At 39.0% G+C, this 54403-nt stretch carries 51 protein-coding genes and 1 pseudogene (1 of these 52 running past the window's edge); 4 read left to right on the forward strand and 48 right to left on the reverse strand.

The annotated features are described in order from the left end of the window. From ATE34_RS05700 to ATE34_RS05735, 9 genes are all read right to left on the reverse strand, one after another. A protein-coding gene (locus tag ATE34_RS05700; RefSeq protein WP_061599158.1) for a DNA primase family protein crosses the window boundary here: on the reverse strand, positions 1-592 show its start. The gene continues 911 nt to the left of window position 1, outside the view; 592 of the gene's 1503 nt are visible here — the first part of the coding sequence; it begins with the start codon at positions 590-592; the stop codon falls past the left edge of the window. Positions 593-611: 19 nt separating this feature from the next. Then, the gene (locus ATE34_RS05705) at positions 612-1472 is read right to left on the reverse strand and encodes a primase alpha helix C-terminal domain-containing protein (RefSeq protein WP_061599156.1); all 861 of its coding nucleotides are present in this window, start codon (positions 1470-1472) and stop codon (positions 612-614) included. Between the two features lies 1 nt (position 1473). Continuing rightward, positions 1474-1620: a hypothetical protein gene (locus tag ATE34_RS11075; protein WP_180382675.1), complete on the reverse strand. Its 147-nt coding sequence runs from the start codon at positions 1618-1620 to the stop codon at positions 1474-1476. Next, positions 1613-1888, reverse strand: coding sequence for a hypothetical protein (locus tag ATE34_RS11225; protein WP_061599203.1), 276 nt, complete (start codon positions 1886-1888; stop codon positions 1613-1615). Before ATE34_RS11225 ends, ATE34_RS11075 begins: the two co-directional genes overlap by 8 nt. Further along, positions 1881-2222: a DNA-binding protein gene (locus tag ATE34_RS05715; RefSeq protein ID WP_084911289.1), complete on the reverse strand. Its 342-nt coding sequence runs from the start codon at positions 2220-2222 to the stop codon at positions 1881-1883. Before ATE34_RS05715 ends, ATE34_RS11225 begins: the two co-directional genes overlap by 8 nt. Next, entirely contained in the window at positions 2219-2434 is a 216-nt protein-coding gene (locus ATE34_RS05720) for a hypothetical protein (RefSeq protein WP_061599152.1), read from the reverse strand. The genes ATE34_RS05715 and ATE34_RS05720 overlap by 4 nt, the downstream gene beginning before the upstream one ends. A gap of 98 nt (positions 2435-2532) precedes the next feature. Further along, positions 2533-2826: a hypothetical protein gene (locus ATE34_RS05725; protein WP_061599151.1), complete on the reverse strand. Its 294-nt coding sequence runs from the start codon at positions 2824-2826 to the stop codon at positions 2533-2535. Positions 2827-3135: 309 nt separating this feature from the next. Then, the gene (locus ATE34_RS05730; RefSeq protein ID WP_061599149.1) at positions 3136-3762 is read right to left on the reverse strand and encodes a Rha family transcriptional regulator; all 627 of its coding nucleotides are present in this window, start codon (positions 3760-3762) and stop codon (positions 3136-3138) included. Between the two features lie 14 nt (positions 3763-3776). Beyond that, a complete protein-coding gene (locus ATE34_RS05735) occupies positions 3777-3974 on the reverse strand; it encodes a helix-turn-helix domain-containing protein (protein WP_061599147.1) in 198 nt (65 codons plus the stop codon). 163 nt (positions 3975-4137) lie between these two features. Here ATE34_RS05735 and ATE34_RS05740 point away from each other — a divergent pair, with 163 nt between their 5' ends. The 3 genes from ATE34_RS05740 (at position 4138) to ATE34_RS05750 (ending at position 7060) form a co-directional block, all read left to right on the forward strand. Then, positions 4138-4716: a helix-turn-helix domain-containing protein gene (locus ATE34_RS05740; protein WP_061599145.1), complete on the forward strand. Its 579-nt coding sequence runs from the start codon at positions 4138-4140 to the stop codon at positions 4714-4716. Positions 4717-4865: 149 nt separating this feature from the next. After that, entirely contained in the window at positions 4866-5717 is an 852-nt protein-coding gene (gene dinD, locus ATE34_RS05745) for a DNA damage-inducible protein D (RefSeq protein WP_180382676.1), read from the forward strand. Positions 5718-5893: 176 nt separating this feature from the next. Beyond that, on the forward strand, positions 5894-7060 hold the full coding sequence (locus ATE34_RS05750) for a tyrosine-type recombinase/integrase (protein ID WP_061599142.1): 1167 nt from the start codon (positions 5894-5896) through the stop codon (positions 7058-7060). An 88-nt stretch (positions 7061-7148) separates the two neighbouring features. Here the strand turns inward: ATE34_RS05750 and rpsD are convergent, their stop codons facing one another. The 36 genes from rpsD to ATE34_RS05925 form a co-directional block, all read right to left on the reverse strand. Further along, on the reverse strand, positions 7149-7760 hold the full coding sequence (gene rpsD / locus ATE34_RS05755) for a 30S ribosomal protein S4 (RefSeq protein WP_000092756.1): 612 nt from the start codon (positions 7758-7760) through the stop codon (positions 7149-7151). 455 nt (positions 7761-8215) lie between these two features. Next, entirely contained in the window at positions 8216-9583 is a 1368-nt protein-coding gene (locus tag ATE34_RS05760) for an ISLre2 family transposase (protein WP_084873490.1), read from the reverse strand. 153 nt (positions 9584-9736) lie between these two features. Continuing rightward, positions 9737-9964: a hypothetical protein gene (locus ATE34_RS05765; protein WP_084911290.1), complete on the reverse strand. Its 228-nt coding sequence runs from the start codon at positions 9962-9964 to the stop codon at positions 9737-9739. A gap of 52 nt (positions 9965-10016) precedes the next feature. Beyond that, complete coding sequence (locus tag ATE34_RS05770; protein WP_084911291.1) at positions 10017-10823, reverse strand: ParA family protein; 807 nt, start codon at positions 10821-10823, stop codon at positions 10017-10019. Beyond that, positions 10820-10966 (reverse strand): hypothetical protein, encoded by a 147-nt coding sequence (locus tag ATE34_RS05775; protein ID WP_061587149.1) that lies wholly within the window; start codon positions 10964-10966, stop codon positions 10820-10822. The genes ATE34_RS05770 and ATE34_RS05775 overlap by 4 nt, the downstream gene beginning before the upstream one ends. A 90-nt stretch (positions 10967-11056) precedes the next feature. Then, complete coding sequence (locus ATE34_RS05780; protein ID WP_084911292.1) at positions 11057-12733, reverse strand: helical hairpin domain-containing protein; 1677 nt, start codon at positions 12731-12733, stop codon at positions 11057-11059. Further along, positions 12724-13065 (reverse strand): plasmid mobilization protein, encoded by a 342-nt coding sequence (locus tag ATE34_RS05785; protein WP_394335038.1) that lies wholly within the window; start codon positions 13063-13065, stop codon positions 12724-12726. The genes ATE34_RS05780 and ATE34_RS05785 overlap by 10 nt, the downstream gene beginning before the upstream one ends. A 247-nt stretch (positions 13066-13312) precedes the next feature. Next, the gene (locus ATE34_RS05790) at positions 13313-13621 is read right to left on the reverse strand and encodes a hypothetical protein (RefSeq protein ID WP_084911294.1); all 309 of its coding nucleotides are present in this window, start codon (positions 13619-13621) and stop codon (positions 13313-13315) included. A gap of 48 nt (positions 13622-13669) precedes the next feature. After that, positions 13670-18676: a PBECR4 domain-containing protein gene (locus tag ATE34_RS05795; RefSeq protein ID WP_084911295.1), complete on the reverse strand. Its 5007-nt coding sequence runs from the start codon at positions 18674-18676 to the stop codon at positions 13670-13672. A gap of 12 nt (positions 18677-18688) precedes the next feature. Further along, a complete protein-coding gene (locus tag ATE34_RS05800; RefSeq protein ID WP_084911296.1) occupies positions 18689-20035 on the reverse strand; it encodes a hypothetical protein in 1347 nt (448 codons plus the stop codon). Between the two features lie 12 nt (positions 20036-20047). Beyond that, positions 20048-21883, reverse strand: coding sequence for a VirD4-like conjugal transfer protein, CD1115 family (locus tag ATE34_RS05805; RefSeq protein WP_084911297.1), 1836 nt, complete (start codon positions 21881-21883; stop codon positions 20048-20050). Further along, positions 21880-22428, reverse strand: a complete 549-nt coding sequence (locus tag ATE34_RS05810) for a DUF3801 domain-containing protein (protein WP_000434506.1) — start codon at positions 22426-22428, stop codon at positions 21880-21882. Before ATE34_RS05810 ends, ATE34_RS05805 begins: the two co-directional genes overlap by 4 nt. A 1-nt stretch (position 22429) precedes the next feature. Next, entirely contained in the window at positions 22430-23308 is an 879-nt protein-coding gene (locus tag ATE34_RS05815) for a hypothetical protein (protein WP_084911298.1), read from the reverse strand. Beyond that, complete coding sequence (locus ATE34_RS05820) at positions 23301-23540, reverse strand: hypothetical protein (RefSeq protein WP_084911299.1); 240 nt, start codon at positions 23538-23540, stop codon at positions 23301-23303. The genes ATE34_RS05815 and ATE34_RS05820 overlap by 8 nt, the downstream gene beginning before the upstream one ends. Before the next feature lie 10 nt (positions 23541-23550). Next, positions 23551-24207 (reverse strand): hypothetical protein, encoded by a 657-nt coding sequence (locus tag ATE34_RS05825; RefSeq protein ID WP_084911300.1) that lies wholly within the window; start codon positions 24205-24207, stop codon positions 23551-23553. Between the two features lie 12 nt (positions 24208-24219). Then, on the reverse strand, positions 24220-26925 hold the full coding sequence (locus ATE34_RS05830; RefSeq protein WP_084911301.1) for a phage tail tip lysozyme: 2706 nt from the start codon (positions 26923-26925) through the stop codon (positions 24220-24222). 10 nt (positions 26926-26935) lie between these two features. Next, a complete protein-coding gene (locus ATE34_RS05835) occupies positions 26936-29299 on the reverse strand; it encodes a VirB4-like conjugal transfer ATPase, CD1110 family (RefSeq protein ID WP_084911302.1) in 2364 nt (787 codons plus the stop codon). Further along, positions 29241-29615: a hypothetical protein gene (locus ATE34_RS05840; RefSeq protein WP_000719645.1), complete on the reverse strand. Its 375-nt coding sequence runs from the start codon at positions 29613-29615 to the stop codon at positions 29241-29243. Before ATE34_RS05840 ends, ATE34_RS05835 begins: the two co-directional genes overlap by 59 nt. Before the next feature lie 56 nt (positions 29616-29671). Continuing rightward, positions 29672-30421, reverse strand: coding sequence for a hypothetical protein (locus ATE34_RS05845; RefSeq protein ID WP_001046960.1), 750 nt, complete (start codon positions 30419-30421; stop codon positions 29672-29674). A gap of 9 nt (positions 30422-30430) precedes the next feature. After that, complete coding sequence (locus tag ATE34_RS05850; protein ID WP_000402889.1) at positions 30431-30658, reverse strand: hypothetical protein; 228 nt, start codon at positions 30656-30658, stop codon at positions 30431-30433. 81 nt (positions 30659-30739) lie between these two features. After that, on the reverse strand, positions 30740-31162 hold the full coding sequence (locus ATE34_RS05855; RefSeq protein WP_000668392.1) for a hypothetical protein: 423 nt from the start codon (positions 31160-31162) through the stop codon (positions 30740-30742). Positions 31163-31233: 71 nt separating this feature from the next. Continuing rightward, on the reverse strand, positions 31234-35046 hold the full coding sequence (locus ATE34_RS05860) for an SspB-related isopeptide-forming adhesin (RefSeq protein ID WP_084911303.1): 3813 nt from the start codon (positions 35044-35046) through the stop codon (positions 31234-31236). 143 nt (positions 35047-35189) lie between these two features. Beyond that, the gene (locus ATE34_RS05865; protein ID WP_084911304.1) at positions 35190-37787 is read right to left on the reverse strand and encodes an SEC10/PgrA surface exclusion domain-containing protein; all 2598 of its coding nucleotides are present in this window, start codon (positions 37785-37787) and stop codon (positions 35190-35192) included. Positions 37788-38040: 253 nt separating this feature from the next. Beyond that, on the reverse strand, positions 38041-38358 hold the full coding sequence (locus ATE34_RS05870; RefSeq protein ID WP_084911305.1) for a hypothetical protein: 318 nt from the start codon (positions 38356-38358) through the stop codon (positions 38041-38043). 439 nt (positions 38359-38797) lie between these two features. Then, positions 38798-39064 carry a thiopurine S-methyltransferase gene (locus ATE34_RS05875; protein ID WP_084911306.1) on the reverse strand — a complete coding sequence of 89 codons (267 nt, stop codon included), beginning with the start codon at positions 39062-39064 and terminating at the stop codon, positions 38798-38800. A 4-nt stretch (positions 39065-39068) separates the two neighbouring features. Continuing rightward, positions 39069-39236, reverse strand: coding sequence for a hypothetical protein (locus ATE34_RS11080; RefSeq protein ID WP_180382677.1), 168 nt, complete (start codon positions 39234-39236; stop codon positions 39069-39071). Then, positions 39230-40372, reverse strand: a complete 1143-nt coding sequence (locus tag ATE34_RS05880; protein WP_084911307.1) for a replication initiator protein A — start codon at positions 40370-40372, stop codon at positions 39230-39232. The genes ATE34_RS11080 and ATE34_RS05880 overlap by 7 nt, the downstream gene beginning before the upstream one ends. Continuing rightward, the gene (locus tag ATE34_RS05885) at positions 40372-40554 is read right to left on the reverse strand and encodes a hypothetical protein (protein WP_084872831.1); all 183 of its coding nucleotides are present in this window, start codon (positions 40552-40554) and stop codon (positions 40372-40374) included. Before ATE34_RS05885 ends, ATE34_RS05880 begins: the two co-directional genes overlap by 1 nt. Positions 40555-40588: 34 nt before the next feature. Next, complete coding sequence (locus tag ATE34_RS05890) at positions 40589-41260, reverse strand: DUF2786 domain-containing protein (RefSeq protein WP_084911314.1); 672 nt, start codon at positions 41258-41260, stop codon at positions 40589-40591. A gap of 1 nt (position 41261) precedes the next feature. Further along, on the reverse strand, positions 41262-41723 hold the full coding sequence (locus ATE34_RS05895; RefSeq protein ID WP_084911308.1) for a hypothetical protein: 462 nt from the start codon (positions 41721-41723) through the stop codon (positions 41262-41264). A gap of 148 nt (positions 41724-41871) precedes the next feature. After that, positions 41872-42906, reverse strand: coding sequence for a sensor histidine kinase (locus tag ATE34_RS05900; protein ID WP_061599141.1), 1035 nt, complete (start codon positions 42904-42906; stop codon positions 41872-41874). Next, positions 42903-43601, reverse strand: coding sequence for a response regulator transcription factor (locus tag ATE34_RS05905; RefSeq protein WP_084911309.1), 699 nt, complete (start codon positions 43599-43601; stop codon positions 42903-42905). The genes ATE34_RS05900 and ATE34_RS05905 overlap by 4 nt, the downstream gene beginning before the upstream one ends. Positions 43602-43681: 80 nt before the next feature. After that, entirely contained in the window at positions 43682-45769 is a 2088-nt protein-coding gene (locus tag ATE34_RS05910; protein ID WP_084911310.1) for an SSURE domain-containing protein, read from the reverse strand. A 157-nt stretch (positions 45770-45926) separates the two neighbouring features. Beyond that, a complete protein-coding gene (locus tag ATE34_RS05915; protein ID WP_001283889.1) occupies positions 45927-46592 on the reverse strand; it encodes a potassium channel family protein in 666 nt (221 codons plus the stop codon). A 13-nt stretch (positions 46593-46605) separates the two neighbouring features. Then, positions 46606-47985, reverse strand: coding sequence for a TrkH family potassium uptake protein (locus tag ATE34_RS05920; protein WP_084851773.1), 1380 nt, complete (start codon positions 47983-47985; stop codon positions 46606-46608). A gap of 33 nt (positions 47986-48018) precedes the next feature. Further along, on the reverse strand, positions 48019-48783 hold the full coding sequence (locus tag ATE34_RS05925; RefSeq protein ID WP_084911311.1) for a nucleoside phosphorylase: 765 nt from the start codon (positions 48781-48783) through the stop codon (positions 48019-48021). 266 nt (positions 48784-49049) lie between these two features. On the opposite strand from ATE34_RS05925, the pseudogene ATE34_RS10975 reads away from it, so the two are divergent. Beyond that, a pseudogene (locus ATE34_RS10975) lies at positions 49050-49172 on the forward strand (MerR family transcriptional regulator); the annotation flags it as partial. A gap of 339 nt (positions 49173-49511) precedes the next feature. On the opposite strand, the gene ATE34_RS05930 reads toward ATE34_RS10975, so the two are convergent. From ATE34_RS05930 to ATE34_RS05940, 3 genes are all read right to left on the reverse strand, one after another. Further along, positions 49512-52607: a type I restriction endonuclease subunit R gene (locus ATE34_RS05930; protein ID WP_084911312.1), complete on the reverse strand. Its 3096-nt coding sequence runs from the start codon at positions 52605-52607 to the stop codon at positions 49512-49514. Between the two features lie 2 nt (positions 52608-52609). Next, positions 52610-53794, reverse strand: coding sequence for an AAA family ATPase (locus tag ATE34_RS05935; RefSeq protein ID WP_084911313.1), 1185 nt, complete (start codon positions 53792-53794; stop codon positions 52610-52612). A 19-nt stretch (positions 53795-53813) separates the two neighbouring features. Further along, positions 53814-54403: restriction endonuclease subunit S (locus ATE34_RS05940; RefSeq protein ID WP_241500535.1), on the reverse strand; the 590-nt coding region annotated here is incomplete at its 5' end.

The following is a 54403-nucleotide window of genomic DNA, read 5'->3' on the forward strand; positions in this document are numbered from 1 at the left end:
AAGCGATTGAGTTTAGCCAATCGTCAAAAGTTTTGCCCTCTCGATCTGTTGGGACTCGTTTAGGCGCGTGGTAGGCTGTGCTGATCTTGCTTGTAATCACATAGTCAGGGCTAAAAGGGAGTAGCTCCTTAGTTCTTAGGTCAATAATGCCATTCTTTACAGGTACAAGGTTAGCACTCTCTAAAGGTTTCTTTATCTTGGTCAATGTCCTAACCATTAACTTAATCTGTGGCCACTCTCTGGGCTTAATTCTCACGTCAAAAGTCTTACAGAATAGGTTAAACAGATCATTACTAGCGGTATAGATACCCTCGTCTAAATCATAGATATAGAGTAGGCTATAATCAGCTATGTTGCTCTTACTGATAAAAGTAAACGTGACAATATCGCTTAAAATTTTAGCGACTGTGAAGGTTTGTGGTATGGCTACCTTCTCAGTAACGTCCCCTGTGGACTCGTTTACCTTTGTTTCAGTATGTTCTGCCCGCCATTCTTCACCAGCCTGAAAGATACGATTTTCAAGCTCCTTCATCGTCCTAGGGGGTTGCTCTTGCTCTCTCACCTCTAAGATTTCACTTTTTAGGTTTTCCAATTCTTCTAGTTCTATGGTTCTACCCTCTCTTTCTGTATTCTGCCCGTGCTATGCTGCTGAAAGTACGGTCTAGTTCCTCGATTGGTAACGGTTCAGCAGTCACGCTATTGGCTATCTTTGCCAGCTCGTAGGCGGTCTCTAAGTCACAATCAACCCACTTATTAAAGAGTAAACCTACAAAGCGTGTTAGTGCCACGTTACGCCCTCCCTCGTCTCCAAAACCGTTGAAAAGCGTATCAATGATCCTCATAGTCATTGACCTCTGGCCACTTGCTCTAGGCTTGTAAAGCTCAGTAGTTCCTTGCTTCGCTCTTGGTTCAACCTTGGGGACTGGATAATCTAGACCATGCTCTACGATTTTTTGATAGTCTGCTGGTTCTCCAGTGGTAACTGGTAGCCCTTGGAGTTGTGACCAGGTCAGACTGGCCATGTCAAAGGGTAGCCCTATCTTGTCCGCTATCTCTTTGACTACCTGCTTATAGGTTACCTCATTCATCACGTTGTCAGGCTTCACCACAAGGCGAAAACGGGGCTTTTCTAAACTATGTTTGATAGTGGGGTATAAAATATAGGAGTAGCCAAACAAGGCGCTAGAAACGGCTTCTATGAAGTCCTCAGACGTTCCCTGTATATCGTCATAATCAAGGAAAATCAAATCCCGATAGATTAGACTGGAGTTGTTTCGTTTGTAACTGCCATTCTTTTCTGGTGTCACTTTACCACTGATACAGTAAGGCGCTTGTGTACGTTTAAACCCTTCAATGTTTGCACCTTCAGGAACTATCAGGGGTTTAAATTGTTCAATGTACTGGAAAGGCTCAATCCTATCAAATGGATAGGCAAGATTACTCTGAAAGCCTTTAGCCTCGTAAATTGTCATACTATCGCTCCTTTTTTCGTTTCTTTTTTAACTTCTTCAGTAGCTTTTGTTCTTGGAACTGTTCCAAAGATCTGCCACGGTGCTTATACAATTTAATGTCATGATAATGACCTCCACCTTGTGCTGGGTGTGTGTTATATCTAGCCATTTTCCACCCCCAAAAACTTCAGCAAGTCAGAAACTCTATAATAGATCTTCCTAGTATCTTCTAGTGGGGGCTGGTATCGTCTTAGCCCAGCATCCTCCCACTTTTGGAGTGTCTTATACTTTATGTCTAACTCGTCCATGGCTTCTTGTGCCGTGATTAACCCCGTCAAACGTGGTTTGACTGTATCACGCGCTTCCAGGTAGTTCTCCACAAGCTCCAGAACGCCATGAGTTAGCTCATATTCGCTCTCTTTGCTGAGACTAAACATATTCATCAGCTCCCTTCAGTAGTTGCTTGTAGCTCTCTAAATCGGTATTTAAAAGGACAGTCAGGCGCTTCTGTTCCTCTTGTACTTGGTTATAGAATGACTTTGCCCCGTCCAGTAGTTCCTCTTTGTTAGCTGGGATAAAGTAGCCTCTAAAAGATCCGTGACGTACCCCAACGATAGGAACTCCGTAGCGCGTGATTAGACGGCTTATAATATCTTGCACGGTTCTTTCTGCTAGCTTAGTGATCAGGCTGATTTCTGCCCCTGTTATGGAGTTCTCAGCCCCGACCTTGATTAGTCTTAATACTCGCTTGTCATTCATTGTTAGACTCATTCAATTCCTCCCCATACATTGACCCCTGCAAGCTGAATATAACGCCCATAATCGGGGTTTAAATCCTCGCTAGGTGTTTCTATCGTCTGTTGGTTTTCTCGCTCAATTTGGGCGCTTTTTTGGCGGTCTCGGTGGTTTAGGTAAAGTAGTAAGCCAATCAGTACCACGGAAAAGATAATTGCCTGTGTGTTAGTCAAATCTAGTTCATTCATGTTATGCCCTCGCCTGATAGTTCTTGATAAATTCCGCTTGTTTAGGTCGTTCCATATTCAGCAAGTCGTCTTCGGCTTGTGCCATTTCTTTAATATCTTTAGTCATGGTATGCCTCCAGCTCTTTAGCGTCGTCATTGTTCAAAAGCAAAAAGGCTATCTCATTTAGACGATCGTATAACTTTTCATTCTGGGCGTATGCTGTATCAGTGTATTTTTTAGCAAGCCATAAGAATGTGGTTGTATCTTTCTGTAGTGCAAACTCAAGCCCTTCAAGAGCTAGGTTATTCATTTCTAAAACGTTCATGATGTCGGTTAATTCGTTCCCTAATTCTGCTAGTTTCTTAGCCGATAATAGAACTTGTTGGCTTGATGTTGATTTTTTTGTTGTCATGTTTTTTACCTCTGTTTCTGTGTTTGTGTAATTGCCTTGATGGGCTTTTTAATGGTTGTTTACTATACAGGATTTTTTCACCACTTCAAACGCTGGGCGATTGCCCCAAGTTGGCGAACGCTTGGAAGTGGTGTCCAGTTTAAAGAGTTGGCGCTCTCCGTATGGTCAAAATGCCCTAGATATGCTATAATCTAGGTATAAATCTTACTAAAACCTCTTTAATAATAGCTTGCCTGCGTTGTTAAATTCGTTTTAGTGTTAGTGCGAAAGGCTTTGCTGATTGGTCTCGGTAAGCCTTTTTTGTTGCTCTCACGCGCTTTCTAGGCGTGTTTTTTTATTTCTGAATACCATAGCTTTGATTTCCTGATAACTCATATTCAAGCCAATCATGGCTATTACCATGTCTTCAAATGCCTGGTATTGCTCCAGCTCGTCACTGGTCAAGCTATCAATGCCATTATAGCCCCCACGTTCCTCCCTTAACTGCTTAGCATTCATGTCAGTTACTGCTTTTAGTAGCAGGTTATTCATGGTGCTATGCGCGTGCTTTGGGGCATGCTCCCAATTCTCTATACTGTCATGCAAGGTTTTTCTTTTTGGCTTTTCTAGCGCCCTCTGCATACGAAACTTAGAAAGTTCCTCACGCATTTCAAAGAATGCTTTGACTAGGGTCTTCTTAAACTCTTTCACGGGTTCTGTATTTCGTAAGTAAGTGATCAGCAAAGTTGCTTGTTGCTCGTTCAAAATATAGTCTCGAACATTTTGCCCACTCTCTGAAGGTGAAATTTTAAATTGCACCTTTCCGAAACTCTCGAAGTCCTCTCGGTGTTTATTTAGCAAAATCTTCAAATGTCTGTGCTTGACTTCTGCACATTCTGCCACAATACTGCTCAGTGTATACGGCTCTTTCTTACCGTCCATGTAGACTAATTCCATTGGTTTGCTCCTTTCTATTCCTCTGGTGTCAGTAGCTCATCTAAGGTTACGCCCAGATAATCAGCAATTTTCAGCAAAGTTTCTGCTTCAGGATTTTTGGTACGCTCGTAATATAAAGCTGTGAGTGTGCTTTTTGAAATACCTGTAGCGTTGTAGACGTCTGAAACTTTTTTGCGTTGCTTTGCCAAAAGAACTCGAAAATTATTTCGCATGTCTTTAGCCCTCCTTTTTGTTTCTTTTTGGAAAAATTGAAGCGTTAGCGCTAAAATTATGTCTCTTATTATACACTATATTTTTATCGTGTCAAGTAAAATAATAAAAAAACTTGAAAAAAATTAGCGTATAAGCTAAAATATTTTCAAGGAGGAAAGAAATATGCTTAGAAATAATCTTGCTAAATTAATGATAGATAGAGGAATAACCGCCACACAATTATTCAATGATACAGGGATTGCACGCTCAACAATATCAAAGATTTCAAACAATAAAACCGATAAAATAAATATCTCGACCGTTGACAAGTTATGTAACTACCTAATGGTATCTCCTGCTGATTTTTTCGATTATATTCCGTTCGAAATTTCTATGAAAGCGGGATTTGATAATTACGACTCCTTATCTGAGTTAGCAGAAGAAATGCAATTTGCTTTTGAAGGTTGGGAGGAACCTGTTTTTTTAATAATCAACATTTTTCATTTAGGAAAAAAGTTGACCATTGAATATCAAGGAAGTTGTTTTGTCAACACTCAAAACTTTTTCAAGTGCTCAAATATACAATTTAAAATTTCCAAAGATAATGATGGAGTTAGTGACACGATATTCAACTGGCCAATACAGTTTCAAAATGATTTCGCAGAAATTGTTCGTGAGTATATTCAAAGCACTTTTGATATCGAACCTAGCTCCTTGGAGGAAACAATTCATTTAGGTACTCTTTTGTCTCCTACTTTCTAACCCACGCGCCACAATGTCCAACAATCATGAAGCGCGTGATTTCTCAAGCTTCGTTCAAGCTTCAACCCAATATAAGCCCCATATCTACTAATTTTGTTGATGTCAACAAAAGTCAACTACTTACAATATTTTAGAAAGGATACTTTATTATGGAACTCCAACAGTACGATGAATTAACTTTTGAAAATATCAAACACATAGACGAAAATGGAGTAGAATTTTGGTACGCTAGAGAACTACAAACCATTTTAGAATATATGGAGTGGCGTAACTTTAACCAAGTTATAGACAAAGCAAAAATAGCCTGTGAAAACTCCGGAAAGCGCGTGGTTGCCAATTTTGTTGACGTCAACAAAACTGTACAACTTAATTTTGGAACGCGAGAAATTGTAGATATTAAACTCTCTCGCTATGCCTGCTATTTGATTGTCCAAAATGGCGATCCTAGAAAAGAGGTCATTGCACTAGGGCAATCATATTTTGCTATTAAAACCCGTCAGCAAGAACTAAACGATGATTTTAATCAACTTACTGAAGATCAGAAACGCATTGCTATCCGTGACGAAATAAAACATCACAATAAATCATTATCTGAGTCTGCTGGCAATGCCGGTGTTAAAAACTTTGGCCGATTTCACAACTCAGGATACAAGGGGTTATATGGTGGGCTAACTATGCAGGATATTCATAACCTCAAAGAACTAAACGAAGGGGAGCATATTCTGGATTTTATGGGGAGTGCTGAATTAGCTGCTAATTTATTCCGTGCCACTCAGACCGACGAAGTTCTACGACGTAGAAACATAAAAGGAGAAGATCTCGCAAATGATACCCATTTCAACGTAGGCCGAACCATTAGAAATACCATGAAAGAACTTGGAACAACCATGCCGGAGAATCTCCCTACTCCTCGTGAAAGTATACAAGAGTTGAAAAATAAACAGAAAGAACTTGAAAAACAAGCTGATAATAACCAACTTTCACTCTTTGATGATATGTAAAAACGCCCACACAAACCCCATATCCGCCTTATTTCCTACTCTGGTATAATTTGCCGTCTGACTCTTTAAAATCGAATGTGGGGCAAACTGTGAAGCCCTAGCATGATATAAACCACAATCTAAAACCTTTTTAATAATAGCTTGCCTGCTGATGTATTTTAGAAAGGTTTATCATCATGAAAATAACGCAACATAGCAAAAAAGACGGGTCAATAGTCTACCGCTCTAGTGTCTATCTGGGCATTGACCAGGTTACAGGTAAACAAGTCACAACGAAAGTCACGGGACGCACTAAAAAAGAGGTCAAGCAAAAAGCCCAAGACGTAATTATAGACTTTAAGGTAAACGGATCGACCAGGTTTCAAGCCTCCACTATATCCACCTACGAGGAACTAGCTAGGCTATGGTGGGATAACCACAAGCACACAGTAAAGCCAAATAGTCAGGACGCTACTAGAAGGCTCCTAGAAGGTCATGTTTTGCCTCTCTTTGGCTCCTACAAGCTCGATAAGCTGACAACTCCACTCATTCAGTCTATTGTCAATAAACTAGCAGAAAAGACCAATAAAGGCGAACCTAGGGCTTATCTGCATTATGACAAAATCCACGCGCTAAACAAGCGTATATTGCAGTATGGCGTAGTTATGCAAGCTATCCCATTCAATCCAGCCCGTGAGGTCTTGCTACCTCGAAACAATCAAACAGCAAACCGCCACAAGATCAAACATTTTGACAATCAGGAGCTTAAAAAGTTTCTTGGCTATCTCGATAGTTTAGACAGTAGCAAGTACCGCCATTTTTACGAGGTTACACTTTACAAGTTCCTACTGGCCACTGGTTGCCGTATCAATGAGGCTCTAGCCCTATCCTGGTCTGATATCAACTTAGACGGTGCCCTTGTCCATGTCACAAAGACTCTAAACTATAAGCAAGAGATCAATAGCCCAAAATCAAAGTCTAGCTATCGGGATATAGATATAGACCGCCAAACAGTCGCTATGCTCAAGCAATATAAACGTAGGCAAATACAAGAGGCTTGGCAACTCGGGCGCTCTGAAACTGTGGTCTTTTCTGACTTCATACATGAGTACCCCAATAATCGAACCTTACAAACCAGGTTAAGAACCCACTTCAAACGTGCTGGCGTTCCTAACATTGGCTTTCACGGTTTCCGTCATACTCACGCTAGTTTACTGCTTAACTCTGGCATACCTTACAAGGAGCTTCAGCACCGCCTAGGTCATTCACAAATCAGTATGACCATGGATATATATAGCCACCTCTCAAAAGAGAACGCCAAAAAAGCCGTCTCATTCTTTGAAACGGCTATGAAATCAATCTAGCAAATATCTAAGCAAACCCAGAAATCAACATTTTAAGACAAAGCAAAAAGCCCACTGTTGTAGGCTTTCTGTAAGATATTTCTTAAAATTAAAGCATTTTGTTGTAGAATTCAACGACAAGTGCTTCGTTGATTTCTGGGTTGATTTCGTCGCGTTCTGGCAAGCGAGTCAATGAACCTTCCAATTTTTCAGCGTCGAATGATACGAATGCTGGACGTCCAAGAGTAGCTTCTACTGCTTCAAGGATTGCTGGAACTTTCAATGATTTTTCACGAACTGAGATCACTTGACCTGGAGTTACGCGGTATGATGGGATATCAACGCGTTTCCCGTCAACAAGGATGTGACCGTGGTTTACGAATTGACGAGCTTGACGACGAGTAGTCGCAAGACCAAGACGGTAAACAACGTTATCCAAACGACGTTCCAAAAGAAGCATGAAGTTGAAACCTAGGATTCCGCCTTTGATTTTTGTAGCTTGTACGAACAAGTTACGGAATTGTTTTTCACCTACACCGTAAGTGAAACGAAGTTTTTGTTTTTCAGCCAATTGCAAACCGTATTCTGACAATTTAGAACGGTTGTTTGGTCCGTGTTGTCCTGGTACGTAGTTACGACGTGCCAATTCTTTACCTGTACCTGTAAGTGAAAGGCCAAGGCGACGAGCTTGTTTCCAAGATGGTCCTGTATAACGTGACATGTGTATGTCCTCCTGATATAAATAATATTTCGGTGGAAATAGTCACTTAGAAAGCCCTGATTCGTGCAGATGCCCTTCGCCTAAACAGCCAAGGTTACTTGTTATAAGACGCCTGTTGACGAGCTTCATGCTTTCCTGCTGCTATTTCACACAAAGGCTATTGTACCATGAAAAGCTAGATTTGTAAAGAGATTTTACGCCTTTGTTTGTGTCTATTCTTTTGAGGTAGTAAAAAAATACATCAAAAACGGAAATATAAAAACAAGGCTAAACAATTTTACTTGCTCAGCCTTGACATCTACTAAAATTTCTGATAGTATTAATCTTACTGATAAACAAGCACCAATTGTTTATCTTTATGAGAGGTACGTTGCTGCGTGCCTCTTTTTTATTGATAAGATTATTATACACTATTTCTTCCTGTAAGTCAAGAGTTTAAACCGTTTTGAAGCATACTATCTATTTATTTTTTTCCCTACAAAACGTTGTTTATCTCTCTGCTTTCGCCCCTTCCAAGAAGCATTTACAATCGTTCCTAAACTCCTTGGAGCTTGATTAATCTTTTTTCGTACTTTTGCACTGCTCATTCCTTCTGAGTGGTATTTTTCATATTCATTTCTCCAATTACCAAAAAATAAATCTCGGAGTTCTTGATTGTAAGACAGCAAAATAAGATGGGACATCGCATCGGCATGGTTTAATGACCAATACATCCCTCTATTTTTCATCCGATAACTTATTTTGCGATGCTGACTTTCCATGATTCCTAAACTTGCTGTATCTAGATTCCTCTGTTCAGGTGGCTGCGTATATTTAAAATTTCCAAGAATTCTATTCTTAAAAACCGTAAAGGTATCAATCTTTTTTTCGTTCCGATTAAGCAGGACTAATGATTCTAGAGTATCAATAGCTGTTTTCAATTTCTGCTTGCAATGGCTATCTATAGCTTTCATAAATTGATCTAGTAGCTCTTCTGAATACGGCTTGACCAACTTTTTTATTTCTTTGTTTAGATGGTATCTATCCCAAAAATGTTGATGATGCTTAATTCCTAGATCATTTGATATCTCTTTAAATAAATGTGGAGTATATCCATGACCCATATCTGAATTTGTCACAAGTAGAGTATCTGATGTAATTTTAAAGTGATTATAAATATAATCTACTACTTTTTTCCTTGCTATTCGATTATTGGATGACACAATTTCCACCTTATTTTTTAAAATTTTCCTCTTTCCGTACTCCTCCGTTCCAGTATGGATGACAAAATGAGATAATTCTTTATTCTGTTGTTCTTTTTCACGTCCACTGACCTTTATCCAGACACCGTCCCCTTCAAGATAAATAACAGGAGCCTCAATTTTTTTGACAGGTACTTCATCGCTATAGAAACGATAATTTTCTTTTTCATTTAACAATTGACTTGCTAGTTTAATCGCTTTTAACACCGTGTCTTTAGTAATATAAACCTGGTACATCAGTTCAATAACTTCCACTACTTTCCGATACGGTAACATTGTAGCTAGTTTAGTGATTTGATACAGCAGTTCTTTGGAATAGGCAATACGTTTCTCCAAACCTAACTTCTCATCTACTGGAATCCTACATTTCCCATTCTTATACCAGCGCCTTCTTGAAAAAGTTACCTGGCCAAACGTAAAAGTAACGGTTCTCTCAGCATAGTTTACAAATTTGTAGCCTCTAGCTCTCATTGTGGGAGCAATATAGTTGTCATAGTCACTTACAAATTTATGAAATCCTTGTAGATTTTTCTCTTTAAATTTCTCTACAAATTCTCTTTCATCAATAATTTTTGTATCCAAATTAAAAACACTCCCAACTAAAATCATAATAAAAAAGTATAAAGATTTTAGTTCAAGAGTTCAAATGTTTTTTGTCAGCAAAGATAAAAACCTTCCCTATAAGGAAAGGTTTTTTGATTAAAATTATAATTACAATTATATTTATATTTATATTTATAGTGATAGGTTTTCAATCAGTTTATCAAGGTAATCTGATGCAGACTTTGCACCAGCTGCTTTAGCAATTTTATCCAATTTTTTCCGATTGCTTGGTTTCAAAGTAAACTGAAATTGTTTCTTACGTTCAAAACTTTCAAAGCTGGCTACATCTGAAATCTGCTCAGGTTGATGGGTTGCTTCGATAATCTGCGAAATCTCTTTTTCTTTTGGTGTGAATGCCATGACAATCTCCTTCTAATTATATTTATAATTGTATTTGTGTTTATAAATATAATTATATTGTATCATAAATTTTGGAAAAAGTCTGCTCCAGCTCAGTGAAAAACTTTTTATGTTTTTGATAAAGCTCAGGATTGTCCTCCATATCTGCAATAGAGATTTTATCAATCGTGGAATGATTGAATAGCTCTTTTGCTGGTACAATTCCTAGAAGATTGTCTGTTCCCTTTTCTTTAGCTTCAAGTCCCAGGGCTTCCAGTAATTCTCTTGATGATCCATAGTTTGGTCGGATCATATTTGCTAAGAAATATAACTCAGCAGTAATGTATGATTCTCTTGTACGATAGTCAATCACATCCTTTCTGAATGCTTCTAACCGAGTTGATAGATTGAATTTGGCATTATAACCAAACTCTGAAGGAGTCAAGGGACTAATAATAGCGTGACTGACCGCAACAGCATTTTTAGTAGCTGTCGCAAAGTCTGGCCTACAATCAATCAAGATATAGTCAAACTGATCTAATTTCTTTTTTTCGTAGTTATCCTCTAGCCAAAGATAAAGTAGCATATTTTTCTTATCACTGTTCTCCAGATCTCGTTCCACCGTGTCAAGTTGCACCGAACCTGGAATTAGACTGATATTTCCCTTAACTTGCTTAATATCCACATCGCCACCTTTAAAAGCATTAGCAATTGTATTCTTGCTCTCATAGATATTGTAACACTGAGTCAAATTACACTGATGGTCTAAGTCTATAAAGAGAACCTTATGACCTTTCTTAGCCAACCATTCCCCATAATTAAAAGTTAAAGTAGTTTTTCCAACACCGCCTTTAATAGCCGCAAAAGTAATAATTTTCATTCTATTTCTCCATTCCATCCGTAATAGCAATGGCTACACATTGTTTCTTCTTCATCTATCCACCAACAAGCTCCTTTGTCAGAAGTATAGCAAGCATTGTTCCAAGTGCAACCGCAAATTTTGCAATGAGATTTTTCTGCCATCTACTATCTCCTTATTATTTTCTATACTTCTATTATACCATTATAATTATATTTGTCAATATGTTTATAATTATATTTATAATTATTTTTTTACAATGAAGTTTCTCTATCCTTACGCTGCTCCACATTTTTCTCAATGTCTTGATGTAGCTTATAATCTTTTGTAATTGCTTCTACTCGTTGATACAAAGCCTGGCGCTCAAAGGTCGCCTCTTTAACAAGTTTATCAATCTCAGCTTTACGAGTGCTAGGATCTACTCTCAAGTCTTTCAGAATAGAAACAGCTAGTTTCACTTCCTGAGGATCGCTTGATTCCAATGCAAGAAATGCAGACTGAATTTTATTAAGCTCACCCAAACGTTGATCTAGTTTATCAAGCAAGTTATCTACTTCTTCCAGTTCCTCTTCAAAACGATTTAACAATTCATCAAATTGCTGTCCTTCTGTCACTCCATGAGCAGATAGATAATTATATTCACGAACAAGCTGATCCAAACTGGAGATTTTCGGATTTTTCCGGACAATCATTTCTCCGTTATCATACGACAACTGAGAAGCGACTGTTTCTCCCTTCATGTACCGATTCTTATCAGCGTGTTCAGGATTAACAAAATAGTAGAAATCATTTTTTCTGATAAAAATTTCATAAGAGCCATCTTCTGCTTTTTCAATCTGATGAGCTGGAATAAGAATGGTTCCCTTATTTCTAATCCCAAATTCCATTTCAAGATAGATCCCATTTTTTGTTTCTTCCATCACCTGCCATTCTTCAACTGTGATTCTCATTTCAAAATCATCTTCTCGTTCCGCAACCATTTTTTCATATTCAGATTTAATTACATCGACAGAGAAGGTCACCTCGTTACCAACCACTCTCTCATAAATTTTCTCTAAAGAATAATTTCCTTTTTTTGATAACGTGCGATCCCTAACATTTCTTGTTTGATCCTGGTCAGTTAAACGATATTTTATTTCCTTCCCTGAAGTATCAACTATTAGATTTAAAGCTCGTGCCTTGATCTTAAAATCCTCTAAAGAGGTTGAGTGTTTCAAAAGAAAATCTATGCGTGATTTGATTTCATAACGAAAAGAGTTCTTTTGTCGATAAGCATGATAGGTTTTTCGATTAGTCCATAATCTCTCTTTGAGAATTTTAGCTCCAGCCAAGTCAGAATACTTGTTTGAAATATTGAATAAGCTTCTAGCAGTATTTTTCTGCCAACGAAACTTTTTTAATGTAACAGAATTAGTGGAATTGAAAATGATGTGATTGTGAATGTGCCCCTTATCCATGTGAGTCGCTATGACAAATTCATGTTGTCCACCAGTTAACTCTAAAATTGTTTTTCGACCAATTTCATGAATTTCTTGTGGAGTCAAGTCATCTTCAGGAGAAAATGATTGGATGATGTGGTGAGCCAAAACCCGATTCGGATTTTGAATATCAGATAGTTCTTTTGTCCCTGCTCGCTGAGCTGCATTCTTTTTGGTCAAAAGAAATTCTTCTGTCGCTGTGCTGGCATCTGTAATTCCATAAGTAGATACAAGTTGCTTGACTACTCGGCCATCTTTAACCACTGCTGGAAATTCCAGCTGTTCGTCTTGTTCTAAAAAACTCGTTTTAGTTGGATTCTCGATATAGCGTAAAGCATTATTTAAACTTTTTGTATCAGTCAACTCGACCGTCTTTGCTTCATCCTCAATATATTTTGTAGATCGTCCTAAAGAAGCCACTCCTTTTATCTGCAACACTTTTGTTACAACCATCGCTCTTGTTCCTTTGTTTGATTTTCCTGTTTTTGGATAAATTGATTGACGGTATCTTTCAGATGTTTTTGCAGTTCAAGAATCTGACTCAATTCATTGAGGCTAGCTTGATCATCTTCGTTTACCTTTTTTGCAACCTGATTAATATTGACCCCTATCCGATTTATTTCTTTACGCAGTTCTCTCAATTCTTCAAAATTTAAGATTTTGACCTCGCCCATAATCAACATAATTCGGGCAAAGGCATTAAAATTTGTCATTCCAGATTCTGCAACTTTAGTTGAAATAAACCGTGCCTCTTCTTCCGTCAAACGAATTTTTTTCTGAATCATTCGTTTTCGTTTTTCTCCATTTTTCAAAAATCATCACCTCTGTTCTGCTATTTCTTGATTGAGGGGCTCAGCCCCTTTTCTTCTGGCAAGATTAGCACTTGGGTACCCAAATGCTGTTTTTAAAAAGGTCAAATATGATCAGGGTGTCATCCCTGACCATTCTTGACTTTTTAAATTTTTGGGGAAATCCCCAATCCCCTAATCCCTGCAAGCAGGAATGTTGTTCTATCACGAGGGAAAAGTTTGACTAAACTTTTAAGTCTTCCAGTAGAAGCTCCATTGTATCAACCAGCTCCATTTTTAAAATTTCGTCTTTTAGTTGCTCAAATCTTTCATCACTCATTCCTTCAATTTCTTTAAGTGCAATGGGATACATTTCTACCTCTTCTAACTCATAGTTTGTTTTGATTCGCATATCTCTACGAAGAATGTAGAGGCATTCTTTACGAGAAATATGCTGATTGACTTCATTCACCTTTGGCGAATCTGTAGCCTCATTCTCAAAAAATATCTCCATTAAAATATCAAAAGTTTCTTGTCTTAGATTTTCAATCATCTTCTGTTTCTCCTTTTTTGTTTTTCTTCCGACGGGTTAGTGCCTCCATTAGTGAGGGCTGCTCAGGAACTTTTTTTCTTCCACCTGCTTTACAGCCTCCGCCTTTTGATTACCCAATTGCTCAGATTTTTCTTTTGCCTGTTGGAGTTTATCAGCAAACTTATCTTTCGTTACGCTTTTATTTTTCACCAGTTCTAACTTAGCATCCATTCGATCAATCAAACTTTTTGCTTCCTTCTGAACAATCTGCAGTTGTTCCACCATATCTTCAAAACCATTTTTATCTTTCGCCCAAATAGCCAAATATCCAAAACTGTAACTACTCGTATCAAAACCAAAATGATTAGCTACGACATAGGCTACACTTTCAGCTTGTAATTCTTGCTTACGATATTGGTCGTCCCCATATTGGGCATTAGTTCCTCTGTGTAAATCTGAGTGAGCCATTTCATGAAAAATTGTTTTTAGAATCTGTTCTTGACCCTTTAATCCTTTTGAAATGACAATTCTATTTTCATCTGGAGAGTAATAACCATTTGCTCTCTCTCTTTTAATTTCTTCAAAACTGATAGAGACTTGATTATCCATCGAAACTGCTTTGGCTGCTCGATATAAATCTTCATAATCTTTGACAGAACCAGTTAATTCATTAATTGCTTTTGGCAATTCTTTTCCTTCTGTTTGAGAAACATCAAAGACATTCCCTAACTTGAATCGAGTCACAGTGACTTCCTTCTCTTCCATTCCATTCTCAGACGAAGAAAAACTCAACTCATTTTGATTAGCAGAAATTTTAGTTTTCACTTGATACGGAACCCAAATTTTCAGAGCCTTAGAACCCTTTTTGACTGTTCTTTCAAAATCCGTTTTCCATTTATTAAAACTTGCAACATGGGAGACATTAGGATTCTGCATCTTCAGCAAATGAATATTGTTGAGGGAGTAGTTATGAAACTTACTCATCGTATCCAAGAAAGATTTAAACTGTTCTGAATCCAAATAGTTCTTCATTCCCTCTTTCAAGTGTTCAGCTAAAGCTTTTGTATCTTTATTTGCGACCAACTGGGAAATGGTTTGCTCCGAATTTTTAGTAGCAACTTCTTCGATAATAATAGCACCTGCAGCTACTTCGGCATCTGTCCTTCTTTCTCGATCTTCCTGCTTTTTATGAAGGTTAGAAGCAGCATTGTATGGATCTGTTCCTTGCAACATCTCATCAGAATTAGAAATACCATCACCATCCAAATCACGATCCCTCTCATCTTTTCGGTTATACTGATAAATTTTTTCGTATGGATTATCTGGTGTATTCTGCGAATTCTTGACTTGTGCTTTTTCAAATTCATCCCGAATGTTTTCGATGGTTTGTTCACTCGCCAATCTCTCCAGATGATACTGATTGAATAGTGCCCCATCTATCTTCATCAACTCTGGATGCTCTCGCATTTCTCGTGTTCCAAGTCTTTCTTTGTGAGCGATTGGGTTAATCTCGTCCCCAATATCGTAACGGATGCCATCCTGGATCAGTTCACCATCAGGAGCGTAGATACTAAACTGGATCTTAGTTGGAGAGATGTAGGCTTCTGGGTGACCACCAGTTACTTGTTGTATCCCTTCCTGATGTAGCTGATAGAAGCTCTGATTGGCCTTATATAGTTCCTTAGCAAAATCTTGATAAGATATCAGCTCTGTTTCTTTAAATGGCAATTTAGGCCCATCTGGGCGCTCTTCAGCCCATTGAAGTCGTACATGGTAGTTCTCCTTATAGATATAATCTTGTTTCCATTCTTTATAAAAATCTGAATTTGTATCTAAAAGATGATCTTCTCCAGCTGCAGCAACAATCTGATCAAATTTATCATTATGCTGCTTCGCATAGTCAAGATACTGATTCCAGGCTTGATGAAATCCCTCTGGAGTTTTTGAGATATCACCTGGCACACCTAAATTATAGACAGTATCTAAGACTTGAGTAAACGTAGCCGGATCAAGTAGGGGGTTATTCAGTGTATTCTCTGGAGTTGTTTGTTCAATTTCTTTAGTTGCATCAGGCTGGATTTCCTCAAACAAGCCATTTTTCATAATGGATTGCAATTCTTTGCCCCCATCCTTAATATAGTCCTCATTGATCGATAGCTGTTCAATGTGGCCATTACGTTCACGGAATACAGCAAGAATAGGAGTTTTATCTGCCGTCTCCAGTTCTTTGACCAGTCTTGCTCTGGATTGAAATACTGATACTGGAATATAATTTTCTTCTTCCAGCTCTTTAAACAGTAAAATAATATCTTTATCATCAGACTTTATAAGACTGTCAAAGCGCCCATTATATCGTCTAAGATTAGTTAAATCATCAAAATAGAAAGACGTACTTTCTGTTGCTACTGAAAGATCTGACAGGACGTTGATTTTGTCAAAAGCTGCATCATTGTTAGCCAAAAGAATATTATCAAAGTGTCCGTTTCCCTCTGCAAAATCACGTAAAGTTTTTTCAGGTGTCTGCCCTGGTGCAAGTGGCTTGATCCCCGTCAAGTGCATGAAGTGTTTTTCTTCAAAATTTACTTGTACAGTCTTATCAGGAGTGACATAATAAATCTTAGAGTTAGCCAATTCAGCCAAATAATACTGCGCTGCATTCTGAATAGTTTGACTACGAATTGGACGATTCAATTTAGCTAATTCATGCGAGGAAATAGAATGATAGTGGCCATCGTTACTTGACTGAAACTCTTCATTTATGGTAAAATATAACAAATGAGAGGATAACGTAGGACGACTGGTAACAGAGCGTTCAAAGGTACCAACTTCTGGTACGGGTGTGGGACTGCCTTCAGCCTTGGGCTGTAAAAACCCCTGACTACCATTGGTCCTCTCATTTTTTTGATACTCTGAATGCACATCTAGCTCTTGAGACTTCCCAAGAGCTTTTTCTGTGCTCTGATTTTCTTCCAGCGCTCTACTAGGATCTCCAAGAGGATTGGAGGGCTTTTCAAAGGTCACTGTTTTATCTGAATCAATAACCATCTGTTTTTTAGGCTCTACTGAAAAGCTGATATTATTCCAGTTCTGCTTCAGCCATTCCGCATCTTCTGGAGATAGATTGCTTTTATCTGGAGTCAAGGATGATTTTTGAGTCTCATTCGTACGTTTCTCCTGATTGGACAGCAACTTGTTTACTATCTCTTTTTCTTCATCCGTATTAGGCCGATATTTAGGAGATAGTTCTAATCTCCCTTCCTCGGTCAATTCCAAAGCAACTCGACGTAGCCCTTTTACGAAGTAGATATTTGGCTGCTTAGCCCACTGCTTGACCTCTCCAGAATCAATTAAAGCTTGTGTCTCTGGTTGAATAACCAGTCCATCAACTTTATCTTGAATGGCTTCTAGGCGTTCTAATTCCTTTTTGTAACGCTTGATAGTTTCAGGCCTATAACTCGATTCCCCACGTTCTGCCTTCTCAATTTCTTCCCGAATACGGGGAATATTTTGGACACTCATCTCCAGACCATTCCCCTGCCGGTTGAGACCCGCTGCTTTTCGGTCTTCTATTTCCTGGAGCCTTTCAATTCGCTCTTCTTGTTCCTTGATTTCATCCAATTTAGAGAAGACACGATTTTCAATTTGTTCTTGCTTCTGCATAAAACGGCCTCCACCTCGTTTATCATTCATAGGCTGGCCATTCGTTAGGGACTGATGAGAATAGGCTGCATTAATCGCCTCATCAGCTTCCCCTTTAAGTCTCTCTAGCTTTCGTTTAGCTTGCGCCAAGCGACTGTTATCTGGCTTTTCTGCTTCATACTCAGTCCCTGCTTCATGTACTTCCGACATAGTATGTTTCCTTTCTTTCTCTTGATTGACAATCCTTGTATATTCCTGATAGACTTCTTCCTTCGTCAGCTGCCTAGCTGAGACAAAGGCTTTTACATCATCTGTAGTTAGCTCTTGCGCTTTTGCGAGAGCTATTTCTTTTGAAAAATAGCCCTGGTAATGCCAGGACTTTTCATCTGCTATGTAAACGTGCGCCAAATCCTTAGGAACTTCATTCTCCCTCTTCAGGAAATCATTCCAATCTTCCTTTTCCTGATTGAGCTGAACGATAGGCGGAATCGCAATCTGAACTGGAATCCCCTTCTCCTGCAATAGAGTGATAAAATTCTGTCCTGCAGCATCATTATCTACAGCCAACGTAATCACATCTTGATGCCGACCATCTTTGAAATAATCCGTTGTGTTGACGACAGTTTCTAGAGCTTTTCCAGTATTCTGATCTATTTGATAGGATTTACCGTTCATCTCTGCATACAATTCCATAAAACGTCGGCTAATGATGCCCTGTTTGACACCATCCATAGCTACTAAGCGGACATCCTGAAGCCTATCCTTATGAAGCTCATAGTAGCTCATTAAATCAATTGGGGCTTCCGCAAAGACCAAACGCTTAGGCTTCCCAATATCCACCGAAAATCCCAGTTGTCCATCTGAATTTCTCATAATTTGTTTTAAGCGACCACGTTCTGGATAATACACTCGATTCTCTACTATTCCCTGGAGACTAGCGCCAGCTAAAAAGCCCGTGTTGTCTTTATATTTAAAGACAATCACAGGCTCAAAATAGTCTCCTTTTTTTCGGGTTGCCTCCGCCATACTCCCCTGACTCAAAAAGAAATTAATCGTGTCATCTGAAAGACCTCTCTGAGTCTTCAGGTAGCTTCTAGAAGCCTTGAAATCCTGATGCTCATATTTTTCCAGGTTATAGTAAAAGGGCTCTTTTGGGGCTATCTGAACCGCCAAATCCACTTTCTTAAATTCTCCTGTTTCCAAGAAGTGCATCGCTTCCTTGTAAGTAACACCCTGGATAGTTTGAACTAGTTGAATCACATCCCCAAATTCTGATCGAGAATTCCAATGAAAGTCATTCTTCTTTACATCGATTACAAACGAATCATGCTCTGTCCACTTATAACTATAGGCTCCCGTGCGCTTTAGCCTCATTCCCAGTTGTTCCGCAACAGAAAGGATAGATATATTTTTAGCTGCTTCTTTAGTTAATGCCATCTCTTGCCTCCTCTACAATGAAAATTCTGGCACTTCTTTTTCTAATACATCTTGTGTTCGCTCTTTTTCAAGCTCTTCTGCTTCTACAAAACGTTTTAAATCAGGAAAATGGAGTTGGGCTTGTTTTAGCTTATCATGAATTAACAAGTTCTCATCGATATGATAGACTGCTTCCTGATGGCCATTAAACCCTTTCTCTAGATCAATATCATCAAAGCGGATAACAGCCAACTCTGTCAAACTTCCCTTATACCAAGCTCCAATCTCACTTTCAAGATAAAGCCGAACTGATTCTCTATCTTCCGTCTTTGTATCTCGCAAATAGGCCAGTTCCCAGCTTTCACCCTGAGAATACCCAGTGACTTCTTGAACAATTAGCTCCTGGTTGTTAGTGCTTAAAATCCGATTAATATCGTCTAAACGGGGAACTAAGATTTCCTGAGCTAGAGAGACTGCTTCTGTACGATAGTCGAAAAATTCATATTGTTCCCTATCTTCGACATAGTTCCTAACGAAATCTGAATAATGAGGGAAATGTTCCTGAAAGCTAGGTGAAATCATCCCGTAGATATAGGCTTGTCTTAATGTTTCAAACTGGGCTATTTGATAATATGATGGATCGAGCTTAGCTTCTTGATTAAACATTTCCTTGATACTTTCTGGAAGTTGTATTGGCTCCGAATCTGGCCAAGTTCTCTTGGAATAGTTGATTACTTCCTCGTAGAGAATAGTATCAATCTCTGAATTCTTCATTTCAAGCAAAGCCTCTACAATTTGAGCTGATTCTGAAAGATTGGAACGATAATCAGTAATCAAGCCATCTTTACGAACCTCCCACTCCTCAACTTGAGCATTTTCTGAAGTTCGTAGTAACAATACCTCCTCAGCTTCCAGATCAACTCCAATGACCTGATCACCATTGGGTAGCTGATCCATCTCCAATTCCTGAATCTTAGCATCTAATTGATTATTAACCTGAAGCAAGTCTTGCTTCAAATGAAATAATTCTTCTGCATTAGCCTTTAATTCCTCAAAATACTCTCTGGAAATCTTCACTGGTCGAACCAATAAATCTTTCTCTCGTTGCTCTCGAGGGTAGGAAAATAAGTAGGGAGCAACTTCTTTGAAATCTTGATAATTCATCCATTTTATAGATTCTGTAACAATCATATTTTGGACATCGATGACATCTGTATGAGGAGTAATCCAGCCAGATAAAGCCAACTCTTTTACGGCTTCAGATAGGGGGTAAGAAGGAATATGTTCTAAAATCCCCTCAAAATAACCAATCCCTCGAGCAGTCTCTTCCTCAACTTCACGCTTCATTCGTTTAAATTGTTTTTGTGGTAATGTATTCATTCTTTATCCTTTCTAACTCACTTTGAGAGGAACTTCCTCGACTTCCTTAATCCCAATATGAATAACATTTTCTTCCCCAACCTGGTCTTTCCACTCATCAATATCGCTTAGATATCGCTTGTAACGATACCAGTTATCATCGTTCGGGCCATTACTTAAGAGGTGGGCTCTTGGATGCGTGTCCAGGTTAAATTTTTGATCTCGAAAAACATTTTGTTTGGATAGGAAGAGCAGGGCTTCTGTTGTTCCAATTGTAGCAACCTCATGCGGTGTCAACAATTCCCGGCCAATTTTGGAGTTCTGCTTGGAACTACTGCCATTTCTTCCCCTACTCTCGCTATAGTTCTGATCATTCAAAGTCTGCTTACCAGATCGCTCAGATAAAGCTCTCAAAGTATCCGGATCATTTGTCCCCAGATAAAGAATAGCCCCACAGTTATTGATAATTGTTTTCGTGTTCTCTTTACCGTATAATACTTCAATCTGACTTTGAGATTGAACCATCATTTTAATAGAGATTTCTCGAGACCGAATAACAGAGATAATCGGTGGCAGATTAGGAATCTTGCCAATCTGTCCAAACTCATCCGCCTCTATCTGAACATGCAGTAAATCCTTTTTAGACTTTGTTGGATGCTCACCTAGCAAAATTGCATCTGCAGTCTTTATCAAGACATCAAAAATGGTACTAAAAAGAAGGGCAGACAAAAACTGATAAGCTGGATCTACTTCTGGAATATGAATGAATACAGCAGTCTTTTCTATATTCCATTTCTCAATCTCCAGCGTGTCTTTTTCAATAATCTTTCTCAGCTGTTCATGGTCAAACACTGAGAAAGTAGTCGCAAAAATGGCATAAACAGAAGCTCGTGTCTGACCATCAAAGTTTTTATTAAACAAGCTCCACTGCCTGCAAGCATAATTCCCCGGCAATCTCCGCTCCAAATCTTCAAACATTAATTCAACTGGACTTTCCGCTTCTGGATGATTCCGTCTCAATTCCCGAATCATATCCGTGACTTGACCTAGATTTGGCATATAATGATCAAGCTGGCTGTCAAAATAAAGATAGCCAATAAGAGAACGCATCAAAAGCTTATTGGCCGCCGGCCAGAAAGGATCGCTTTCATGATCATTTCTATTCAAAGATTCCGTGATCGCCTCTGACACTCGGTCTATATCCATTTCATTATGAACATATCTAAAAACGTTGAAACCATCGGAATTCAGAAAGGTAATCAGATCAAAAATTTTCATCTTATAGCCTTTTCCCAGTAGAGATTTCCCAGTCTCATGAATGAGAAGTCCTTTGGTATCCGTTGTCACAAAGCTAGAGTTCCCTTGTAATAAATTTGGCTTTACAAAACTCCGTGTCTTCCAGTCCCCCGTACCTCCATATACCAAGACATTTTTATTAATTTGATTTTCAAAACTCAAACGGTTATTAAATAGTCCCATCTGGCTATTTTGAGTGAAGACTATATTCTTTTCAGGTTCTTCGTCTCGGAATCTCATTAACTCTTCTCTTGTCGCAAAACGAGCTGATCCATGTTCTTCTCCATAACGGTAAGTCCCCGTATCCGTTACTCTCAAATACAGTAGAAAAGCAATCAAAAATCCGCCCATACCAACCAATAAAGAAGCAGGAGTAAATTGAAAATCAATCCAAGAGTTATCGCTTAGATGGTCGCTCATCCAGTTAAGCTTTCCAAGTCCAAATACATCCGTTACTGAATCGGTATCTGGTGCTAACAGCCACAGTTTAAAAAGCCAATGAAAGAGATAAAATAGGCCTAATCCTAACAACAAATATGGTCTAAGTCTCCGTTTCTTCTTTTCTGTAATCATTTCATTTTCCCTCCAATCTGTGGTTCGATATTTTCCGGAAGAACAAACTCCTTCGTATGAATGTTTACCTGGAGGGAAGCAATTTTCTCTTGTTCCACTGCTTTGAAATGTTGCAATTTCTCCTCAAAAGAAGTTGTTTTACCATTTTTAAGGTTTCGCTCATTGAATCCTTTCGGATCTCTTGTGATGCCTTCTAGTACATCCTTAAAGGCTTGTTCGACAACACCTTTATCTTTTGCATTGAAAGCAAGAGTTGTCTTACCATCAGGGTGTGTATAAAAAGAAAAGCCAATCCCGTATTGGCCAAGTTCTTTTCGAACTGCCTCGAGATTGACTTCATTATGTAATAATTGCTGGACTTCTTTAGCATCTGCTGTTGCCATGAATTTATTCCAGTCTGTCTCACCAGTAAAGACTACATTCTCCCCTCTGGCTTGATAAATTTCAATTCCTTTAGAGCACACCAGGAAAAGACCTTTTAAAATTACTTCTCCTGTCACAAGAGTTGCCCGTCCTAACTGGGCTACCACTTGTTCTTGTTCCATTTTAGCTCACCTCTTCAATTTTGAAATAAAGATCTTTCAATTGAGTGGCTTGAGATTCTTTAGTCAAAATCTGTTGTTGCAACTCATCGATCCTATTTTGGCACTGGGCAATTTCCTCGTTTGCTTCTTTGATAAAATCTTCGTTAGATTTGATTTTATTTTTAATAGATTGCTTATAAGTAATCGTCTGAGCCTCAAAACTATCAATAACCTCTGAAGGTAAATTTACTGTAGTCGCATGAGAAAGAGAGAAAGAAGATTCAACCTTTTGATCAGGAATCATTTTATTCTCTTTCTGAGTAAATGTTTCAACAACCGGTGATACTTCTTCTGTAGCTGCATCCTGTGTATTTTCATCTTGTGAAGGTTCTACTTGTTCTTCCTCATTTTCATCTAATCTACTGAAATGATCCGTAGTCCATTCACTAGAAGAATAGTTAATTTTATCTTCCAAAGGCACTTCCTCTCCAACCTGATCTCGAGGCTTCTGAGAAACTAGCTCAGCAATTCTTTGTCGAGCCATATCAGCCTCTTCCTTTAACGTTAGATCCTCTAATTCAGGATCTGGTTGAGGTTCTCGTTCGGCTGATGAGGAGGTATTTTCTTTATGTTTTGCTAAAAAATGAAGAAAACCTCTCTTTTTCTTTCCAGTACTCGTACCAAAATTTTCCAGTAACTGATCAATGATTCCAACAAAAGGTATTTCAAGACTAAGTTCTTGTAGGATTTCACCTTCAGCATCGAGAGAATAAAGCCGATAGGTTCCGGTTATTCTATTACTCTTCATTCGTTCGTTGATGATTTCTAGCTTTGAAAACAGCTCGTCTCGATGCTCAAATGTTTCCTCTTGTTTAGTCAGCTGATTGATAATTTTATACATGGTTCACTCCTTGGTTACTTGATTGTGCTGGAAGGATTAGATCCTTCATTTCCTGATAAGATAGCCCACTTTCTTCCGAAAGGGCAACGAAAAGTTGAGCCTCCACATCCCTTTCCTGGACTGTGTAGTTCTTGATTTTGTCAGTCGCTTCTTCTTTTTGTCGTTGCGCTTTCGCCTTGTCCCTCCTGATTTTTTCAAGTTTATTTTCAAGTTGATTTATTCTCTTGTTCATTCAATTCTCCTTATCGACTACTACTGGATGAGGTCGTTTGTTCAGCAGAGGAAACTGAAGTCGAACTTGAACTGCTAGTATCTGAATAAGTTCCTATACTTTGCCCCTTTGCTTCAGTCAAGACGATCGGCTCAATTTTATTAATCAATAGCTTCCCTGATTGCTCCACATAGGTCAACCGAATTGTAGCCTTAGTGGTACCAGTAAGCCCCTTAGAATCTCGATTATCTTTTTCTGTTAAGGTTGTACTAGTATATTTAATCTGAGCTAAAGCAACTTTATGTGTTTTATCAATGTAGATAGAGCCAGATTCATAAGATTGGTCAACCACATACCCCTTATAGGTCTGATTGACTGGCTTTTGTTCTTCTTGAACAGTTTCCTGATACATAGAATCAGTCATAAAAGGCTTATATCGTGGACGATTCTCTTCTAAATCCTTTTTGGTATAGTAAGCAATTAGAAAGTCCTCGACCTGCTGTTCAGTAAGAGATAGTTGTTCCTGTTGTTTCTCTTCTGGTTTTTGCTTCGCCTCTTCCTGAACTTGACTATTCTGTCTCAAATTCTGTTGTACTTGAGCAATAGAAAAGCCCAGGACAATACATAAAATAGCAGTGACTCCGATGAGAAGTCTCTTGACCATTTTGATTAACTTTTGATTATACATTCTTTTCCTTTCTTATTTAGGGGTAACAAAATAGATGCCTGATTGTGGTGTCAAGGTACGCCAAGTCGTTACATATAAACCACGAAAGTTCATTTCTGAAATCAAGAAACTACCATCGCTATTAACGTACTCACAGAATGCAACGTGACCATAGATTGGTGATGCTCCAGCTACACCATTCATGAATACAACTGCAGAACCTGGTTTTGGAGTCGTTGAAATTTCATATCCTTGAACTTGACCACTGTCAACCCACTGATTGGCATTACCCAGATATGGATAAATTCCAATCCCAATCTGAGCAAAGCGATTATAGACGTACCAAGTACAATTGCCTAGTTCATAAGCATTACCTGAATAACCTTGGCCTTCTAAAATTGCTTGATCTGTAGGTAGTCCATAAGGGAGCTTATCTTTATATTCTGCTGGAACTTGCTGGCTAGATATGCCTGTCGAACCACCTCCTTTATTTTTTAAGAAGTTCAACCATTGACGAGCCGCAGATTGCCGTTCTAAGAGCTTGTTCCCTGGAACCCCCAACCAAGAATTCAAGAAGTCCTCCGCAAGAGCTTCTACGGAACCTGTTGAGGTTACAATTCTTTTAAAAGCTTCTCGTCTAAGTGGATCATCTGCTTCTAATAGGAATTTAGTTTGAACTTCCGCAGACCAAATATCTCCATTCATATCTTTTGCAAAATTCCACAATGCAAGAGCACGGGGGCCAGTAAATTGACCAATCCCAATCCCAATATAGTGCAATCCATTGACCAAGTAACCTCTTTCGTTTAAAGGTAAGGTAGGATACATAGCTTGAAAGGCTCCCCAGTTGCCAACTAGATTTTCTGCAGTTGGCTCTTTAGCAACCTTATCAAATTGATTATTGGTTAGAAAGTCTGTTTCATAGCGTTTAAAAGTGATGGAACTCTCAATATCAAATCCTCCCAAAACGGCTGCAATCCCTTCATCAGTTGCTTCTGGTATATTCTTTTTGATTGCATCCGCAAAAGCTCTTGCACGTTTTCCCTTCTCTCCAGATGTTTCAATACTGCTAACAACAGACGTTGCTTGTGTGTACTCTACACGCTGGAAGTAAAAACCGACATTGACATAAGTCCAACTCTTTTCAACATTACCATCTTTGTCTTTCTTATTTGATCGATCAGGTTCTAGTTTTTGATAATAGACCGTTTGATTTCCTTCAGATGCCACCTTTCCAATGATATCTCCAGATTTGACATGATCTCCTGTTTTGTAACGAATCGTATCTACATTCTTATACAGAAACTTGGAATTCTCATCACTGATTTCTAGATCATTGCCATTTACTTCGACTTTCCCATCTAAAACGGCTAATAGAGTCTGACCACCTGAGGCCTGCAGAACAGAACCATTAAAAATTTCCGTCTTAGTTTTATACCCAAACCGCTCAATAATTTGAAGTGGAGTTTGCGATTCAGGCTGATCATCCGTATAAAACGGATTATCCAACTCTTGAAGCAACATATATTTTCCGCTATCTCGAGCAATTTCTAAGAGCTGTTTATACTCTTCTAACTCATCCTCATTCAGTTTGTAAAGATCATTCTGAGTATATAGTTCTTCCATCGTTTTAAGATTGTCTTTATCCCCATTCAAATCTTTCCATAACGTATTTAAGTAAGTTTTTCCTAGATTATTTTGCGAAAAATATTTGTTTTCGTCTATGTGAAGTTTATCCGAAACTTCATCATACTTATAATTCAAGTACAAAAGCGGATCATCAATTTTTGTCCAATAATCTACCTTATCATTAGATTTTTCACGATCCAATTTTGAAAGATACAACCAGGTATCATTCATATCAAACTCATCTTGACGGGTAATTCCTGAACTACCAATACCAAGTATTGCCAGAAACAAAAGCAGACCAAAAGCAATCAGATAAGCCTTAAAACCAAATGGATTTTTGATAATAGCTTTAATCGGTTTAGAACCTACACGGTAGACCTTCCTAGCCTTCTTGGCAGCTTTCCCAGTTTTAGAAGCGACCAAACGTTTCTTATAATCCTGAATACGACGAGAGAGTTTTCCTTCCCAAGAAAATTCTCTTGGAGTTCGAGTGAAGCCTCTACCCTTAGCCTTATTGTAGACTCTATTTCCAAGGCTATAGCTCGATTTAACCATTCCTTGGCCAAGTTTACCACTATATTTCCCAATCGTTTTGATCCGTTTCCCTTGAATCTGAATATCCTGATACCGATATTTAGCTCGTGCTATATCTGATAGTGTATCATCCTGATGCGCTGCAGAACTAGCTTGTTGACTCGCAGAACGTTCTAAAGCCTGTTTAGTAGCACGATAAAACTTCTTCTTACGTGAACCACCGTTAGCCTCTTGAGCAACTTTGAAGACTTTTTTAGAAACTCTCTTCTCTAGTTTTGCCTTATCGAGCTCTTTCTTGAGTAACGCTAACTTTTTAGCACCTTCTGGAGTTAATGATTTTCCTTGTTTCTGTAAACTTTTATATGCCTTGTTTAGAGATTTTACCTTGGCCTTTGAAGCTCTAAATTGTTTACGACTCTTCTTCACTATATGGCGCTTAGAACGTGTTTGTTCTTTTAGCTCCTTCATTTGCTTAGCACTATCTTGTTGAACAGTTCGGTAATTCTTCCGAACCGTCTCCAGTTTTTGATCTAACTTATGACCGATTGTGTTTGGTCTGCCTTGATCCTGATTCATAATGAGACTCCTAAGCGTCTGTTGCGACTAAGTTATATAACTTAGTATTCTTAGGTATTGGATTCTCAAATGGCACTACAACTGGCCCTGCTACGATTAAGCCGGTACCTTTAGCTTTTGGTCGAGCCAAGTAGCGAATCTGTTTGTCAGTCAGATTGACAATCTCCTTTAAGATAGCCAAATCCTGGGGCTTTTGTTTGAGCAAAATCATGAACTCGCTATTTGAAAGCAACTTCCGACCTTCTTCAACAGCAGCCAGCGTTTCTACGTTCTGGGTAATCCCTGTTGGAATCGCACCGTATTTCCGAATCCGTGAATACAACGTAGTAAAGAAGTCTGCTTGCGCCTTATTCTTAAATAGAATCTGCATCTCATCAAAGTAAACCCAAGTAGTACATTTTCCTTGATTTTCTACAATTTGATTCCAGATATAATCCTGAATAACCATCAAAGCGAATGGCTTCAATTTGTGAGACAACTTCTTCAAATTAAAGATAACAAAGCGATGATTGAGATCCACGTTGGTATTGTGAGCGAAAATATCTTGAGAACCAGTTGTATAGGTTTCCACTGCCAAAGCCAAATCTTGAGCTTCTGGCTCTGGTTGTTCCTTCAATACCTGGTGCCACTCTTTTAACGTTGGAGTAAAATCCTCTGTCAAATAGCGCTCATAAGTCACACCTGTTACCCGGTCAATAATCCCAATCTGTGCATCTGTCACCTCAGATAGAATCGATTCAAACAATCCCATCAATAAGTTTGCCTTATCTCCAATCGGATCGTCATCCTCATCATCCAGACGATCTAGGTCTGGTAGATCCAAAAGATTGATATGTGTTTTAGAACCAATCGAAATATCCACCATCTGAGCACCGAAAGCACGGCCAATATCAGAATATTCATCTTCGGGATCCACAATGATTACTCGATCTTCTGGATATTTCAGCAAAGTCGGAATGACTTCTCCACCCTTAATCGTAGTAGACTTACCAGATCCAGAGGAACCAAGCACAACACCAGAACCCGTATTCAGATCACGTTTTCGATCTAGTGTAATGATATTGTTTGATAATTGATTTTGACCATAGTAGCGAGCAAGTGAGCTTTCAGACTTCAAATCCACGTTAGTAAAAGGGACTTGCGTAGCAATATTAGCTGTAGTCATCTTTCTCATGAAATTCTTCTTCACATTTACGAAACACTCACCGATAGGTAAAACCGTATTTAGAGCCTCTTCTTGGTAATAATAGAGATCTTCAAATTCTACCCCTAGCTTCCGACCAGCACGCTTAATCTTCTGCTCATTACGTTGTAGTTCCTCCTGGTTATCCGCCTTAAAATACACTGCAATAAAGCCAGAGAAGATTTTCTGATCATACTCAGTAATCTCATCTCGCCACTTCTTGGTAGCTTCCGAGATTTCTTGGTCACGACCAGCAACGACCGCATCATCAAAGATACCAGATTGAGCAGCCTTACGTTTAGAACGTAATTTCCCAATTTCAGCATCTGTTTCTGCATCGTCAATCTTCTCTAAGATTTCAACGTTCTCATAGGGTTCTGCATGGATAGTAATAGCCAGCTCCAGCCCCAGTGTCGTCAAATCTCGAATAAGCCGATCAGACATCCAGTTAGGATAGCGACGTGCATAGAGCACCTTGCACCAACGATCATCTATAACCATCCGTTTTTCCTGAAATTCAATCCGATTTGGAGCAATAAATGATTTCGTTGACAAACCAGATAAAGCAATTTCTCTGTAATCAAAATTGACATACGGGTTATCTCGTAACAATTCAGAAAATACCTTTAGACGATCCAAGCCATTCATTTCCTTAAATGTAATATCAGATTCCTGAAATTGCGTTCCCAGGGAAACTCCAATATCTTGTAGTAACAACTGAGCCTGTTTTCGATCATCAGCGTTCGTTGAAATGGTCACATACTTATGTACCTCGAAGTTGTTAGCATGTGTTGTAAATCGCTCCTTAATCATCCCATTCAACTCCTCACGATAGTCATCGTAGCCATCGTTTGTTTCTTCAAACAAGATATTCTGCAAGGAGTTATCCGATACTCGACGGTTGATTACTAAGAGTTGATAGTTACTGCCCTCATCCAGTGAATTAAGAGCATCCATCGTTGTATCGATGATACTCTCTTTTTCATCTTGTTGAGCTGTCGAGTAAGAAGCATCTCCCAACATAAAGCTACGAGAGTACTTCTCACGTGCAACGTGCATCAATCCATCTTCATGTAGATGTGTGTAATTGATCGTGTTTTGCGTTGTAGGTTTCATCTGGCGACGCAAGCGTTCAATTTTTTTCTTTTCTGCTTTTTCTAGTTTTTCTCTTTTGCTTTTGAATAAACTCATCTTTCGTATACATTCCTACCTTTCCAAATTCTGTCTCATAGGTTCTTTGTTGGATCCGGAAAAAGAAATCGATTTTTTCTTTAATCCGCATTCGCTTGGTCATGCCTGTACCGTACATTGCCCCAGGAACTACAAATAGAGCATCCCAAAGATAAATGTACCAATCAGGTAAACCAAAGAAATATATCGTAATTGTCCCTGAGACAGCTATTATCAAACATACGTAGAGAACAATCATTCTACCTGTTAATCCAAATAAAATTGGTCTGTCCTCGGTTTCAAATTCTCTTAAAAATTCTGATCCAATTTTTTTCAATTATTTTCCTTTCATACAAAATCACATTGAACAATTCTAATTTTTCTAGACATGGATTACACTCCTAAAAGTTGCTTAGCTTTTCGACTGGTTCCAACAAGTGTAAAGATGTATATAACACCTTTAGCGATTGAAGCAAATGCTGTTCCCCAACTTCCACTAGATCCTGCCGCAACTTTTAACATATCTGTAGTGACTAAACCGTTATATACAACAGATACCACAATTAGAACAACTCCAATAAAGGCAGAAGCAGCAAAGTATTTCAGGAAGTTAATCGTAACAGAGCGTAAGGAATCCATCATAAAGAACGCCACTAATAATGGAGCCAAGGCTTTGAGCATATACAAATCTAAATATCGTAAGAAGATGATGATTCCCAGCGTAATATTAGCAATAAATTCAGTTAAACCGCCAACTAGACCAAAAATCAGTTTTTCAAACCAGCCTTTGACCGCCCCTTGCGCATATTGATATTTATCAAGTTGTGAGGGTACTACATGGGCAATTACCTTCACGACAATATTAAGCAATTCCAGAATGGCATCACAAATTTGGGATGAGGCCGAAATCAAGATGAAAGCAAATAAATACTTCATCAATGCCTCTAGCCAAATCTTCTGCGTTAGCGCACCTCCCCTCGACTTGACCATTTGTGACCATGATGCCATTTCAAACCAGAAAAAAAGACCTAAAAGGATATACCCAATAGGTCGGACAGCATTGGCCATCATGGTTACAGCTTGGTTAGTATCAAAACTGTAACTGGAAAGAGAGCTAGTCAACTCTCTAATATCTAAATTCATAGGCTACTCCTAAAATTTTAGCTGTGATAATGCTGCAACGATTGCGGCTGCAATTCCTGCAGAAGCTACGGCCAGATACGCACCATTAACCATAGAATCAGAACCATCATCCTGTCTCTGCTTATCTTTATTCTTTCTTCCTTGAATAAAGTCAATTGCACCATTCCAAATCCAAATAAGACCTGTAATTGTTCCAACAACACCTAGACCAGTAATAATTTTTGTAATGATTTCCATTTGTTTTACCTCTTTTAATTTCATTTTTTATAATAAAAAGCACTGTAGAGATTACCTACAGTGCTTAGCACGATTCTATTTTTATAGTTCATCAAATTCCTCACGATAAATCGTCCGAATAGTAGCTACCAGAAGAGCAAGTACAATCATAATAGGAACCTCAATATGTGGATATGGAATGAAATTAGTTCCGCCTGCAGGAATTGGAAATTCACGAACTGCGCCATCAATCCAAGCACGTTGAACAAAGCCCATAACATGAATTCCATACCACCGAAAAACATCATCCCCTACTGAAGGACTAACCCAATGTAAAATATCAATCAAAAGCCAGAATGGCAAAAACATGGCTAACCCAACACAGCATTTAGATACAATCCAAAATATAATAACTCCAAAAACTGATTTTACGAAATTAATACACCAAAGAATGATATAAAAGGGAGCCGTAAAAATTCTAATAATAGCTACCCATAACCAGGAAAAATCACTCCCAAATTTCATAATCCTACTCCTCCACGATTTATCATTATTATACCATAAAAATAGCTTATTTTAAAGATTCCTAGAGTATTCTAAGCCTCTTTTTTCTTGCGCTTACTGTAGAGCAATCCTGCAGCAGCACCCCCCATTGCCAGACCAGCTAACAGCAATTCTGCAGAAGCCTGCTCACCTGTAGATGGCAAGCTTCGTTCTGGTTGTTGCGGATGTTCTTCAGGAGTTTTTGGCTCAGGTTTTGGTTCAGGTTTTGGTTCAGGTTTTGGTACCTGATTCACTACTGTTGGTGTTTCATACAGCTGACCAAAATCAATTTGATACGCTGTATTCTGATACTCGCCTCCTTTTTGAGCAAACTCTTTCTTGATCTTCATTGGAACTCGTAATGTAATGACCTTTCCAGTCTTAACATAAGACTCAAAGAAAGCTTCTGGATCGTCTGCGCTAAAGACTTGAATTGCTCCCTTCGGAGATTTATTCTTAGCTTTAAATGCTTTTTGAACTTCTTCGGGTGCATCTGCTAGGCTAGAGTAAATCTTAGAAGAAAGGCCCTTGATTTCTTTTCCATTCTCATCTAGCATCTGAATACCAGACTGATCAATGTCCAGTGCTTCTTCTGGGAAGTCATCCACCCCGAAGAAACCTTTTTTAATAAAGGCCTTATCTGGTTCAATTCCCTTATATTTAGAATAGTCCAGCTTCACCTCATAGTAGTTAACGGTGTCTGGAGTCAAGGTCTTGCCATTGATTACCACACCAGCCTTATCCTTATTAACCTTGTCTGGTTTTGGAATAGAAACACGGTTTTTCACTATATCCGAGTAGTATCCATTTCCGAACTGAATCTGATGCACCTGGTTTTTGTACTCACCAGTAAAGCCTGGCTTGTTTTTCATTGGTGTATGGAAGTAAAGATCCATCCCTTTCTGGATATATGCCTTATAGAATTCTTCTGGCTTCTCAGCTACCCACATATAGAAAGCTCCTGTTGGAGAAATCCCAGAATCTTCTACCATTTTCTTTAGAGAACCAGTCAAAGAATCTTTAGAAAGCACATGGTACATCTTGAGTCCATCAGCTTCTTTTCCTTCTGCATCTCGAATCTTAAATTGACTCTCCAATGGAGTTACTGCTTCGTCCGGATAATCTTCAACGAATCCAAAGCCACGTTGAATTGCTTCTTTTGCAGATTGATCGCCTTTGTAAGGGAGGTTAGTCATTTTAGAGACATAGTGATTGGTCGCTTCAGGAGCCATTGCCTTTCCGTCTACCAACTTCCCTTCCGCATTATAATTGTGCTTTTCAGGCTGAATGGCAGTACGATTCGGATCTTTCGGATTGTTCGGATTCTTAGGATCCGGATTCTTTTTCCCTGGTGTTGAGATTTTCACGATATTACTCTTGCGAGTATAGCCGCCCTTATCCTTGCCACCATTTACTAGCAGCTCAAAGCCATTCACGTAGTCCGCCGCATCGTTTTGCGGCCGTCCCCAGTAAATGAAAGGTGCAATTTTATAAGCCTTGCTTAGATCACCATTAACTGCTTTGAATAAAGATTCTGTAGCTTTAATTGTTAATTTATTGTTTTGATCAAAACCAATATTCCAATTTGGATTATCCTTCTTGATCAAATCGACTTCTGGCTTAAAGCCACTTGGTGTCGGATCAACCGCCATCAGACTAGTCGTCTTAGGGCGACCAGCAGGAAGCGCCTCTACGTTGAGTATCCACTTATTCAAGCTATTTTTAGCCACATATTTCCCGTCAACATCCACACCATCTGCATTCTGGACAGACTTCTTAATTGAAGGCTGTGTAGAAAGTTTATAGTCAGTGTAGTGTACCGTTGGTGGTTGCAGTTTCTTGGGAATATTTTCTTCCGGTTTTGGTTTTGGCTTAGGAGGTAATGCGACTGTCTGCAAATTCAATTCAGAAGGTTTTAGCTTCTCAGGAGTAAATGGTTTTAGTGGCTTCACCTTGTTTGGACTTGGCGGAGTAACCGTAGGAACTGATAATTCACTTGTTACTGTAAACCAGATCGATGGTGTCCAACGACCCTCCCCTTTCATATCACCTAGTTTGTCCCAACTAGTAATTCGCAAGATATATTCAGGATTAGCTCCTTTCAAGGCAACTGCACCTGACACATACCAAAAATAAGGGCTATCTTTGCTATCAACAATACCTTTTTTATTTAATCCAAAATGATTACCATTAGAGTTGTCCTTTTCGTTTGCATAAACGTAACCATTGTCATGTTTTACGATAGAAGAACCTGTAATAGGTATAAAACGTGCAGAATCAGTTGGCTTGAGTGTTTCCACATGGTTTTTATTAGAGTTTAAGCTTGAAATAGCAAGCAATCCTTTAGCTTGTTTAGCCACCCCTTTATCGTCTTCAAAAACAATCTGATTCCCATTTGCATCATAAAAACGTGGTTTCACCGAAAGCCTCAAATCATAATCCTGGTTACTGTCCTTATGCATAGTCGCAACTTCGATTCCATAAGTAGGATTTTGAAAGATACCATATACAACATCTGACTTGATATTTTCAGAACCAGAAAGAACTGTCAAATCCAATTCCATCCTAGAAATCGGTTTTCCTTTGAAGGTTGAATTTTCTAAACCAGAATAAGTGACTGTAATGGTTTGGCCTACTTTGGCTGTCACAGCACCAATTTTTGAACCTTTACCAGCAAAGTTGAAAGTTCCTTTCGTTTCATAGAACTCAAATTTAGAGGAGTAGCGATCAGATTTCTGACTTAAATCCTGAGGAACTCCAGGGTGAGAATAATATGTAACATACTCTTGTAACTCATCATTTCGCCCAATAATTCGACTAATATCCTTAAAAGATTCACCCAATCCCTTAGCACTAATATAATTTGCTACTCCTTTGACATCTACTTTAGCATTCGGTTCATTTTTATAAACCAGCGCTTGAGTTGCAACCTCTGATAGCCAACCATCTTTGGTCTTATTTTTTTCAGCTTCAGCTAATTCTTTTTCATAGCGCTTCTGATCATCTGCAATCTTTTTATTTGCAGCCATAATCAATTTGTTTTCAGCATCCACTTTTGCTTTTGCACTCTCATTTCGGTTGGCAAGTTCTTCAATATCCTGCTTCACCTTAGCAGCATGATCTACAACAGCTTGCTTGTTAGATTTTTGAATAGTATTAACGATCTGCGTATACTGATCATAAGAGCTCTTGGAATTTGGGTCTACAGTAATTGTCTTCGTTGTTTCGGTAATTTTAACATCTGGAAATTCCTGCTTCACCGCTTCCTTGCTCTGGTTCAACTCTTCCTGAGTCTTTTTAGCTACAGCAGTCGCTTGCTTATATGCATCTTCGAGTGCTTGATTTCCTGTTTGAATTTTCTTGTTGTTAGAAATGACTGTATCAACTTCTTTTTTGTGCTCATCCTTTTGATTCACATAATCCAAGGTTGCTTGTTCAATCTGTTTCTGTTGTTCATTTTGAGCTGCTACAATTTCAGTCTGTGCTTTATGAGTCGCATCGGAGCTAGTTGTCATCCCCTTATCTACAGTAGGATCCTTAACAACATTAACTCCTTCTGCTTTAGCTTTAGCAACCGCCTCAGCCACCTTTGTATTATCTACTGCAACTGAAACAGAGCCTTGTGCTTGATTTGCTTGACTAATCACCGCCTGATTGTCAGCCGTTGGTGCTGGCTGGGAGTCTTTCAGATTGGAAGCAGTATTAGCAACTTCTGCCGTTGATACAGGTGAAGCAATTTCATCGGCAGAAACACCATTAGACATAGCTAGCGATAAAGCAGCTAGACCAAGAATTACTCCACACGTTCCCCAACGTTTTGTTTTTCGGATTGATCCGAATGCTCGTGTCTCATTATTAGATTTCATTTTTTTCTCCTTAATTTTTAATATAGTATTCAATATTATTCACTTTAGACATAATTTGATGGATCTCTTGCCCTAAAATGTATAATTTTCATTTCTTTCTCCAATCTAAAAGTCACCAAGAAATCTTGATGACTTTAATTAATTTAGTTTTCCTTAGATTCTCGTTTGATTTTCAACAAACTCAAAAGTGAAATAGTTACCATCCCCAAGAGCCAAAGACTAGAAGTTTTTTCCCCTGTTTTAGGTAATTCGTATGTTGCAGCAGGTGCTTGATAGACTGGATTTTTCACTTCTGATGCTTGTTTTTCAACTTGATCTTGCACATACTTCACAATCTTACCATTTTGAAATACCGGAATCGGATGACCTCCAGCTAGTTCAATACTAGCTTTCTGAGCAGCCAATTTTTCTTGACGCTCAATTTCCAGTTGTGCTTCCAGATAATCACGATAAGCCGACAACAACTCTTTATGAGCCTCCAATACCTTTCTCTGGTCTGCTTTCGCAGTTTCTAGTTTTGTTAGTGCTAACTCAAGAACTGATCTCTTTTCTTTCAAAACTTCTTGAGCAGCTTCTAGATTAACTTTAGCCTTTTCTAAGAGCTGAGGGGCATTCTTCAAAACTTCCACTCGCTCTTTTGATGCTTTTAAGGCTTTAGTTGATTCTGAAAGTAAGGTTTGACGATTGAGGACAAGTTCTTTAATTCGAGTAAGTTCACCTTGTTTAGCAATCAATGCCTCTTTCTCAGCAGCCAAAGCTTCATTCAGTGATTCCCATTCAGTTTGTTTTTTAGCTAGTTTATCTTTAGCTAACGCAAGTACTTCACGTTTGTTTTGTACGTCCGCATTCAACTGTTCCAAAGCCTCTTGCGCTTGTTTATTTTCTAAACCAGCTTTTTTAAGGTTTGCTTCTGCCTGCTTCAACTCAGCTTCTGCTTCAGGAGTTTTTAAAGTAATATTCTGAATAGCTTTAAGCTGAGTCACTGCATTTTGCGCAACAACTTCTGCTTGAGTATATTCTGTCTGTGCTTGTGTTTTTCTAGCTTGAGCATCCTTATGATACGTTTTTGCAGTATCATAAGTATCCTGAGCCTGTGCCACAGAATTTCTAGCTACTTGAATTTTTTCCTGAAGACTAGCTAGATTGTTCTTCGTATCAACTTTAACATTTTGATGGAAACCATTTTTCAGCAAATCAATTGTTTTAGAATCCGTTCCAACATAGTGCATCGCAACCATACCACGATCTAGCTTTCGAGTTGCTACACCAATATACTGCATCGTAACCGACTCACGATCCAGCCCTGCAAAGTTTAAAGCATGGCCCCAATCAGCATGTTTATCATAAAACAGCATCATAATCATGTTGTTGTATGCCTGTTGTTTCAGATCAGCTAATGTTACTACATCACCTGCATTTTGAAAGCCTATGTTTTCAGCAAGCAGACCTTGATTACCTTGATTCAAACCAACTTCTTTCGCAACAGTATTCAAAGCATCTAGGTCATGGCCGTACTGATTAGTAGATAATTGAGTTGCTTTCTGTGCCACTTTCTGCATATCACGATTCACTAAAACTGGAATATCATCTGTTCCCATCAATCTACGAAAATCATTGATCAGATGCGCATTGAAAGCAGCAAGTTCATCTTGAACTTCAGCAGATAAATGATTGATATCTGTAATCACACTCTGCTTATCCGCTTCGCTCGGTTTAAAAGGAGAAGTTGGATTACTGTAATAGGTTTTACCTCCATCTGGCGAGTTAAACCCAGCAGCAGTCATTCCTTTCTTGGCAATTTCTTGTAACTTATTTGAATTTTCTTCAGTGGGGTTATTGAAGTAAGCCTTTAAAGCTTCTACATAGCCAGCAGGATAAGTGATAGAGGTCGTTGTCAAACTATCCAGGATACTTTGAGCCTTAGATAGATTCTCTTTAGCTACTCGATACTGATTTTCAACGTTAGTAGCGTGAGTGGTTGCTTGATCTAGTTCCTCCACTTTCACTAATCTAGTTGCTTCTGTAGTCGTTACTTCATCTTCTGCCTGTTTCAGTTTAGAAGCACGTTGATCATCTGCTTTTTTAGCTAGTCTCAAGTCCTCTCGAGCTTGTGATGCAGCTTCTTCGCTCATTTCTAAGTTTCGCTTAGCTGCTTCAGCATTGGCAACAATGCCTGCAACACCAGTTCCGTCTAAAATAGCCTGTTTTTCAGCTACAATTTGTTCTGCATCTGTAACTTCTTTTGTTTTGTCAGCAAGCTTTCTCGTGGCTTCTGTGACTTTTGCTTCCTGATCAGTAACATTCTTTTTAGCTAGCTTTTGTTCCTCTTCAGCAGAGGACAGTTCTTCTTGAGCCTTCTTCTGAGCGGCCTCTTTTGCAGAGACATCTTCTTTTGCATCCTGGATATTTTTAGGGGTAGCTTCCTTGACTACTTTCTTCGCTTGAGTAACAGCTTCTGTTGCTTCTTCAAATACTTTCTCAGCATCGTTCACCTCATTTTGAGCTGAGTTTACAATCTCCTCCTGTTTTTTTACAACTGTGTTTGCCTGCTCCACATTTGCTTGGGAGATAGCAACATCAGTTTCTGTAACTGTTTTTTGAGTCGCTGTCTTCTGTTGGCTCCCTGAAATTGGCTCTGTAGGCTTTACTTCTTCTGCGGAAGCCTGAGTCGTTACTCCAACCGCTGCGGTTGCAATTGCGCTAGCCAACATAAACTTCTTAACTTCATTCATCATTTTCATTTGATTTCTCCTTTTTGATATTACTTAAAATAATGCTTATTTGAATAGTCTTTTAGTTCTCGTGAGATTTTATCATACAATTTATTTGGGATAAAAGTCATATATACTAGAATCCCAGATGCTAAAAGAATAACTGTAAATATTATCTGTATAATACTCATTTCTTCACCTTTTCATAACATCACCTATCTGCTTTCAGCAACAAAGATACATTTCCTTGCTCCCCAAAACAGATAGATGAGGACTCTATCTGTTAAATTTTACCGCTAGGTCGGTGATAACCTTTACCGGTTAGCTGTAAGATTGATTTATTTCCTTGTTTAATTCGTCTGGCAACTAAAATATTTCCACGTTTAATGGTGCGTATATCTCTATAGATTTTAGAGTATTCTGCAATCATTTCAACGGTTTGAAGTTTTCCTGCCACATATCCTTTTTTGGGAATAAGACCATACTTATTAGTTAATTTCATTTCTTCACCACTTGCAAGCCGTGCAGTGGCATCACCTTCCAAACCTAGTCGTCTTAAGTCAGTGAGTGTAACCTCACTAGTTGATTTTATTTGATTCATATTGTCCTCCTTTTTGAATCAAAGGCTGATTTACAGCCATGCCGAGTTGATGCCGTAGCATCTCTACTGTGTTTTTTACGCACGATTTATAGCTTAGGAATCGCAAACTCTTTCGTCTTACGGGACAAGTCAACCGTGACTTTACATAATGCAGTCAGCACTAGATATACTTTCTAGCTACACACCGCCCCTGTTCTTCTTTTTATGCCTAGACTGCGCTAATCGGGACAGTGGGGATATTCAATTTTCAAAGGTCAAAAGTAGTTTTATGACTTGCTCAGGTCAAATATTTTAGAAATATGGGGCTATCTTAATTCCAGTCTTCACCTACTAAAGAATCGTAATCTTCTCCACAACACGGACAGAATCCGCATTCCTCAGCAGAATCGAACTCTGTATCACACATTGGACAATCTACTAGCATGGTAATCTCCTATCCTTATTTTGTCCGATAGGTTATCTTCTTCACCCATCTAGGGTTGATAGAAAACGGTGGAGTCGCTGATGTAAAATTCATACTCGCTCCTGTTCCAAATGAACTTGATACCAATTTTTCTAGTTCCTCTAAGTTGAAAGTGATGGAAATACTTTCTACCGTTTTATCAAAATACTCTACAATCATTTCAATCTCTTGAACTGGTTGGGAAGGTGTAGCTTTCATAGCTTGCACTCCGTTAATTCTCTCTTGGTGATTAAACAATCCCATAAAATCAATCCTCTTTCTGTTGCCATGATAAGAAAATTTGTCTGAGTTTCTCATCTCTTTCTTTTTTCGGTAAATCAAAAACAGCTTTAGGAATCATGTATATTTTCTCCTTCGGGCTACGACCGATCGTTAGCACTTTACCATCAATTGGTCTAAATTCATCTTTTAACATATTTCAACTCCCTTAGACAATTCAGCTAAATATTGATTCAGTTTCGTCTCCGATAGTTTATCTGGATAATAGTATGCAATCAGACCAGGGCACTCATCAGGGAATTTTCTAGCGTGCTCACTTTGTCCTGATACCTCCATAAAGCCCTGTTCTTTTTCGATAAGTAGAGCCATTTTCCAGAAGCGAATCATCATTTTGTAGAAGTAGGCTGGGACATTCTGGATTGATTTTCCTTCAGCCTCTCCTGTTTTGATTTTGAAAATCAATTTATCAAGCTCACGTTCAAGATCCTGTAGCCAAACCTCTCCATAAATTTCCTGATCAGCTAAGAGGTTGTTGTAATTTTTCTCAACTTGACGTTTTGCTTGATAGATTTTATTTTCAAGAATTTTTGCATCTTTTCCAAATAAACTGAGTTTCTGAACTAGTTTAGGAGAAAGAAAACCATGTTGCCCCATTTTAAATGCTTCAGAAATTGATAAACCAGATAAAGATGACTCGCCCTCGTATCGATTAGTATCGTATGAGGACTCTGTCTGACTACTCTCTGTATTTATTCCGTCCGTTTTATGGACGTTTTGAAGTCCATTTTGTGGACGTCCGTTTTGTGGACTTCCGCTATTACCGAGGGGTTTTGGTGTTTTTTCTATATCACACTCTTTTTCGTAGAGAACTTTACCAAAAGCATCTATCCTCTTTAACAACTCACCATCGATTGAATAGTGCTCCACTATTTCTAAATTAGCATCTACTAGCTGAAGATAAAGTCTATTTGGTTTATTAAGCCCCTGTCTAACTTCTCGTAAGAGGCCATGTTCTTGCAGTTCTTTCTTGATCTTAGTAACCTTCATCTTTCCCTTATCAAGTAGTAACATCAGATCAGAAACTGTAAAAATTAGAAAGACCGCTCCATTTTCATCAACGTAATCTCTATTTCCCTTCTGAAAAGAACTGATACTTAATTTACAACGATTATAGAGAGCGCCATATGCTAACTTGGCATCAGATGAAAGACCAGTATAGGAACTAGTCAATTTGATGTAGCCGTTCTCATTATGTTGAATACGAGTGAAAAAGATTTCTGGAATTTGATAAAAAGTTTGTGTTGATAGTTGATCAATCGTGATATCCGCCATTAAAATCCTCCTACAACTTGTAACCTCAAACCACCAGCATCAGGAAAATAGACAAGGTGGGCCTTTTCTAATTCTTCAATAGCCGCCATAGCACGCTTTCTAGTCCATCCCATCGTCTTCATCAAGTCTAAAATCATTACGTCTCTAGTCAAACTTGAGACGTTTGTTTGGTGTTGCTTCATATGTGATCCTTTCTTTAAGTAAGCCACTTTATATTCATACTTGTAGTAATTCTTCTGATAGCAAGCTAGTCTCTTTTGCGTTTTCAAAACCAGCAATATAGGCCTCATAATCAACGTCAACTTTAACATTAATGATTCTATTATTTAAACTTCCCATGCGACGATGTTGTTCTTCCAAAACTTCTGCTGGGATTTTTACCATCAAACCAAATTCTTCTGATGATTGAGCCTGGTCCTGAAAACGTTGATCTATTCCGTTCAAGAAACCTAGTAAGTACGATTTCTTATAGTCTTTCCATCTTGCTCTTGAGACTGTAGGGAAAAGTCGTTTCAGCCGATATTTAAGGTATAAGAGCGCACCTTCGTAAACCTTGCTACAAAATTCAGCATCAGATTGATATCCAAAGAAAATTATCTGTGTGATGCCGTCTTCAGGAAGTCGTCTTCTTATCGTTTTACATCTAAAATTTTCACCTAAAATACCTGCCAACTTTTCTTGCCACCATGGAAGTCTATATTCCCATGTTCCTATTGTTTCACCAATATCTTTTTGAGTTTTACTATTCGTTAAATCATTCATAGAAAGATTATGCTTCACCATAAGTCTTTGAGCCATCAGAAGTGCAGTCTGCCCCTCTTCATCGTTTGGTGCATCGTAAGCTAATTCTAAAAGATTTTGTATCTTCTCAATAATTTTATTATCCATATCAATCCACATGTCTATATTTTCTAGGTAAAGAACTAGCGTAATGTTCTGAATCATTGACCTTTGCATTATAAAAAATCATATTATTCCCAATAATGTCTTGCCATTTAGGAATCTCCTCACGATAAATACGATTAAGTCCATAAAAATTCCTTACAATAAATCTAACGGCTCCAATATGATCTCCTAAACCAACCACACACAACACATCATGTTCCATATCATATACCCAATGACTTTTTGAATTTGTCAGTATTTCCCAAGCAAATTCCCAATCTCTCTCAAGCCAATCATGCCCTGGTCTGTAATAAACTTTTGTCTGACAAGAGTCATCATTAAATCCATAAAAACAGTGACTACACAGCGTTCTATTTTTATCTACCCACCAGCAAGTACCATACTTTTCATTGATGCAAGGTGTAACCCAATTGCAAGAACATCGTCTACAAATTCCAGTTTCCACGCTTTACTCCTTCCTACCTAGACATATCCATTACAATTTCAATATTATCTGACATTTTTTCTCCCAAAACACAAAAAAGAGCTAACGGAATTTTCCGTTAACTCAATATTTTCTATTTACCTCAAAAGAATAGACACTTACTACGCCTTTATTTCAAGTTGAGGCTGAATGTAAACTTGCTTCCTAAGCCATACTGACTTTCTGCTGTGATTTCGCCACCAAGCTGATGGGCTAGTTCTCGAGCAATCGCAAGACCTAAGCCATGCCCACCTGTCTTCATATTGCGTGAAGTTTCTACACGATAAAGTCGTTTAAAGATCTTTTCCAAATCTTCAGGAAGGATCCCCTGCCCCTCGTCTTTCACACTGATTGTCAGCTCTTGTTCTGTTAATTGGGCAAGAACCTCGATTCTGGTTCCTGGTTCTGAATATTTAAAGGCATTGTTTAACAAATTGACTAAAATGCGAGAAAGTTTGTCAGAATGGCTCTTGATTTTCGCCGACTCAGGTGATACTTGAATGTAAACATCTCGCTCCTCTTGTTCAATTTGGAGTTGAAATTCACTCATTGACTCAATCAGCAATTGATCTAAAAAGACCTCTTCGACTTCTTCATCAGCAGTTTCTTGAGGTTGTGTATTAAGAGTCAAAACATCCAATTCCTCCACTAGCTTGTTTAGACGCTCAGTTTGCCGACCAATCGTGGCTAAGTAGTGGAGTCGCTCCTCTTCCTTGATCACTCCATCTAGAATTCCCTCCACAGTAACCTGAATGGAGGTAATGGGAGTTTTAATATCGTGAGAAAGCTGCGCAATCATCATTCTCTTTTCTTGTTCGCTCTCATCAAGTGATTGAAAGGTAGCTTGCAAATTGTGGGACATGTCATTAAAAGCCTGGCCCAGCTCTTGAAATTCTAATGGGCCTTTGGTTTCGATTTCTGTGCTGAAATCCTTGCTGGCTATATCCTGAGCTTGTTTTTTCAAATGTTTCAGAGAAGAGAAAACAGGCGACAAAAGAAAGATGCTCACTGCAGCACCAATAAAACTAGCAATCAAGGTCATTCCAACTAGAAAGTAAACTTCACTTTTCTCGATCAACATCCGTTGAACTGCCCAGAAAACGACCAAAATCGTTAGTAGAGTCGACACTAGATACCCCACTAAAATATAGTTTTTTAATTTCATTTTCTACCTCTTGGTTTTTCCATCTTATAGCCCAAACCCCAGACAGTTTTGATAGCAGGAGCATTTGAATTCGTATACTTGGTCAACTCTTGCCTCAAAGCATGGATATGAACATTGAGTGTATTGGTATCATCCACATAGTCCTCTTGCCATACCTTCTCGTAAAGTTCCGTCTTTGAAAAGACTCTCTCAGGATTGCTGGCTAATACCCATAGAAGTTCAAAGGATTTTACTGTCAATTCCAAAGGTTGATCCCCAATGCGAACCTCATGAGTCACATGGTTGATTACCAAGTTACCAAACTCGATCTGTTCTGTCTCTCTTCCACGGCTAAGGCGACGCAAGATATTATTTACTCTTAAAACCAATTCGCGTGGGCTAAAGGGTTTGACTATAAAATCATCTGCACCCAAACTTAATCCATAAATCTTATCCTGTTCGCTTGTCTTAGCAGTTGTAAAGAGGAAGGGTTGATCCGGAGCGATATACTGAACTTCACTGATAAAATCATAACCGTCCATATTGGGCATCATGATATCTGTGATGATGAGGTCGATAGATTTTTTTCTGAAAAGTTCTAATCCCTCCTTGCCATCATGGGCGACTAAAACATCGTATCCTGCCTGTAAAAGATAGCGATTTTGAATATCTAGAATATCTATCTCATCATCAACCAGCAAAATTGTCTTTTTCATCTGCCACTCCTTTGATAAAAACAGTGTTATACTTGCTTTAGTATAACACTATTTTCTCTAATGTTTAAGTGATTTGAATCTTAATCTTCTCGTTTGGTTGTCAAACCCAAAAGTCCAACAAGACCTGCCAAGGCTAGACCAAAGATACCAAGGCCAGCTGTAGCCGTTTTAGCTTCCCCAGTATTTGGTAGCATCGCTTTATCATCTTTTTTCATCATATTAGCCATTGGGCTAGAAGCTGGTTGATCGACCTTCATATCTGACATATGGTGATTTGTACCCATCATACCCTCAGTCGTACCTGTAGAGCCTGTTTCAGAAGGCTTCGTATTCATCTGATCTGGTTGAGATGGTATTGTCGCCATTTCTTTTCCACGAAGCTGAATCGTTACTTGACGAGTAGCAATCAGATTGGTCAAATCAGGTTTGCCATCTTTAGAACCATAGACCTTGACAGTAGCTTGGTAAGTGTGAGTGCCATTGGCACGAAGTTGGTCTAGAAGGGCTTGTCCTTCTTTGCCAACCGTATTGCCATTCAAATCCACTTCGTAGAAATATTGGCCTTTAGCCAAGCCTTCAAGTGGCAATAGAGCAGGATTTTTAGCTGTTCCGTTGTCTGACCATGGGGCTTTGTCTGATGCTTTTAACAAGAAGCGAGTCAACATACCATCTCCACCAAAAGCTTCGTATGGAATAACTTGGTTGACACCGGCCAAGAAAGGTCCAGGAACCTTAGCCTTATCAAGGTAGCTAGCTGGAACATCAATCATGTCTTTGATATTGTTAACAACAGACTCTTTAACCTGACTTGGTGTGGTTAAACCATTCAAATTAACAGTCAAATCTTTAGTTGCTACCAGATTAGTTAAGTCAGGCTTGCCGTCTTTTGAACCGTACACCTTGATGGTAGCTTTATAGCTTTGCGTGCCGTTTTGTTTTAAGAGGTCAAGCAACTCTTTATCAGATTTTCCTTGGGTGCCTGCTAAATCCACTTCGTAGAAGTAAAGGCCTTTGCCCAATTTCTCTACTGGTGGGAGAGCGGGATTTTTAGCTGTTCCATTGTCTGACCATGGAGCTTTGGCTGAGGCTTTTAACAAGAGGCGAGTCAACATACCATCTCCACCAAAAGCTTCATATGGAATGACTTGATTGACACCAGCTGTAAATGGACCTGGGAAATTAGCTCTATCCAAGTAAGAAGCTGGGACATCTACTGTGTCTTTGGTGTTGTCAGCCACACCTTTTTGCACTTCAGCTGGAGTGGTCAAGCCATTCAAGTTAACATCCAAATCTTTAGTCGCTACCAGATTAGTTAAGTCAGGCTTGCCGTCTTTCGCACCGTACACCTTGATAGTAGCTTTATAGCTTTGAGTTCCATTTTGTTTTAAAAGATCAAGCAACTCTTTATCTGATTTGCCTTGGGTGCCTGCTAAATCCACTTCATAGAAGTAAAGGCCTTTGCCCAATTTCTCTACTGGTGGGAGAGCGGGATTTTTAGCCGTTCCATTGTCTGACCATGGAGCCTTATCGGATGCTTTCAAGATAAGACGAGTCAACATGCCGTCACCAGCGAAGAATTCGTATGGAATAACTTGATTAACACCAGCTGTGAATGGTCCTGGGAAGTTGGCTCTATCCAAATAAGAAGCTGGGACGTCTACTGTGTCTTTGGTGTTGTCAGCCACACCTTTTTGCACTTCAGCTGGAGTTGTTGCTGCTTGCGCTTCACTGGCTTCACGGTCTTGTCCAGAAACTGTAGATGCAGGACTTTCCACAGGTTTAACTGCATCTTCTGTTTGTTTCTTAGAGTCAGGTTGTGCTTGCACTTCTTCTTTTGGCGCTACTACTGGCTCTTTAGCAGTTGCGTCCGCTTTTTCCGAAGAGTTTGTAGTATCCACACTTACTTTAGGTGTTGGAACAGACTGTTCTGAAGGAAGAGCTACATCGACTGCTTTTTTGAGAGTCTCTGCTGGTAAGTCGCTCTTTTCACTCACCGAAGTTGCGTCTGGCACGACTTGGGCAGGAGTCGGATTGACGACATCAGCACGTGCAGAACTTGGTTGCCCAACTAGGACAAAGAAGCCACTGGCCACAACAACTGAGGCAACACCGACACTAAGACGGCGAATAGACCAACGAGTATATCTTTGATTTGGATTGAATTTCATAAGATTCTCCTTAGAGTTTTTCTTTATTTGATGACTCTAGTATAATCTCCTAAAATTAAAAAGGATTAAGAAAAAGTTAAAATTTTTCTTAAATCCCTCTTATAAAATACTTATATTGATTCATTAATCATTGGGGAAGAAAACAGCTCTCCCTCTCCTACTCACTCAACTCTGTTAGAGTATCCAAATGTTGGTTATTAATCACCGCCATGATATAGGCGCCTGACCGTAAAAGGTCATCAGGACCGAATTGAACATCTAGAGGAGCATTTTCATAGTCACGAAATCCAAGTACATTAAGATTGTATCGCCCACGTAAATCTAGCTGGCTAAGGCTTTTCCCTGCCCAAGATTGGGGAATCCTCATCTCGACAATTGAAACATTCTTGTCCAACTGAAAGACATCTACGCTGTTATGAAAGAGAATTCTCTGCGCTAACGAACGTCCCATTTCAAATTCCGGTGAGATGACCGAGTCCGCACCAATTTTCTCCAGTACCTTTTTAGCCATGTGACTTTTTACCTTGGCAATGACGGTCGGCACCCCGAGACTTTTACAGTGCATGACTGCAAGAACACTGGACTCCAGATTTTCCCCCGTTGCAACGACTACGGTATCGCAGGTGTCAATTCCCGCTGATAGAAGGAGTTCTTCATCCGTGATATCCCCAACTACCCCACGCGCCAGCACGGGTTCAAATTGATTAATACGCTCCTCGTGGTCATCAATAGCAATGATATTCATATGATGCTTGGCAAGAGCAGCCAAAACACTACTCCCAAAAATTCCCAAGCCTAAAATTCCAATCGTCCGATCTGACATCGTTCTTCCTTTCTTATCCGATAGTGATATCTGCTTTCATATAGTGAATCAAATCTTTCTTGTCTGGCTGGTATTCTGCTAAACTGACCAGCAGTGTCAAGGGGCCAATACGGCCGATAAACATCAACAACATAACGATACTGAGGGCTAACTTACCTAACTCTGGTGTTAAATTCGCCGTCACTCCAACTGTCGCAAGGGCTGAAATGGTCTCAAACATGAGGTAGATAAAGCGCGGATTTCCTTCTGCTGTTATCCCCAGCAGAATCAAGCCCAGCAAGAATGTTAGCAAGAAGATAATAAAGACACTAAAAGATTTTTGCACGGTTCGAGGTTCAATAGTTCTCCGAGCCACATTGGCATGAGGTAAGCCCAATAGTTCGCTACGAGCGAAGGCCAACAAGACAAAGAAGGTCGTAATCTTGAGTCCCCCTGCCGTCCCTCCAGGTGCCCCACCCAGAAACATCTGCAAGATGTAGATCAGCAGGGTGACCGGTCGAGCCTGGGTGTAATCAATAGAAGCAAAACCTGCCGTTCTCATGCTGACAGTCTGGAAAAAGCTAACCAGCAGTTTCTCTGGGACGCTGAGATTCCCAATCGTCCCTGGGTTGTTCCACTCAATCAAAAGGGTTGATACCGTTCCAAAGAATAAAATTCCCGCTGTTAAAAAGAGAACCAGCTTAGTATGAAAGCGAAGACGGCGTTTTTTCTTTTTCCCAAACTGGGTCGCTAGGTCAAACCAGACCATAAATCCTAGACCACCCGTTATAATCAATCCTGCAATCACTAAATTGATCAAAGGGTCCGTCTGAAAGACTGCCAAACTCGTACTTCCAAAATTATCAAATCCAGCATTGCAGAAGGCTGAAATAGCCAAAAAGACAGAGGTTAACATCCCTCGACCCCAGCCAAATTCAGGAATGAAGCGGAAACTCAGAAGAAAGGCACCGAGCCCTTCTACCAGAAAAGTCGTCAAAAAGATCGATCGGATGAAGTCCTTTAAGGACTGGGTTTCCCCATAACTAAAACTTTCTTGAATAGTCTCACGGCTACGAAGACTGAGCTTTTGTTTCCCTTGGATATAAAAGATTCCGATAAAGGTCATAAGCCCCAAACCACCGATCTGGATCAACAGCATGCAAATCAATTGACCCCATATATTGTAAGTAGAGGCCACCGGCTGGGTGAAGAGCCCTGTCACACAGACCATGGACACAGTCGTAAAGAGATGGTCAAAGTAGGTCGCTTGTGACGTTGTTGCTTGCACAAAGGGAAGACTTAAAAGGAGCGAACCCAAGAAGATAACTAGGGCAAAACTTAAAAAGATACGACGGGCTGGTGATAATCGAACCAGAGTCGTCTTGATTTTTTCCAAAAAAGATTTGAATAACATAGCTACATTGTACCACAAAAACAGTAAGAGCACTCACATGTGGTGCACAATAGCAAGACAGAGTTCGAGCGCCTTATCAAAAGCTTCTGAACCCCAGTCACGACTGTCGTAGTTGTCCAGATCCACCAGGGAATCTGCAGTAAAGAGCAATTCTCCCCAGACAACGCCACGTAGCTGAGCTACTGCCGCAAGAGCAGAGCACTCCATCTCCACAACAGCACAGCCTTCTTCCTTGCGATAGGCAATCTTTTCAACCGTCTCTCGGTAAAAACCATCTGTCGTCCAGGTCATGACTTCCTCATAGGGAATGCCTCTTTGCTCCAAGACTTGCTCAATGGCAGAGATAGCCTCAAGCTGTAGCTCCATATAACGAGAAGGCGCTAGATAATGGTAGCTGGTCCCCTCATCTCGCAGAGCGCGAACAGGGACGAGAAAGGCATTCTCCTCTATATCGGCTAGTACGCCACAGGTTCCAGTGGAGATGATTTGCTCCACACCATAGCCAATCAACCAATCCATAAACTGGGCTGCTGGGGCAGAACCAACAGGCGCCTGGGCCAGACAAATCTCCTCGCCCTTGTAGTTGAGGACGTAGACTGGATAAGTCTTGGTGGCCGAAACGAACTCACCAACACAATCCGCCCCTACTGCCTGGGCATAGCGGTCAATCTCCTCCTCCAAAAACGCATAGATGCACTTCTTTGGCAGCTTTAAATCTAGCCCCTCATGTGTCGGCATAAGGACCGCCTGGGGGTTGTCATCAAACTCTAAAATGGGAATCGCATGTTTCTGAATCATAGCCCACCTCCTCTAATTTTGTACTATTGTATCAAAAGCTGGCGGAGTGTCAAGGAGGAAGCTAATGCACTGAGAGTAAAAACAATACAATCGCAACTTTTTGACAGATACTCTTCTTAATGGTACCATGGACTTGCTTAAAAGTTCGATGAAATAAGCATATAAGAGAACACCACCTGTTGTGTACCGCACCCTAAAAGTTGGATTTTTTCTGTCTAACTTTTGGGGTGCAGTACATTGATGTGGGAGGTCTATTTTAGTTATAAGCTCTGCTACATTTTCACCAAGCTCTAATCCAAGCTGAATATACTCCTGTGGGGGATTATATCTGCGAGGTCATCCAGGAGCAACACCGCGATATGCTCATCCGGATGCAAGTTCAGATATAGGGATAAAAACGTCTAGACGTAATCAATCTAATTAATTTTCAAATAATAGTTCAGCAACCAACCTCAGAAATTTTCAGAAAAATTCTTTATCCTAATATATTCTAGAAAGCAACTATCATAAGGATTAACTAGATTAAGAAGCATCCTTCTAATAAGTTCAACGAGATAGCCGCTATCTTCACCTTAAGTATATTTTGAGATTCTCAAAAATGATAGAAACAATTTCCTAAAAGTAGAAAATAGAATAGTAAAAGACAATAAAAAGTAGCTATCAAGTGCAATTGATAACTACTTTTTATTTTTTAGGCAGATTTATTTCGTTACTCAATCAAATAATTCTTAAATATCTCCACCAATTCCCTTGAATTTTTCAACAAAACGACTGATCTTTTGAAAAACGGTTTGTTTTTTTGTACGATATTGTGGATTTAGTGGGCTCATTTTCGGCAGAGCTTCATTCAAATCATTCCCATTTTCACTAGCATACTCACGCTTCAACGAAGCTTGTATGTAGCGCTTAGCACTTTGTTCATTTAATCCCTCAATCTGTATCAACTCATCCGCTTCCCTTTTCTGCTCACCTTGCGCAAAAATAAAGAACTGTTCAATGATATCTGATTTATCAGCAAAACTATCTAAATCAAAGTCATGGATGAAAGCGACTATCAAATCTTCCTTAGCTCGATTGCCAAGACTTGCTCGAATCGTCCGAGTAATTTCCGAAACAAGTTCATCCTTATCTGAGACCTTTTTATTAGTCTCAAAAATTAGCTCTAAGATATAGTCTAGATTGATTTCCTGGGATTTTAGTAATTCAACTTCAAAAACAATCGAATCCCAATCAACTTTAGATTCGTTATCTTCCCGATTACGGCGTTCATTCTCATACCATGACTTAATGTCATTATAGGTTGAACGGTAGTCTTGAATTTCCCTCGTACTTGGGATGTCTAACCTAGATAACTCCTCCAGAGTTTCATCGTCCACATGGAAACGTTCCTTGAAGGCTTCTACAGCCTTATCATCTAAGATATCAAGTTCTTGTAAAGCTCGTAGACTCATGAAATCATCGTAGTTTTGTAAGATATTATCTAAACGAAGAAATTGACCAAACAACGAGACAAATTCTTTCTTATCACTCTCTTTAATGATAGCTTGCGGGTCCGGAAATTTTTCTTGTAACTCTTGAACAACGTCCATATAACCCTTTTGCTCTTCACCGGCCTCCGTAAAGCCTGTCATATACTCTTGATAAGAACGTTCGAGCAAGACTTCTGCTGTCTCAGTCTTTCCAAATAGCTTAATAGCATCAGTTGTAGCCTTCTCTAAATCCCGGAAGGTTACAATATTCCCAAATGACTTGGTAGCATCATAAATTCGATTGGTGCGTGAAAAAGCTTGGATTAAACCATGATATCTCAGATTCTTATCCACAAAAAGAGTGTTTAAAGTTGGTGCATCAAAGCCAGTCAGGAACATCCCAACTACAATTAAGAGATCCACTTCCCGATTTTTGACACGTTTAGCCAAATCACGATAGTAATTCTGAAAATCATTGCCATTAATAGTAAAATTAGTGCCAAACAACTGATTATAATCATCTATACAACTACTCAAAAATTCTTTACTACTAATATCCGCTAAATCTGCCGGTGAAAAGCTCTCATCATCAATTTCACCAATAGCCACCTGAGACTCATTCGCAGCATAGGAAAAGATAGTCGCAATCTTCAATGGTTTTTCAGAATCTTTTTGCTGATTTTGCAACTCTTGATAGTAGGCTTTTGCTGCATCAACACTTGAAACAGCAAACATAGCATTGAAACCTTTACCAGTTAATCGATGCGTTTTTTGATCAAAATGATCTAAGACATACCTGGATATTTCAGCGATTCGAGTCGGATGAAGCAGTGCTTTTTTATTTTCAGCTGCAGATAACTTGGTCAAATCCTGCTCGCTTTCAATTGACTTAAACTTCGGACGAACGTCGTTATAATCCACCATAAACTTCAAGACTTTTTGATCTCGAATCGCATCAGTTAGCACATAAGCATGTAACTCACGACCGAAAACAGATGCCGTTGTCTCGGAACCAAGCGCATTCTCTACCTTAATCGGTGTACCCGTAAAACCAAACTGGCAATATTTCTTAAATTTCTGTCTGAGTCGCTTTTGCGCTTCACCAAACTGAGAACGATGACATTCATCAAAAATGAAAACCACTTGCTTTTGATAAATTTCATGATGGCTCTCACTGCTCATAAAATTGTTAAGCTTCTGAATGGTCGTCACGACAATTTTATTATCATCCTTCTCGATATTGCGTTTGAGACCTGCAGTGCTATTTGAACCGTTGACTGAGTCAGGTGAAAATCGCTGGTACTCCTTCATCGTCTGATAATCCAAGTCCTTGCGGTCCACCACAAAAAAAACCTTATCCACTTCTTCCATCTCAGTAGCAAGTCTAGCAGCTTTAAAACTTGTCAAGGTCTTCCCTGAACCGGTAGTATGCCAAATATAACCACCTGTATCAGGACCGCTTTTGATTTTTGAAGCAATAGCTGAACGTATCTTCCAGATTATTCTCTCAGTTGCCGCAATCTGATAAGGACGCATGATGAGAAGAGTGTCATTAGTATCAAAGACAGAATAATTTATCAAGACATTTAACAAGGTCTGTTGACTTAAGAAAGTTGCTGTAAAGTCCTTCAAGTCCTTAATAGGATTATTATTTTTCAAAGCCCAGTTCATGGTGAACTCATAAGAATTCTTATCTCGCTTGGTCGTATTAGCAAAATACCGAGTATCCGTTCCGTTTGAGATGATAAAAATCTGAAGGTACTTAAAGAGAGAATTCTCCTCATTGAAACTTTCTTTACTATATCTGTGCACCTGATTAAAGGCCTCTCGAATCGCAACTCCTCGTTTTTTGAGCTCAATTTGTACCAGAGGCAATCCATTTACCAGCAAGGTCACATCATAACGATTGCTACTGGTACCGACTTGCTTCATTTGATTAATGACTTGCAGTTTATTTCGACTAATATTTTTCTTATCCCATAGATAGATATTCTGGATATGCCCATCATCAAAGATAAAATCATAAATATAGTTATCATGAAGTTTTCTGGTACTATCAATCAAACTGTCACTGGGTTTATTGAGGTACTCATCCAAGAAGCGCAGCCACTCAGCATCTGTAAAAACCACATTATTCAGAACTTCCATCTGGGTCTTGAGATTAGCCAAAAGCGCCTCTGGGGTCGTCAAATAAGTAAGATACTCGTATCCTTGCTGGCGCAAGTCAGCAATCAGCTCCTTCTCCAAGTCCGCCTCAGTCTGATACTGACTAGGCTGTTCTAGCTTGGTATACTTTTCTAAAATGATAAAATTATCTGACTCAACAATGGCTGTAGTGAATGTACTTTCAGACATAATTACTCCTTATAATTGCAAGTGCTCTCTAAATGCTGTAACAGGTTTTTTAAAAGCGCAGTTTCTGGGAGGGTTACTAGTTCATCTTCCTCGGTTGATACTTTAGAATGACTAGAAATATTTAATATCCTTGACTCATAGTTGCTAAAACTTCCTTCATTATCAAGTGGCAATAAATCCTGCCATTTTTGATAACCCAGGAAAGTTGCTGTTTTCTCGTAAAGATTTCTTAAAAAATTAAAATGATATTTATAAACCAAATTGTCTTCTATAGCTTTATGTAATGATTTTCTTAAAAAATTATGATAAGCAAAAGGAGAGTCATCCGGTTGAGGTATCAGCTTATATGATCCATCTTCTAATTTTTCAAATCTAAATCTACTACTATCAGGAACTTTTCGGGTGTCAATATAGGTTCCATACTCTCCAGTTTCTTCATCAATAGCTCTCTTACTATATCTCTCATTCCGTTTAATATTTTTTAACTCATTATATAAGACGTTATAGAATAAAGGATTGTGAGTTGTTATTATAAATTTAAGATCAGACTTACTCGTTCTAATTAATTTACCTAAATTTGATGCAACCTCTATCAAGTGGTTTTCATCTAATGATGAAACTGGGTCATCAATAAATACATACTCTAAATCATCAAACTCTCTAGTACTACGTTCATCAGGTTCTAGGATATCAAGCTCACTAATAACTAGCTCTAGCAACGTATAAAAAATAGACCAAATAAAATTGCTCTCTTCACCTTTGGATAACTTAATTTGTTCGTTTAGTCTATCCTCACCATCACCACTTTGAATAGTGAAAAGAATATGACCATCTGACAAAAGAAATGAAGGTGTCATTTTATCGTTTGTATAATGCTGAAAATGCGAAATAATATTCTGATCCTGTCCCTGCTCTTGAATAATCCAAGATATAAAAGAATTTGGCTGAATCTTCAGTTTAAAATCTTGATCGCTGTCAAGATCATTATCCCAATAGAATAAGTCCTCAGTAAAAGCATTATAATAAAGAATCTTATCTCTCGTAAGACCGCCTTCTTTAGTTTGAAACAACTTAGCAAATTCTTTAGAGAGCCTGGTCTTACCCGTCCCATTAAATGCGTAGATCAGCTGAACTTTCTGATTTGAAGCTTTTAACTCTTGTGCAATATCACTTAGCGCTTTTGCCATATGCCTTTCCTATTCTTTTCTATAAATCAAAATTAAACAATTGTTCTCTCCAGTATTCATACTGTTTCTGTCTTAGTTCAATTTCTTTTGGAAGACCCTCAGAAAGAGAGTTGGTTAAGGTGTTGAAATTGTCAAGAATGGAGACGATTCTTTCTTGTTCAGTAAGGGATGGTAAATAAAAAGCAACTTTATCAATAGCATCCTTAGATAATCTAGGAATACTAGCCTTTCGAACTTGTGATTTGAGCCTATCTTGCTTACTTAACAAGACATAATACATAAATTTATCAGAAATATCTTCTGATGTCTCTAATGTATAAACATCATCTGCTGCCCAAAAGTCCGTATCACTATACCCAATTTCACCAGCTGCCCCTGCACAAATCACAAAGCTAGTTTCTTTTACTCTGTTTGGATATGTAAAATATCCCAAGGGTGTCAAACTGTTTTGATAAACTGGAAAACTTCCTGAATTAGTTAGCTGCTTTCTAACAAGGCGTTTTCCACGTTGTAAATTCACAACTTGTCCCAACTTTACTCGAATTGGCCCAAATACCCACTGTAAAAGCTTGATAATAGCGAAGTTGTCCCACTCCTCTACTCTACTCT

Source organism: Streptococcus oralis subsp. tigurinus (assembly GCF_002093545.1).
Classification (GTDB): domain Bacteria; phylum Bacillota; class Bacilli; order Lactobacillales; family Streptococcaceae; genus Streptococcus; species Streptococcus oralis_C.

Excerpts from the sequence above, each read along its gene's own strand:
- ATE34_RS05705 (WP_061599156.1), bottom strand. The coding sequence starts at position 1,472 with ATGACAATTTACGAGGCTAAAGGCTTTCAGAGTAATCTTGCCTATCCA.
- ATE34_RS11075 (WP_180382675.1), bottom strand. The coding sequence starts at position 1,620 with ATGGCTAGATATAACACACACCCAGCACAAGGTGGAGGTCATTATCAT.
- ATE34_RS11225 (WP_061599203.1), bottom strand. The coding sequence starts at position 1,888 with ATGTTTAGTCTCAGCAAAGAGAGCGAATATGAGCTAACTCATGGCGTT.
- ATE34_RS05715 (WP_084911289.1), bottom strand. The coding sequence starts at position 2,222 with ATGAGTCTAACAATGAATGACAAGCGAGTATTAAGACTAATCAAGGTC.
- ATE34_RS05720 (WP_061599152.1), bottom strand. The coding sequence starts at position 2,434 with ATGAATGAACTAGATTTGACTAACACACAGGCAATTATCTTTTCCGTG.
- ATE34_RS05725 (WP_061599151.1), bottom strand. The coding sequence starts at position 2,826 with ATGACAACAAAAAAATCAACATCAAGCCAACAAGTTCTATTATCGGCT.
- ATE34_RS05730 (WP_061599149.1), bottom strand. The coding sequence starts at position 3,762 with ATGGAATTAGTCTACATGGACGGTAAGAAAGAGCCGTATACACTGAGC.
- ATE34_RS05735 (WP_061599147.1), bottom strand. The coding sequence starts at position 3,974 with ATGCGAAATAATTTTCGAGTTCTTTTGGCAAAGCAACGCAAAAAAGTT.
- ATE34_RS05740 (WP_061599145.1), top strand. The coding sequence starts at position 4,138 with ATGCTTAGAAATAATCTTGCTAAATTAATGATAGATAGAGGAATAACC.
- dinD (WP_180382676.1), top strand. The coding sequence starts at position 4,866 with ATGGAACTCCAACAGTACGATGAATTAACTTTTGAAAATATCAAACAC.
- ATE34_RS05750 (WP_061599142.1), top strand. The coding sequence starts at position 5,894 with ATGAAAATAACGCAACATAGCAAAAAAGACGGGTCAATAGTCTACCGC.
- rpsD (WP_000092756.1), bottom strand. The coding sequence starts at position 7,760 with ATGTCACGTTATACAGGACCATCTTGGAAACAAGCTCGTCGCCTTGGC.
- ATE34_RS05765 (WP_084911290.1), bottom strand. The coding sequence starts at position 9,964 with ATGGCATTCACACCAAAAGAAAAAGAGATTTCGCAGATTATCGAAGCA.
- ATE34_RS05770 (WP_084911291.1), bottom strand. The coding sequence starts at position 10,823 with ATGAAAATTATTACTTTTGCGGCTATTAAAGGCGGTGTTGGAAAAACT.
- ATE34_RS05775 (WP_061587149.1), bottom strand. The coding sequence starts at position 10,966 with ATGGCAGAAAAATCTCATTGCAAAATTTGCGGTTGCACTTGGAACAAT.
- ATE34_RS05780 (WP_084911292.1), bottom strand. The coding sequence starts at position 12,733 with ATGGTTGTAACAAAAGTGTTGCAGATAAAAGGAGTGGCTTCTTTAGGA.
- ATE34_RS05785 (WP_394335038.1), bottom strand. The coding sequence starts at position 13,065 with ATGATTCAGAAAAAAATTCGTTTGACGGAAGAAGAGGCACGGTTTATT.
- ATE34_RS05790 (WP_084911294.1), bottom strand. The coding sequence starts at position 13,621 with ATGATTGAAAATCTAAGACAAGAAACTTTTGATATTTTAATGGAGATA.
- ATE34_RS05795 (WP_084911295.1), bottom strand. The coding sequence starts at position 18,676 with ATGGCATTAACTAAAGAAGCAGCTAAAAATATATCTATCCTTTCTGTT.
- ATE34_RS05800 (WP_084911296.1), bottom strand. The coding sequence starts at position 20,035 with ATGAATACATTACCACAAAAACAATTTAAACGAATGAAGCGTGAAGTT.
- ATE34_RS05805 (WP_084911297.1), bottom strand. The coding sequence starts at position 21,883 with ATGATTACAGAAAAGAAGAAACGGAGACTTAGACCATATTTGTTGTTA.
- ATE34_RS05810 (WP_000434506.1), bottom strand. The coding sequence starts at position 22,428 with ATGGAACAAGAACAAGTGGTAGCCCAGTTAGGACGGGCAACTCTTGTG.
- ATE34_RS05815 (WP_084911298.1), bottom strand. The coding sequence starts at position 23,308 with ATGTATAAAATTATCAATCAGCTGACTAAACAAGAGGAAACATTTGAG.
- ATE34_RS05820 (WP_084911299.1), bottom strand. The coding sequence starts at position 23,540 with ATGAACAAGAGAATAAATCAACTTGAAAATAAACTTGAAAAAATCAGG.
- ATE34_RS05825 (WP_084911300.1), bottom strand. The coding sequence starts at position 24,207 with ATGTATAATCAAAAGTTAATCAAAATGGTCAAGAGACTTCTCATCGGA.
- ATE34_RS05830 (WP_084911301.1), bottom strand. The coding sequence starts at position 26,925 with ATGAATCAGGATCAAGGCAGACCAAACACAATCGGTCATAAGTTAGAT.
- ATE34_RS05835 (WP_084911302.1), bottom strand. The coding sequence starts at position 29,299 with ATGAGTTTATTCAAAAGCAAAAGAGAAAAACTAGAAAAAGCAGAAAAG.
- ATE34_RS05845 (WP_001046960.1), bottom strand. The coding sequence starts at position 30,421 with ATGAATTTAGATATTAGAGAGTTGACTAGCTCTCTTTCCAGTTACAGT.
- ATE34_RS05850 (WP_000402889.1), bottom strand. The coding sequence starts at position 30,658 with ATGGAAATCATTACAAAAATTATTACTGGTCTAGGTGTTGTTGGAACA.
- ATE34_RS05855 (WP_000668392.1), bottom strand. The coding sequence starts at position 31,162 with ATGAAATTTGGGAGTGATTTTTCCTGGTTATGGGTAGCTATTATTAGA.
- ATE34_RS05860 (WP_084911303.1), bottom strand. The coding sequence starts at position 35,046 with ATGAAATCTAATAATGAGACACGAGCATTCGGATCAATCCGAAAAACA.
- ATE34_RS05865 (WP_084911304.1), bottom strand. The coding sequence starts at position 37,787 with ATGAAAATGATGAATGAAGTTAAGAAGTTTATGTTGGCTAGCGCAATT.
- ATE34_RS05870 (WP_084911305.1), bottom strand. The coding sequence starts at position 38,358 with ATGAATCAAATAAAATCAACTAGTGAGGTTACACTCACTGACTTAAGA.
- ATE34_RS05875 (WP_084911306.1), bottom strand. The coding sequence starts at position 39,064 with ATGGGATTGTTTAATCACCAAGAGAGAATTAACGGAGTGCAAGCTATG.
- ATE34_RS11080 (WP_180382677.1), bottom strand. The coding sequence starts at position 39,236 with ATGTTAAAAGATGAATTTAGACCAATTGATGGTAAAGTGCTAACGATC.
- ATE34_RS05880 (WP_084911307.1), bottom strand. The coding sequence starts at position 40,372 with ATGGCGGATATCACGATTGATCAACTATCAACACAAACTTTTTATCAA.
- ATE34_RS05885 (WP_084872831.1), bottom strand. The coding sequence starts at position 40,554 with ATGAAGCAACACCAAACAAACGTCTCAAGTTTGACTAGAGACGTAATG.
- ATE34_RS05890 (WP_084911314.1), bottom strand. The coding sequence starts at position 41,260 with ATGGATAATAAAATTATTGAGAAGATACAAAATCTTTTAGAATTAGCT.
- ATE34_RS05900 (WP_061599141.1), bottom strand. The coding sequence starts at position 42,906 with ATGAAATTAAAAAACTATATTTTAGTGGGGTATCTAGTGTCGACTCTA.
- ATE34_RS05905 (WP_084911309.1), bottom strand. The coding sequence starts at position 43,601 with ATGAAAAAGACAATTTTGCTGGTTGATGATGAGATAGATATTCTAGAT.
- ATE34_RS05910 (WP_084911310.1), bottom strand. The coding sequence starts at position 45,769 with ATGAAATTCAATCCAAATCAAAGATATACTCGTTGGTCTATTCGCCGT.
- ATE34_RS05915 (WP_001283889.1), bottom strand. The coding sequence starts at position 46,592 with ATGTCAGATCGGACGATTGGAATTTTAGGCTTGGGAATTTTTGGGAGT.
- ATE34_RS05920 (WP_084851773.1), bottom strand. The coding sequence starts at position 47,985 with ATGTTATTCAAATCTTTTTTGGAAAAAATCAAGACGACTCTGGTTCGA.
- ATE34_RS05925 (WP_084911311.1), bottom strand. The coding sequence starts at position 48,783 with ATGATTCAGAAACATGCGATTCCCATTTTAGAGTTTGATGACAACCCC.
- ATE34_RS05930 (WP_084911312.1), bottom strand. The coding sequence starts at position 52,607 with ATGTCTGAAAGTACATTCACTACAGCCATTGTTGAGTCAGATAATTTT.
- ATE34_RS05935 (WP_084911313.1), bottom strand. The coding sequence starts at position 53,794 with ATGGCAAAAGCGCTAAGTGATATTGCACAAGAGTTAAAAGCTTCAAAT.